Annotated in this window: 50 protein-coding genes and 1 tRNA gene (2 of these 51 running past the window's edge); 33 read left to right on the plus strand and 18 right to left on the minus strand. The window is 74.4% G+C overall.

The window, feature by feature from the left end:
- A protein-coding gene (locus tag H9X71_RS07000; RefSeq protein ID WP_191148938.1) for an ATP-dependent Clp protease proteolytic subunit crosses the window boundary here: on the plus strand, positions 1-89 show its 3' portion. Its footprint begins 592 nt before the window's first position; only the last 89 of its 681 coding nucleotides appear in the window; the start codon falls outside the window, past its left edge; its stop codon occupies positions 87-89.
- A gap of 63 nt (positions 90-152) precedes the next feature.
- On the opposite strand, the gene sfnG is transcribed toward H9X71_RS07000, so the two are convergent.
- Positions 153-1,295, minus strand: a complete 1,143-nt coding sequence (sfnG, locus tag H9X71_RS07005; protein ID WP_191148939.1) for a dimethylsulfone monooxygenase SfnG — start codon at positions 1,293-1,295, stop codon at positions 153-155.
- Positions 1,296-1,451: 156 nt separating this feature from the next.
- Between sfnG and clpX the strand changes: the two genes are divergently transcribed.
- On the plus strand, positions 1,452-2,732 hold the full coding sequence (gene clpX / locus H9X71_RS07010; protein WP_116055230.1) for an ATP-dependent Clp protease ATP-binding subunit ClpX: 1,281 nt from the start codon (positions 1,452-1,454) through the stop codon (positions 2,730-2,732).
- Between the two features lie 83 nt (positions 2,733-2,815).
- Here the strand turns inward: clpX and H9X71_RS07015 are convergent, their stop codons facing one another.
- Positions 2,816-4,879, minus strand: coding sequence for a M3 family metallopeptidase (locus tag H9X71_RS07015; RefSeq protein ID WP_191148940.1), 2,064 nt, complete (start codon positions 4,877-4,879; stop codon positions 2,816-2,818).
- 39 nt (positions 4,880-4,918) lie between these two features.
- On the opposite strand from H9X71_RS07015, the gene H9X71_RS07020 reads away from it, so the two are divergent.
- Positions 4,919-5,722 carry a methyltransferase domain-containing protein gene (locus H9X71_RS07020; protein ID WP_191148941.1) on the plus strand — a complete coding sequence of 268 codons (804 nt, stop codon included), beginning with the start codon at positions 4,919-4,921 and terminating at the stop codon, positions 5,720-5,722.
- An 87-nt stretch (positions 5,723-5,809) separates the two neighbouring features.
- Here H9X71_RS07020 and H9X71_RS07025 read toward each other — a convergent pair whose 3' ends face one another.
- The 4 genes from H9X71_RS07025 to H9X71_RS07040 form a co-directional block, all read right to left on the minus strand.
- On the minus strand, positions 5,810-6,073 hold the full coding sequence (locus tag H9X71_RS07025) for a hypothetical protein (RefSeq protein WP_191148942.1): 264 nt from the start codon (positions 6,071-6,073) through the stop codon (positions 5,810-5,812).
- Complete coding sequence (locus H9X71_RS07030; protein ID WP_191148943.1) at positions 6,073-6,525, minus strand: GNAT family N-acetyltransferase; 453 nt, start codon at positions 6,523-6,525, stop codon at positions 6,073-6,075. The genes H9X71_RS07025 and H9X71_RS07030 overlap by 1 nt, the downstream gene beginning before the upstream one ends.
- Positions 6,522-9,167 carry a valine--tRNA ligase gene (gene valS, locus H9X71_RS07035; RefSeq protein WP_191148944.1) on the minus strand — a complete coding sequence of 882 codons (2,646 nt, stop codon included), beginning with the start codon at positions 9,165-9,167 and terminating at the stop codon, positions 6,522-6,524. The genes H9X71_RS07030 and valS overlap by 4 nt, the downstream gene beginning before the upstream one ends.
- A 136-nt stretch (positions 9,168-9,303) precedes the next feature.
- The gene (locus H9X71_RS07040; protein WP_191148945.1) at positions 9,304-11,247 is read right to left on the minus strand and encodes a phosphoenolpyruvate carboxykinase (GTP); all 1,944 of its coding nucleotides are present in this window, start codon (positions 11,245-11,247) and stop codon (positions 9,304-9,306) included.
- A 111-nt stretch (positions 11,248-11,358) separates the two neighbouring features.
- Between H9X71_RS07040 and H9X71_RS07045 the strand changes: the two genes are divergently transcribed.
- Positions 11,359-12,786 (plus strand): helix-turn-helix domain-containing protein, encoded by a 1,428-nt coding sequence (locus H9X71_RS07045; protein WP_191148946.1) that lies wholly within the window; start codon positions 11,359-11,361, stop codon positions 12,784-12,786.
- 42 nt (positions 12,787-12,828) lie between these two features.
- Here H9X71_RS07045 and H9X71_RS07050 read toward each other — a convergent pair whose 3' ends face one another.
- Genes H9X71_RS07050 through H9X71_RS07065 form a run of 4 tightly spaced genes read right to left on the minus strand, consistent with a single transcriptional unit; the run spans position 12,829 to position 18,075 of the window.
- Entirely contained in the window at positions 12,829-14,532 is a 1,704-nt protein-coding gene (locus H9X71_RS07050) for a dipeptide ABC transporter ATP-binding protein (RefSeq protein ID WP_191148947.1), read from the minus strand.
- Positions 14,529-15,389: an ABC transporter permease gene (locus H9X71_RS07055; protein WP_191148948.1), complete on the minus strand. Its 861-nt coding sequence runs from the start codon at positions 15,387-15,389 to the stop codon at positions 14,529-14,531. Before H9X71_RS07055 ends, H9X71_RS07050 begins: the two co-directional genes overlap by 4 nt.
- Complete coding sequence (locus H9X71_RS07060; RefSeq protein ID WP_191148949.1) at positions 15,386-16,432, minus strand: ABC transporter permease; 1,047 nt, start codon at positions 16,430-16,432, stop codon at positions 15,386-15,388. Before H9X71_RS07060 ends, H9X71_RS07055 begins: the two co-directional genes overlap by 4 nt.
- Positions 16,429-18,075, minus strand: coding sequence for an ABC transporter substrate-binding protein (locus H9X71_RS07065; protein WP_191148950.1), 1,647 nt, complete (start codon positions 18,073-18,075; stop codon positions 16,429-16,431). Before H9X71_RS07065 ends, H9X71_RS07060 begins: the two co-directional genes overlap by 4 nt.
- Before the next feature lie 105 nt (positions 18,076-18,180).
- On the opposite strand from H9X71_RS07065, the gene H9X71_RS07070 reads away from it, so the two are divergent.
- From H9X71_RS07070 to ndk, 6 genes are all read left to right on the plus strand, one after another.
- Positions 18,181-18,786: a TetR/AcrR family transcriptional regulator gene (locus tag H9X71_RS07070; RefSeq protein WP_191148951.1), complete on the plus strand. Its 606-nt coding sequence runs from the start codon at positions 18,181-18,183 to the stop codon at positions 18,784-18,786.
- A gap of 66 nt (positions 18,787-18,852) precedes the next feature.
- Positions 18,853-19,611 carry a class I SAM-dependent methyltransferase gene (locus tag H9X71_RS07075; RefSeq protein WP_191148952.1) on the plus strand — a complete coding sequence of 253 codons (759 nt, stop codon included), beginning with the start codon at positions 18,853-18,855 and terminating at the stop codon, positions 19,609-19,611.
- A gap of 247 nt (positions 19,612-19,858) precedes the next feature.
- Complete coding sequence (gene ileS / locus H9X71_RS07080) at positions 19,859-23,179, plus strand: isoleucine--tRNA ligase (RefSeq protein WP_191148953.1); 3,321 nt, start codon at positions 19,859-19,861, stop codon at positions 23,177-23,179.
- Positions 23,176-24,750: a bifunctional folylpolyglutamate synthase/dihydrofolate synthase gene (locus tag H9X71_RS07085; RefSeq protein WP_191148954.1), complete on the plus strand. Its 1,575-nt coding sequence runs from the start codon at positions 23,176-23,178 to the stop codon at positions 24,748-24,750. Before ileS ends, H9X71_RS07085 begins: the two co-directional genes overlap by 4 nt.
- Positions 24,747-25,250 (plus strand): DUF4233 domain-containing protein, encoded by a 504-nt coding sequence (locus tag H9X71_RS07090; RefSeq protein WP_191148955.1) that lies wholly within the window; start codon positions 24,747-24,749, stop codon positions 25,248-25,250. Before H9X71_RS07085 ends, H9X71_RS07090 begins: the two co-directional genes overlap by 4 nt.
- A 9-nt stretch (positions 25,251-25,259) precedes the next feature.
- Entirely contained in the window at positions 25,260-25,679 is a 420-nt protein-coding gene (ndk, locus tag H9X71_RS07095) for a nucleoside-diphosphate kinase (RefSeq protein WP_119382021.1), read from the plus strand.
- Positions 25,680-25,742: 63 nt separating this feature from the next.
- Here ndk and H9X71_RS07100 read toward each other — a convergent pair whose 3' ends face one another.
- Positions 25,743-26,351: a vitamin K epoxide reductase family protein gene (locus H9X71_RS07100; protein WP_191148956.1), complete on the minus strand. Its 609-nt coding sequence runs from the start codon at positions 26,349-26,351 to the stop codon at positions 25,743-25,745.
- A gap of 305 nt (positions 26,352-26,656) precedes the next feature.
- On the opposite strand from H9X71_RS07100, the gene H9X71_RS07105 reads away from it, so the two are divergent.
- Positions 26,657-29,719, plus strand: coding sequence for an Rne/Rng family ribonuclease (locus tag H9X71_RS07105; RefSeq protein WP_191148957.1), 3,063 nt, complete (start codon positions 26,657-26,659; stop codon positions 29,717-29,719).
- A gap of 84 nt (positions 29,720-29,803) precedes the next feature.
- Here H9X71_RS07105 and H9X71_RS07110 read toward each other — a convergent pair whose 3' ends face one another.
- Complete coding sequence (locus H9X71_RS07110) at positions 29,804-30,082, minus strand: DUF4031 domain-containing protein (protein WP_191148958.1); 279 nt, start codon at positions 30,080-30,082, stop codon at positions 29,804-29,806.
- Positions 30,083-30,359: 277 nt separating this feature from the next.
- On the opposite strand from H9X71_RS07110, the gene rplU reads away from it, so the two are divergent.
- The 11 genes from rplU to H9X71_RS07165 all read left to right on the plus strand — a co-directional run bounded on the left by rplU (position 30,360) and on the right by H9X71_RS07165 (position 38,406).
- On the plus strand, positions 30,360-30,668 hold the full coding sequence (gene rplU / locus H9X71_RS07115; RefSeq protein WP_191148959.1) for a 50S ribosomal protein L21: 309 nt from the start codon (positions 30,360-30,362) through the stop codon (positions 30,666-30,668).
- Between the two features lie 24 nt (positions 30,669-30,692).
- Complete coding sequence (gene rpmA, locus H9X71_RS07120; protein ID WP_012299161.1) at positions 30,693-30,947, plus strand: 50S ribosomal protein L27; 255 nt, start codon at positions 30,693-30,695, stop codon at positions 30,945-30,947.
- Positions 30,948-31,066: 119 nt separating this feature from the next.
- A complete protein-coding gene (obgE, locus tag H9X71_RS07125) occupies positions 31,067-32,605 on the plus strand; it encodes a GTPase ObgE (protein WP_191148960.1) in 1,539 nt (512 codons plus the stop codon).
- A 3-nt stretch (positions 32,606-32,608) separates the two neighbouring features.
- A complete protein-coding gene (gene proB, locus H9X71_RS07130) occupies positions 32,609-33,388 on the plus strand; it encodes a glutamate 5-kinase (protein WP_191148961.1) in 780 nt (259 codons plus the stop codon).
- A gap of 63 nt (positions 33,389-33,451) precedes the next feature.
- Complete coding sequence (locus tag H9X71_RS07135; RefSeq protein WP_244961877.1) at positions 33,452-34,774, plus strand: glutamate-5-semialdehyde dehydrogenase; 1,323 nt, start codon at positions 33,452-33,454, stop codon at positions 34,772-34,774.
- Between the two features lie 129 nt (positions 34,775-34,903).
- The gene (locus tag H9X71_RS07140) at positions 34,904-35,119 is read left to right on the plus strand and encodes a hypothetical protein (RefSeq protein WP_191148962.1); all 216 of its coding nucleotides are present in this window, start codon (positions 34,904-34,906) and stop codon (positions 35,117-35,119) included.
- A gap of 17 nt (positions 35,120-35,136) precedes the next feature.
- Positions 35,137-35,739: a nicotinate-nucleotide adenylyltransferase gene (gene nadD, locus H9X71_RS07145; RefSeq protein ID WP_191148963.1), complete on the plus strand. Its 603-nt coding sequence runs from the start codon at positions 35,137-35,139 to the stop codon at positions 35,737-35,739.
- Positions 35,736-37,370 carry a hypothetical protein gene (locus H9X71_RS07150; protein WP_191148964.1) on the plus strand — a complete coding sequence of 545 codons (1,635 nt, stop codon included), beginning with the start codon at positions 35,736-35,738 and terminating at the stop codon, positions 37,368-37,370. The genes nadD and H9X71_RS07150 overlap by 4 nt, the downstream gene beginning before the upstream one ends.
- A 39-nt stretch (positions 37,371-37,409) precedes the next feature.
- Positions 37,410-37,787 (plus strand): ribosome silencing factor, encoded by a 378-nt coding sequence (gene rsfS / locus H9X71_RS07155; protein ID WP_012038183.1) that lies wholly within the window; start codon positions 37,410-37,412, stop codon positions 37,785-37,787.
- 34 nt (positions 37,788-37,821) lie between these two features.
- Positions 37,822-38,229 carry a TFIIB-type zinc ribbon-containing protein gene (locus tag H9X71_RS07160; RefSeq protein ID WP_191148965.1) on the plus strand — a complete coding sequence of 136 codons (408 nt, stop codon included), beginning with the start codon at positions 37,822-37,824 and terminating at the stop codon, positions 38,227-38,229.
- A gap of 104 nt (positions 38,230-38,333) precedes the next feature.
- Positions 38,334-38,406, plus strand: a tRNA-Ala gene (locus tag H9X71_RS07165).
- A gap of 67 nt (positions 38,407-38,473) precedes the next feature.
- Here the strand turns inward: H9X71_RS07165 and H9X71_RS07170 are convergent.
- Both H9X71_RS07170 and H9X71_RS07175 read right to left on the minus strand, forming a co-directional pair.
- Positions 38,474-38,812, minus strand: coding sequence for a DUF8129 domain-containing protein (locus H9X71_RS07170; protein WP_191148966.1), 339 nt, complete (start codon positions 38,810-38,812; stop codon positions 38,474-38,476).
- A 61-nt stretch (positions 38,813-38,873) separates the two neighbouring features.
- The gene (locus H9X71_RS07175; RefSeq protein ID WP_191148967.1) at positions 38,874-40,058 is read right to left on the minus strand and encodes a baeRF2 domain-containing protein; all 1,185 of its coding nucleotides are present in this window, start codon (positions 40,056-40,058) and stop codon (positions 38,874-38,876) included.
- Between the two features lie 139 nt (positions 40,059-40,197).
- Here H9X71_RS07175 and H9X71_RS07180 point away from each other — a divergent pair, with 139 nt between their 5' ends.
- From H9X71_RS07180 to H9X71_RS07205, 6 genes are all read left to right on the plus strand, one after another.
- The gene (locus tag H9X71_RS07180; protein WP_191148968.1) at positions 40,198-40,554 is read left to right on the plus strand and encodes a hypothetical protein; all 357 of its coding nucleotides are present in this window, start codon (positions 40,198-40,200) and stop codon (positions 40,552-40,554) included.
- A gap of 86 nt (positions 40,555-40,640) precedes the next feature.
- Positions 40,641-41,609, plus strand: coding sequence for an SGNH/GDSL hydrolase family protein (locus H9X71_RS07185; RefSeq protein WP_244961878.1), 969 nt, complete (start codon positions 40,641-40,643; stop codon positions 41,607-41,609).
- 124 nt (positions 41,610-41,733) lie between these two features.
- On the plus strand, positions 41,734-42,522 hold the full coding sequence (locus H9X71_RS07190) for a DeoR/GlpR family DNA-binding transcription regulator (protein WP_191148970.1): 789 nt from the start codon (positions 41,734-41,736) through the stop codon (positions 42,520-42,522).
- Positions 42,519-43,490 carry a 1-phosphofructokinase family hexose kinase gene (locus tag H9X71_RS07195; RefSeq protein ID WP_191148971.1) on the plus strand — a complete coding sequence of 324 codons (972 nt, stop codon included), beginning with the start codon at positions 42,519-42,521 and terminating at the stop codon, positions 43,488-43,490. The genes H9X71_RS07190 and H9X71_RS07195 overlap by 4 nt, the downstream gene beginning before the upstream one ends.
- A 22-nt stretch (positions 43,491-43,512) precedes the next feature.
- Positions 43,513-45,576 carry a PTS fructose transporter subunit IIABC gene (locus tag H9X71_RS07200; protein WP_191148972.1) on the plus strand — a complete coding sequence of 688 codons (2,064 nt, stop codon included), beginning with the start codon at positions 43,513-43,515 and terminating at the stop codon, positions 45,574-45,576.
- A gap of 53 nt (positions 45,577-45,629) precedes the next feature.
- Positions 45,630-45,902, plus strand: a complete 273-nt coding sequence (locus tag H9X71_RS07205) for an HPr family phosphocarrier protein (RefSeq protein ID WP_191148973.1) — start codon at positions 45,630-45,632, stop codon at positions 45,900-45,902.
- Between the two features lie 75 nt (positions 45,903-45,977).
- Here H9X71_RS07205 and H9X71_RS07210 read toward each other — a convergent pair whose 3' ends face one another.
- A complete protein-coding gene (locus H9X71_RS07210; RefSeq protein ID WP_191148974.1) occupies positions 45,978-47,507 on the minus strand; it encodes an SDR family oxidoreductase in 1,530 nt (509 codons plus the stop codon).
- A gap of 60 nt (positions 47,508-47,567) precedes the next feature.
- Entirely contained in the window at positions 47,568-47,858 is a 291-nt protein-coding gene (locus H9X71_RS07215; protein WP_191148975.1) for a hypothetical protein, read from the minus strand.
- An 86-nt stretch (positions 47,859-47,944) separates the two neighbouring features.
- Between H9X71_RS07215 and H9X71_RS07220 the strand changes: the two genes are divergently transcribed.
- A complete protein-coding gene (locus H9X71_RS07220) occupies positions 47,945-50,485 on the plus strand; it encodes a DEAD/DEAH box helicase (protein WP_191148976.1) in 2,541 nt (846 codons plus the stop codon).
- Entirely contained in the window at positions 50,482-51,411 is a 930-nt protein-coding gene (locus tag H9X71_RS07225; protein ID WP_191148977.1) for an SDR family NAD(P)-dependent oxidoreductase, read from the plus strand. Before H9X71_RS07220 ends, H9X71_RS07225 begins: the two co-directional genes overlap by 4 nt.
- A gap of 16 nt (positions 51,412-51,427) precedes the next feature.
- Here the strand turns inward: H9X71_RS07225 and H9X71_RS07230 are convergent, their stop codons facing one another.
- Positions 51,428-52,546, minus strand: a complete 1,119-nt coding sequence (locus H9X71_RS07230) for a histidinol-phosphate transaminase (RefSeq protein ID WP_191148978.1) — start codon at positions 52,544-52,546, stop codon at positions 51,428-51,430.
- A gap of 115 nt (positions 52,547-52,661) precedes the next feature.
- Here H9X71_RS07230 and H9X71_RS07235 point away from each other — a divergent pair, with 115 nt between their 5' ends.
- The 3 genes from H9X71_RS07235 to H9X71_RS07245 all read left to right on the plus strand — a co-directional run bounded on the left by H9X71_RS07235 (position 52,662) and on the right by H9X71_RS07245 (position 55,878).
- Positions 52,662-53,609: an alpha/beta fold hydrolase gene (locus H9X71_RS07235; protein WP_191148979.1), complete on the plus strand. Its 948-nt coding sequence runs from the start codon at positions 52,662-52,664 to the stop codon at positions 53,607-53,609.
- Between the two features lie 76 nt (positions 53,610-53,685).
- Complete coding sequence (locus tag H9X71_RS07240; RefSeq protein WP_191148980.1) at positions 53,686-54,420, plus strand: esterase/lipase family protein; 735 nt, start codon at positions 53,686-53,688, stop codon at positions 54,418-54,420.
- A 48-nt stretch (positions 54,421-54,468) separates the two neighbouring features.
- A complete protein-coding gene (locus H9X71_RS07245; RefSeq protein WP_191148981.1) occupies positions 54,469-55,878 on the plus strand; it encodes an MFS transporter in 1,410 nt (469 codons plus the stop codon).
- On the opposite strand, the gene H9X71_RS07250 is transcribed toward H9X71_RS07245, so the two are convergent.
- Positions 55,875-56,517 carry the 3' portion of an NAD(P)H-quinone oxidoreductase gene (locus H9X71_RS07250; protein WP_191148982.1) on the minus strand. Its footprint extends 335 nt past the window's final position, so only the last 643 of its 978 coding nucleotides appear in the window; the start codon falls outside the window, past its right edge — the gene reads right to left on this strand; its stop codon occupies positions 55,875-55,877. The two genes, H9X71_RS07245 and H9X71_RS07250, sit on opposite strands and share 4 nt — an antisense overlap.

Genomic DNA, 56,517 nt, shown 5'->3' on the forward strand with positions numbered 1-56,517 from the left:
TCGGCGCGAACGAGGCGCTCGAGTACGGCCTCATCGACCAGGTCCTCACCTCGCGCAAGAACCTGACGGCGGCGCTCCCCGCCCGCTAGGCCCGCACGGACGAGAGGGGCGGTCGGCATCAGCCGACCGCCCCTCTTCCGCGTGCGCGCGCGTCAGGCCGCGGGCTCCGCGATCTCGCCGCGCTCGATCGCCTCGAGCTCGAGCTCCCGCACGATGGGCAGCACCTGCGTGCCGAACACCTCGATGTCCTCGAGGTAGTGGAGGAAGCCGAGGAGCAGCAGGTCCACCCCGCGCTTGCGGTACTCGACCATGCGCCGCGCGATCTGCTCCGGCGTGCCGATGAGGCCCGTGCGGAAGCCGTCGTTGTACTGGACGAGGTCGCGGAACGTGGAGTCCGACCACATGCCCTTGCCGTCGCCGGTGGAGGATCCCGCCTGCTTCACCGCCTGGCGGAAGCCCTCGACGGCGTCGGGGTTGGCCTTGGCGATGATCTCCTCGAGCACGTCCTGCGCCTCCTGCTCCGTGTCGCGCGCGATCACGAAGCCGTTGAGGCCGAACCGGACGCGCTCGGCGCGGCCGGCAGCGCGGGCCGACGCCAGCACGTCGACGCGCTGCTCCTCGAACCCGGCGAAGTCCTTGCCGTTGGAGAAGTACCAGTCGGTGACGCGACCGCCCATCTCGCGCGCGTCCGTGCTGTTGCCGCCCATGAAGATCTCGGGGTGCGCACGGCCGGGCACCTGGACGGGCGGCGGCTTCAGCGTGAAGTCGTGGATCCGGTAGAAGTCGCCGAGGTGCGTGAAGTCCTTCTCCGTCCAGAGGCCCCGGAGCACGCGGATGAACTCCTCCGTGCGGCGGTAGCGCTCCCCGTGCTCCAGCCACGGCTCGCCGAACCCGACGAACTCGTCCTTGAGCCACCCCGACACGACGTTGACCGCGGCCCGGCCGTGCGACATGTGGTCGGCCGTGATGATCCACTTCGCGAGCACGCCCGGGTGCCAGAGGCCGGGGTGCACGGCCGCGATGACCTTGAGGCGCTCCGTCGCGAGCAGGAGGCCGAGCGAGAACGACGTCGACTCGTGCTGCTGGTCCGCGCCGTAGGAGGCGGCGTAGCGCACCTGGCTCAGTGCGTAGTCGAAGCCGTTCCGCTCCGCGAGCTGCGCGACGCGGACGTTGAAGTCGAAGTCGAAGTGGGTGCGCTGCTCGATGTCGCTCGTGACGAGGCCGCCCGAGACGTTCGGGACCCAGTAGGCGAAGGACAGCGCGTCGGGGGATGCGGGAGCGGTGTGGTCTGTCATGCCGACATGGTGGGTGACGGGAGCCGGGAGCCGGCTCGGTGTTGCGCAGTGTGACACGGGATCCGGCCGCGACCGGCCACGCCCCCAGGGGTCCGGGCGATGTCCGGTGCACGGGTTAGGCTCGTGGCACACCGCACGACTTCCGGGGAGGCATTCATGGCACGCATCGGCGAGAGCGCGGATCTGCTCAAGTGCTCCTTCTGCGGGAAGAGCCAGAAGCAGGTCCAGCAGCTGATCGCGGGGCCGGGCGTCTACATCTGCGACGAGTGCGTGGAGCTCTGCAACGAGATCATCGAGGAGCGCCTGGCCGAGGCCAGCGAGGAGACCACGGGCGAGTTCGACCTCCCCAAGCCGAAGGAGATCTTCGGCTTCCTCGACGAGTACGTCATCGGGCAGGAGGCCGCCAAGCGCGCGCTCTCCGTCGCGGTCTACAACCACTACAAGCGCGTGCGCGCCGTCGGCACCATCGGTCCGGCCGAGACCGTGGGCGACGAGATCGAGATCGCGAAGAGCAACATCCTCCTCATCGGCCCGACCGGCTGCGGCAAGACCTACCTCGCGCAGACGCTCGCGAAGCGGCTCAACGTGCCGTTCGCGGTAGCGGACGCCACGGCCCTCACCGAGGCGGGCTACGTGGGCGAGGACGTGGAGAACATCCTCCTCAAGCTCATCCAGGCGGCCGACTACGACGTGAAGCGCGCCGAGACCGGCATCATCTACATCGACGAGGTCGACAAGATCGCGCGGAAGGCCGAGAACCCGAGCATCACGCGCGACGTGTCGGGCGAGGGCGTGCAGCAGGCGCTGCTGAAGATCCTCGAGGGCACCGTCGCCTCGGTGCCGCCGCAGGGCGGGCGCAAGCACCCGCACCAGGAGTTCATCCAGGTCGACACCACCAACGTGCTCTTCATCGTGGCCGGCGCGTTCGCCGGGCTCGAGGACATCATCAGCCAGCGCGCGGGCAAGAAGGGCATCGGCTTCGGCGCCCCGCTGCACCGCAAGGACGTGAACGCCGACGTGTTCGGCGAGGTCCTCCCGGAGGACCTGCACAAGTTCGGCCTCATCCCCGAGTTCATCGGTCGCCTCCCCGTGGTCACCACCGTCACGCAGCTCGACCAGCGGGCGCTCATGGAGATCCTCACGAAGCCCCGCAACGCGCTCGTGCGCCAGTACCAGCGCATGTTCGAGCTCGATGGCGTCGAGCTGGAGTTCGAGCAGGGCGCCCTGGAGTCGATCGCCGACCTCGCCGTGCTCCGCCAGACCGGTGCCCGTGGCCTCCGCGCCATCCTCGAGGAGGTGCTCGGGCCGATCATGTTCGACATCCCCTCGGACGACGAGGTGGGCCGCGTGGTCATCACCCGCGAGTCCGTGGTGCAGAACGCGGCGCCCACCATCGTGCCGCGGGCCTCGATGCTCCGCGCGGAGAAGTCCGCCTGATCCGCGGGGCCGCCTGTGGCCCGTACGACGAGAGCGCCGCACCCCGGTAGGGGCGCGGCGCTCTCGTCGTGTCGCGCCGAGGATCAGTCGGCGAGGCCCCGGCGCTCGAGCAGCGGCTCGATGACGGCGTCGCGGCCGCGGAAGTCGCGGTACGCCTCGAGCGGGTCCTTCGACCCGCCGACGCCGAGCAGGCGCGACCGGAACCGGTCGCCGTTCGCGCGCGTGAGGCCGCCGTTCTCGTGGAACCACCCCACCGTGTCGGCGTCGAGCACCTCGCTCCAGATGTAGGAGTAGTAGCCCGCGTCGTAGCCGCCCGCGAAGGTGTGCTGGAAGTAGCTGGACGCGTAGCGGGGGAGGACGGCGGGCACGTCGAGGCCGACGGCGGCGAGGGCCTCGGCCTGGAAGGCGTCCACGTCCTCGACGACGTCGTCGACGCCGATGCGGTGCCACGCCTGGTCGAGCAGCGCGGCGCCGAGGTACTCGCTCGTGAGGAAGCCCTCGTTGAACGCGCTCGACGCCTGCACGGCGGCGACGAGCTCGTCGGGCATCCGCTCGCCGGTCTCGTGGTGCACGGCGTACGAGGCGAGGATCTCGGGCCACAGCATCCACATCTCGTTGACCTGGCTGGGGAACTCGACGAAGTCGCGGAAGACGTTCGTCCCGGCGAAGCGCGGGTAGGTCACGCGGGCGAAAAGGCCGTGCAGCGCGTGGCCGAACTCGTGGAAGAGCGTGTTCGTCTCGTCGTAGCTGAGGAGGGTGGGGCTGCCCGCGGGCGGCTTCGGCACGTTGAGGTTGTTGAGCACCACCGTGGGCGTGTCGAGCAGGGCGCTCTGGGAGATGAGGGGGTTCATCCACGCGCCGCCGCGCTTCGAGTCGCGCGTGTGCAGGTCGAGGACGTAGAGGCCGACGGGCGAACCGTCCTCGTCGCGCACCTCGAAGACGCGCGCGTCGGGGTGGTAGGCGACGATGTCGTCGCGCTCCGTGAAGGTCACGCCGTACAGCTCGGTCGCCGCGCGGAAGACGCCGTCGCGGAGGACGCGGTCGGCCTCGAGGTACGGGCGCATCCGCTCGGTGTCGACGTCGTAGCGTTCGGTGCGGACCTTCTCGCTGTAGAAGGCCCAGTCCCATGCGGCCAGCTCGAAGGTGGGCTCGCCGCGCTCCTCCTGCGTGCGGTCGATCACGCGCTGCAGCTCGACGGCCTCGGCGCGGGCGTTGCGCGCCGCGGCGGGGGCGAGCCGGCCCAGCATGTCGGCGACGGCCTCGGGCGTCCCGGCGGTCTGGTCCGCGGTGACGGCGGCCGCGTGGCTCGGGAAGCCGAGGAGGGCGGCGCGCTCGGCGCGGAGCCGCGTGATCTCCAGCACGAGCGGGCGGTTGTCGTGCGCGTTCCCGCGGGCGCCGCGGGCGAGCGACGCCTCCATGATCCGCTGGCGCAGCCCGCGGTCGGTGAGCTGCGACAGGTACGGGTGCCCGGTCGGGAGCACGAGCGTGATGAGGTGCTCGCCCTCGAGCCCGCGGTCGGCGGCGGCCTGCGCGGCGGCCGCGATCGCTCCCTCGCCCAGGCCGTCGAGCTCGGCGACGTCGTCGACGACGACGGCGAGGTCGTTCGTGTCCTCCAGCAGGTTCGACTCGAAGCGCGTGGTGAGCACGGAGAGGCGGCGGTTGAGGTCCCGGAGGCGCTCCTTCGCGTCGTCGTCGAGGCCGGCGCCCGCGATCGTGAACTCGGCGAGGTACCGCTCGACGAGGTAGACGGACTCGGCGTCGAGGCCGGAGTCGTGGCGGGCGTCGTGCACCGCGCGGATCCGCGCGTAGAGGGCGGAGTCGAGGCGGATCGCGTCCTCGTGCGCCGCGAGCTCGGGGGCGATCTCCGCGTCGAGCGCGCGGGTGGCGGGGGAGCTGTCGGCCGAGGAGAGCGTGAAGAAGACGTGGCCGACGCGGTCGAGCACCCGGCCCGCGCGCTCCAGCGCCACGAGGGTGTTCTCGAACGTGGGCGGCTCCGTCGAGTCCGCGATGGCCCGCACCTCCGCGAGGTGCTCGGCGATGCCGGCCTCGAACGCGGGACGGAAGTGCTCCTCGCGGATGTCGGCGAAGGGGGGCATCCCGTAGGGGAGGGTGCTCGGTTCGAGGAAGGGGTTCGGGGACGTCGTCATACGGCGAGCCTAGGCCGGGAGCCGACCTAGGCTCGGAGGGTGAACAGCGAGCGATACACCCACGGCCACCACGAGAGCGTCCTCCGCGTGCACAGCGCGCGCACCGTCCGGAACTCCGCCGCGTACCTCGAACCGCACCTGCGGGCGGGGCTCGACGTGCTGGACGTCGGCAGCGGCCCCGGCACCATCACGGTGGAGCTCGCCGACCTCGTCGCGCCCGGCCGCGTGGTCGGCCTCGACATGTCGGAGGACGTCGTGCGGCAGGCGACCGAGCTGGCCGGGGCGCGCGGCACGGCGAACGTGGAGTTCGTCGCGGGATCCGTCTACGAGCTGCCCTACGCCGACGCGTCGTTCGACGTCGTGCACGCGCACCAGGTGCTGCAGCACGTCGGTGACCCGGTCCGCGCGCTGGCGGAGATGCGCCGCGTCACGCGCCCCGGCGGCCTGGTCGCGGCGCGCGACGTCATCTACTCGAAGGTCGCGCTCTTCCCCGAGACGGACGGCCTCCGGCTCTGGGCCGACGCCTACCTGCCGGTGCACCGCGCCAACGGCGGCGAGCCCGACGCGGGATCCCGCCTCAAGGCGTGGGCGCGCGCGGCCGGCTTCACGGACATCGCGTCGAGCGCGTCGGTCTGGTGCTTCTCCTCCGACGACGAGCGCGCGTGGTGGGGCGGCGCGTGGGCCGACCGCGCGGTGGCGTCGTCGTTCGCGGGGCAGGCGCTCGAGGGCGGCTTCGCGACGGACGACGACCTGCAGGCCATCCGCGCGGCATGGCAGGACTGGGCCGCGGACGAGGACGGCTTCCTGGCGATGCCCCACGGCGAGGTCCTCGCGCGGCGCTGAGCACGGGCCGCGGCGGCCGCGAGGCCGCGGAGACGACGGACGCGCCGACCCTCGGGCCGGCGCGTCCGTCGTGCGGGTCGGGCCGCGTCAGTCGTCGAAGGGGTCGTCCGTGGACTCGCCGGGGATGGTGATGGTCGCCGCGTCCTCGATCGGGTCGTAGCGGATCACGGTGCCGTCGTCGAGCTCGACGACGGGCTTCCGCTCCAGCCACGTGAGGGTCCAGCGCCACTGGGACGTGTCGGTCGCGAGCGCGATCACGTCCTTCTCGACGGTCTTCACCGCGAGGAGGACGACCTCGGGCAGCTCCGCCGGGGCGGTGCCGCCGACGAGCCAGCGCGTGCCGAGCTGCATCAGACGTCCTGCTCGTAGGTGACCCACGTGGTGCGGCGGGCGACCCGGTCGTAGAGGCGCTGCGCGTCGGCGTTGTCCTCGGCCGTGATCCAGCGGAGCATCCCCGCGCCCTCGCGGCGGGCGACGTCGGCGACCGCGGCGAGCAGCTGCTCGCCCACGCCCTGGCGGCGCGAGATCTCGCGCACGTACAGGTCGTCGACCAGCAGGCCGTCGGTGCCGCGGGCGAGGCGCGAGAAGCGGTGGAAGTGCGCGAGGCCGACGAGGGCGCCCTCGTGTGCGTCGTCGACGGCGACGAGCGCTGTGCTGGCGTGCCGCTCGTCGATGAGGTGGCTCCAGGCGAGGACCGCGTTCTCGTCGGTCAGCTCGGTGCCGTAGTGCTCGGCGTAGCCGGCGAACAGGTCGAACCAGGGGAAGAAGTCGCCGTCGCGGACGGGGCGGATCGAGATGGTCATGCGCGGTTCTCCTCGGGCTGCTCGACGGGGGCGAGCGTGATGCGGGTGACGGCCGGGCCGTCCCCCTCGATGAACGTCAGGTCGGTGATGCGGCCCACGGCGCGGAGGTCCCGCGCCACGAGCTCGAGCGAGCGGATGTCGTCGGCCGACGCGGAGACGACGGCCTCGGCGACGGGCGTCTTCTGCGAGGCCTTGGCGTCGGTCTTGGCGCGGCGGATGCCGACGAGCGCGCGCCCGGCGAGGGCCAGGAGCCGCGGGTCGGCCACGCCGCCGGTCGCCGGGGCGTCCGGGGCGGGCGCGGTCGGCCACGGGGCGGTGTGGATCGAGCCGTCGTGCGACCAGCTCCACGCCTCCTCGGCCGCGAACGGCACGAAGGGCGCGAACAGGCGCAGCAGCACGTCGAGGGCCTCGCGGAGGGCCGCGACGGCGGAACCCCGGTCGGCCGGGTCGGCGTCGGCCGAGTACGCGCGGTCCTTGACGAGCTCCAGGTAGTCGTCGCAGAAGGTCCAGAAGAAGCTCTCCGTGACCTCGAGCGCGCGGGCGTGGTCGTACTCCTCGAGCGCGGTGGTCGCGGTCTCGACGACCTCGGCCAGGGCGGCGAGCATGCCGACGTCGACGGCGTGGGTGGCGCGGGCACCCTCGGGGGCCTCGAAGGACAGGATGAACTTCGCCGCGTTGAGGACCTTGATCGCGAGTCGGCGGCCGATCTTGATCTGCGTCGGGTTCTGCGGGTCCATGGCGGCGTCGACGCCGAGGCGCGCGGACGCGGCCCAGTAGCGCACCGCATCCGAGCCGAACTGCTCGAGCGTCGCGGCGGGCGTGACGACGTTGCCCTTCGACTTCGACATCTTCTTGCGGTCGGGGTCGAGGATCCAGCCGGAGATCGCGGCCGTCCTCCAGGGCGCCCGGCCGTGCTCCAGCTCGGCGCGGAGGACGGTGGAGAAGAGCCACGTGCGGATGATGTCCTGGCCCTGCGGCCGCATCGAGAACGGGAACACGAGGTCGAACAGCTCCGGGTCGCGCTCCCAGCCGCCCGCGAGCTGCGGGGTGAGGGAGGAGGTGGCCCAGGTGTCCATGACGTCGAGCTCGCCCTGGAAGCCGCCGGGCACGCCGCGCTGATCCTCGGAGTAGCCGGGGGCGGGATCCGACGACGGGTCGACGGGCAGCTGGTCCTCCGACGGCGTGATCGCGCGGTCGAACTCGGGGTTGCCGCCGGCGTCGAGCGGGTACCAGACGGGCAGCGGCACGCCGAAGAAGCGCTGGCGGGAGACGAGCCAGTCGCCGTTGAGGCCGCCGACCCAGTTCTCGTAGCGCACGCGCATGAAGTCGGGCACGAAGCCGATCTCGCGGCCGCGGCCGATGAGGCCCTCGCGCAGCTCCTCGTCCCGGCCGCCGTTGCGGATGTACCACTGGCGGGTCGAGACGATCTCGAGGGGCTTGTCGCCCTTCTCGTAGAACTTGACGGGGTGGGTGATCTTGCGGGGCTCGCCGATCAGCTCGCCGGACTCCGTGAGGAGCTCGACCACGGCCGCCTTGGCGGAGAAGACCGTCTTGCCGGCGATGGCGGCGTACGCCTCGCGGCCGGCCTCCGACGTGATGGCGGCGGGCGCCTCGGAGACGATGCGGCCGTCGAAGCCGACGATCGCGCGGTTCTCCAGCTGCAGCTCGCGCCACCACACGACGTCGTTGAGGTCGCCGAACGTGCAGACCATGGCGATGCCGGATCCCTTGTCGGGCTGCGCGAGGTGGTGCGCGAGCACGGGGACCTCGACGCCGAAGACCGGCGTCGTGACGGTGGTGCCGAACAGGCCCTGGTAGCGCTCGTCGTCGGGGTGCGCGACGAGGGCCACGCACGCCGCGAGGAGCTCGGGGCGGGTCGTGTCGATGATCACGTCGTCGCCGTCCGGGCGGTGGAACGCGAGGCGGTGGTAGGCGCTCGGCTGCTCGCGGTCCTCGAGCTCGGCCTGCGCGACGGCGGTGCGGAAGGTGACGTCCCACAGCGTGGGCGCGTCGGCCTGGTAGGCCTCGCCGCGGGCGAGGTTGCGGAGGAACGCGCGCTGCGAGGCGACCTGCGCCTCGGCGCCGATGGTGCGGTAGCTCTGGCGCCAGTCGACGCTGAGGCCGAGCGTGCGGAAGAGGTCCTCGAACTGCTTCTCGTCCTCCTCGGTGAGGCGCTCGCACAGCTCGATGAAGTTGCGGCGGGAGATGGGCTGCTGGTCGCCGGGCTTCGACGTGCCGCCGGTCTCGGCGGGCCGGTAGTCCGGGTCGTAGGGGAGCGTCGGGTCGCAGCGGACGCCGTAGAAGTTCTGCACGCGGCGCTCGGTGGGGAGGCCGTTGTCGTCCCAGCCGAGCGGGTAGAAGACGCTCTCGCCGCGCATGCGGCGGTAGCGGGCGATCACGTCGGTGTGCGTGTAGCTGAAGACGTGGCCGATGTGGAGGGATCCGCTCGCCGTGGGCGGCGGGGTGTCGATGGAGAAGACGGTGCCGGCGGCGGCCTCGTCGCGGCGGAAGTCGTACGTGCCGTCGGCCTGCCAGCGGCCGCCCCACTTCGCCTCGAGGCCCTCGAGGGCCGGCTTGTCGGGGACCCGGGCGACCTGCGCGGCCTGCCCCTCGGCGGTGTCCGGACGTCGTTCGTCTGCCATGCGTGCTCCGGTTCCCTCAGTGTGGACGGCACCGTGTCGATGGTGAGGTGCCTGCTGTGCGGGGTTCACGCTACCGGATGGGGGCCGCGGGGCCGGATGCGCGGGGGTCAGGGCCCCGCGCATCCGGCCGGGCGGGTCACGCCGTGGCGTCGGCGGCGGCCTCCCGGAAGGCCCGGCGCATCGCGTCGACGCGGGCCGTCAGCGCCGCCGGCACCCGGCCGCCGAAGCGGGCGAAGTGCGCGTCGACGGCGTCGAGCTCCTCGAGCCAGGAGGCGGGATCCAGCGCCAGCAGCTCCTCGAGGGCGCCCTCGGCGAGGTCGAGGCCCGCGACGTCGAGGTCGGCCGGCACGGGCAGGCCGCCGACGGGGCTGGGGCGGGCGGGCACGCGGTCCTCGATGCGGCGGACGACCCACTCGAGCACGCGCGCGTTCTCGCCGAAGCCCGGCCAGAGGAAGGAGCCGTCCTCGCCGCGGCGGAACCAGTTGACCTGGAAGACGCGCGGCGCGCCGTCGCCGAGGCCCGCGCCGACCTCGAGCCAGTGCCGCCAGTGGTCGGCCATGTCGTAGCCGACGAAGGGCTGCATCGCGAACGGGTCGTGCCGCAGCTCGCCCACGCGCCCCTCGGCCGCGGCCGTGCGCTCGCTGGCCATGGTCGCGCCGAGGAAGACGCCGTGCTCCCAGCCGTCGGCCTCGGCGACGAGCGGCACGTTGGTCGCGCGGCGGCCGCCGAAGAGGATCGCGTCGACCACCACGCCGTCGGGGTCGTCCCAGGCGTCCGCGAGCGTCGGGCACTGCTCGATGCCCACGGTGAAGCGCGCGTTGGGGTGCGCGGCGGGCGTGCCCGACGCGGGGGACCACGGCTGCCCCTGCCAGTCGACGAGGCCGGCCGGCGGCGTGGGCGTCATGCCCTCCCACCACACGTCCCCGTCGGGGCGGAGCGCGACGTTCGTGTAGATGGCGTTGCCCCAGATGGTCGACATCGCGACGGGGTTCGTGGCCTCGCCGGTGCCGGGCGCGACGCCGAACAGGCCGCGCTCGGGGTTGACCGCGCGGAGCCGGCCCTGCACGTCGGGCCGGAGCCAGGCGATGTCGTCGCCGAGCGTCTCGACGCTCCAGCCGGGGATCGTGGGCGTCAGCATCGCGAGGTTCGTCTTGCCGCACGCGGACGGGAACGCGGCGGCGACGTGGAAGCGGCGGCCCTCCGGGCTCGTGATGCGGATGAGGAGCATGTGCTCGGCGAGCCAGCCCTCGTCGCGCGCCATGGCCGAGGCGATGCGGAGCGAGAAGCACTTCTTGCCGAGGAGCGCGTTGCCGCCGTAGCCCGAGCCGAACGAGATGATCTCGCGCTCCTCGGGGAAGTGGCAGATGCGCTTGTCGGGGTTGTGCGGCCACGGGACGTCCGCGGTGCGGCGGCCGGCGTCGTCGACGAGCGGCGCGCCGAGCCCGTGCAGCGCGCGCACCCAGGCGGTGTCGGGGCCGATCAGGCGGAGCGCGTCGTCGCCCATCCGGGTCATGAGGGCCATGCTCGCGACGACGTACGGGCTGTCGGTGATCTGCACGCCGAGCTGCGAGATCGCGCCGCCGAGAGGGCCCATGGAGAACGGGACGACGTAGAGGGTGCGGCCGCGCATGGATCCCGCGAACAGCTCCCGCAGCTCCGCGCGCGTCTCGACGGGGTCGCGCCAGTTGTTCGTGGGGCCGGCGTCCGCCTCGCGCGCCGAGCAGATGAAGGTGCGGTCCTCGACGCGCGCCACGTCGGCCGGGTCGCTGCGGGCGAGGAAGCTGTGCGGGCGCCACTCGGGGTTCAGCCGGATGAGCGTGCCGTCCTCCACCATGCGCCGGGTGAGGCGGTCGTACTCGGCGACGCTGCCCGTGCACCACACGACCCGGTCGGGGAGGGTGAGCGCCGCCACCTCGGCGACCCAGGCGGCGACGCGGGGGTCGCGGCAGAGGGCGGGGGCGGCCGTGCCGGGCGGGAGCGGGCGGGCGTCGGGGGCGGGTGCGCCGGTGCCGGTGCCGGTCCGGCTGCCGCGCGGGCGGTCGGCGGCGGTGTGCGGGGGTGCGTCCTGGATGGTGGTCATGTCGGTCCGTCCTCGTCGATCGGTCTGTTGTTCCAGCCTGCGACCCGTCAGGATGGGCTTCGGGGATCCGTCGGCGTGAAGAAGCGCCGATGTTCACGGAGAGGTGAAGGAATGGACCAGCTCGTCATCGGACGCCGCATCCGGCACGCGCGGAAGGGCGCGGGGCTCACGCTCCAGGCGCTGGGGGAGCGGGCGGGGATCCTGCCGAGCCAGCTGAGCATGATCGAGAACGGCCGGCGCGAGACGCGGCTGTCGACCCTCGGGCGCATCGCGGGCGCGCTGGGCGTCGACGTCACGCACCTGCTCGCTACGGAGGCGCCCGACGCCCGCTCGGCCCTCGAGATCGAGCTCGACCGGGCGCAGCGCTCCTCGCTCTACGGCTCGCTCGGGCTGCCCGCCGTCCCCGCGAGCCGGGCCCTGCCGCAGGAGACGCTCGAGGCGCTCGTCGGGCTGCACCGCGAGCTCGCGCGCCGCGCCCGCGAGTCGATCGCGACGCCCGAGGAGGCCAGGCGGGCGAACACCGAGCAGCGGCTGATGATGCGCGGGCGCGACAACCACATGCCGGCCATCGAGGACCTGGCCGAGCGGATGCTGGCCGACGTGGGGCACCGCAGCGGCGCGCTCTCGCACCGCAGCGTGAGCCGGATGGCGGAGGGCCTCGGCTTCGAGCTCATCTACGTCGACGACCTGCCGCGCTCGACGCGCTCGGTGACCGACCTCGGCTCGGGGCGGATCTACCTGCCGCCCGCGTCCATCCCCGGCGGGCACGGCCTCCGCTCCATGGCGCTCCAGGCGATGGCCCACCGCGTGCTCGGCCACGAGGAGCCGGCGAGCTACGCCGACTTCCTCCGGCAGCGGCTGGAGATCAACTACTTCGCCGCCGCGTGCCTCATGCCGCTCACCCAGTCGGTCGAGTTCCTCAGCGAGGCCAAGGCGCGCCGCGACCTCGCGGTGGAGGACTTCCGCGACGCGTTCGGCGTGACGCACGAGGCGGCGGCGCTCCGGCTCACGAACATCAGCACGACCCACCTCGACCTGCGCGTGCACTTCCTCCGGGTCGGTGGCGACGGCGCGGTCTACAAGGCGTACGAGAACGACGGGCTGCCGCTGCCCGTCGACGTCACGGGTGCCGTGGAGGGACAGCCGGTGTGCCGGGAGTGGGCGGCGCGCGGTGCGTTCGACCGGACGAACCGGACGACCGAGTTCCACCAGTACACCGACACGCCCGCGGGCAGCTTCTGGTGCTCGACGCAGACGGGATCGACCGCGGAGGGCGAGTACTCCATCTCCTTCGGAGTGCCGTTCGCGCACGCCAAGTGGTTCCGCGGCCGGGAGACGACGGCCAGGAGCGTCTCGCGGTGCCCGGACGAGTCGTGCTGCCGGCGGGCGGATCCCGAGGACGCGGACCGCTGGCGCGACCGGGCCCGGCCGAGCGCCCGGCTGCACGCGCACATCCTCGCGCCCCTGCCGCGCGGGTCCTTCCCGGGCGTGGACGACCGGGAGCTGTACGCGTTCCTCGACCGGCACGCCGGGGTGTGACGCGGGCGCCGGGCGGGTATCGGCGGGCGGCGAGGGCGCGGATCAGCGCGGGGCGGCCCCCGCGTCGAGCCGCGGGACGGCCTCGAGCAGCGCGCGCGTGACGGGGTGCGTCGGGCGCGCCAGCACGTCGTCGGCGGATCCGCGCTCCACGACGCGCCCCTCGCTCATCACCGCGACCTCGTCGCTCATGTGCGCGACGACGCCGAGGTCGTGGGAGATGAGGAGGAGGCCGAGGCCGAGGCGGCGCTGCAGGTCGTCGAGGAGGTCGAGCACCTGCGCCTGCACGGCGATGTCGAGGGCGGAGACGGGCTCGTCGCAGACGAGCACCTCGGGCCGGGCCGCGAGGGCGCGCGCGATCGCGACGCGCTGGCGCTGCCCGCCGGAGAGCCGGGCGGGCCGGCGGGGCAGGATCGCGGCATCCAGCCCGACCTGCGCGAGGAGCGTGGAGGGGGAGTCGAAGGCGTCGGCGCGGGCGCGGCCCGGGACGGCGAGGGCGTCGCGGAGGATCCGCTCGACGCTCCACCGCGGGTCGAAGGACGCGAGCGGGTCCTGGTAGACCGCGCCGACGCGTGGGCGGCGCGCGCGGCGCTCGCGCTCGGGGATCCCGCTCCAGGGGGCGCCGTCGAGCGTCACGTCGCCGGCGTCGGGCTCCTCGAGCGCCAGCAGGAGCCGGGCGACCGTGGTCTTGCCGGAGCCGGAGCCGCCGACGAGGCCGAGCGTGCGGCCGCGTCGCACCTCGAGCGACACGTCGTCGACGGCCGTGCGGACGGATCCCCCCGGGCCGCGGTAGGAGCGGGTGAGGCCGGTGGCGCGGAGGACGACGCGGTCGTCGGGTGCGGGTGCGGGCGCGGCGGTGTGCCGCTCGCCGGCGGGGATGGCGGGGACAGCGGCCGCCGCGGCCGCGAGCCGGGCCTCCGACAGCGGCACCCCGCGCGGCACGCCCGTCGGCACGGCGGCCACGAGCGCGCGCGTCCGACGGTGGGCCGGCGCGCGGAGCACCTCGGCGGTCGGGCCCTCCTCCACGATGCGGCCGTCGTGCATCACGGCGACGCGGTCGGCGAGGCGCGCGACGACGGCGAGGTCGTGGCTGACGAGCAGGGTCGCCTGGCCGCGGGTGCGGAGGTCGGCGAGGAGGTCGAGGATGCGCGCCTGCACCGTGGCGTCGAGCGCCGTGGTGGGCTCGTCGGCGACGAGCAGCGGCGGGTCGAGGGCGATGGCCGCCGCGAGCAGGGCCCGCTGGCGCAGGCCGCCCGAGAGCTCGCCGGAGCGCTGCCGGGCGCGGGTCGCCGGATCCGGCATGCCGACGCGCTCGAGCAGCTCGAGCACCCGCGCCTGCCGGGCCTGCGGGTCGCGCATGCCGTGGAGGCGGAGCGCGTCGCCGATCTCGCGGCCGACGGGGCGGAGCGGGTCGAGCGAGGAGAGCGCGTCCTGCAGCACGAGCCCGACGCCGGATCCCCGGACGCGCCGCCACTCGCGGGGCCCCGCGGCGCGGAGGTCCCGCCCGCCGACCTCCAGCACGTCGGCGCGCACCTCGGCGCCGGATCCGGCGAGCCCGAGGAGGCTCCGCGCGGTCACGCTCTTGCCCGAGCCGGACGTGCCGACGAGCGCGAGGCACTCGCCGGGCGCGATCCGCAGCGAGACGCCGTGCACGACGGGCACGCCGCCGAAGGCCACGCGCAGGTCCTCGACGCGGAGGGCGAGGGGCGCGGGCGCCGGGTCGCCGTGGGGCGCGTATCCGCCGCTCACGACGCGCGCACCCGTCGCTCGAGCGCCCGGCCGAGCACCGTCGACGCGGTGGCCGTGAGCACGATCATGAGCCCCGGCACGACCGTGAGCCACGGCGCGGAGCCGATGTAGGTGCGGCCCGCGGCGAGCATGGCGCCCCACTCGGGATCCGGCGGCACGGTGCCGAGGCCCAGGTAGCTGAGGGAGGAGGCCCACACGATGGCCTGGCCGACGCCGAGCGTCCCGAGCACGAACAGCGGCGCCGCGGTGTTCGGCAGGATGTGCCGCGCGAGCAGCAGGAGCGGCGGCCGCCCGAGCACGGTGGCGGCCTCGACGTACGGCGAGCGCCGCACCGACATGACGCGGCCGCGGATGATGCGGGCGTAGCCGGGCGCCGCCGAGACGCCGACGGCGAGCGTGGCGCTGCCGATGCCGGGCCCGAGGATCACGATGAGGAAGAGCGCGAGCAGCAGCCCCGGGAACGCGAAGACGACCTCGATGACGCGGTTGACGGCGAAGTCGGCGACCCGGCCGAGGAGCGCCGCGGCGAGCCCGAGGACCGCGCCGAGCCCGAGGCCGATCGCGGTGGCGCTCACGCCGATGACGAGGCTGCGGCCGGCGCCGTGCACGACGCGCGTGAGGACGTCGCGGCCCGACTCGTCCGTGCCGAGGAGGTGCCCGGCGCCGGGCGGGCGGAAGGCCTCGGCCGGCGCGATGGCGAGCGGGTCGCCCGGCGCGAGGAGGCCGGGCGCGAGGGCCGCGGCGAGGAGCAGGGCGACGACGACGGCGGCGCCCGTCGTGCCGGCGGCGGCGAGGATCCGCACAGGCGGCCGGGACGGGGCGGCGGCGAGGAGCGTCTCGGCGCGGGGGTCGCTCATCGCGCGGCCTCGGCGGCCGCGGCGGGTGCGCCGGGGGAGGCGGGCGCGGCGGACGGCACCGGGCCGGTGCGCGCGTCGACGAGCCGCGGATCCACGAGCCGCGCGAGCAGGTCGGTGACCGCCGTGAGGACGATGTACACGACCGCCACCACGAGCACGACGCCCACGATCACCGGCACGTCGCGGCTCGTCACGGCCGACAGCGCCGTGCGGCCGAGGCCCGGCCGGGCGAATATCTGCTCGACCACCACGGCGCCCGAGATGAGGAAGCCGAACGCCCAGCCGGAGAGCGCGATGCCGGGGGCCGCCGCGTGCCGCAGCGCGTGCCGCAGCCTGACGCCCGCCTCCGACTCGCCGCGCGCGCGGGCCGCCAGCGCGAAGGGGGCGTCGAGGGCCTCGAGCAGCGCCTCGCGCATGATCTGGCCGAGGAAGCCGGCGAGCGGGATCGCGAGCGTGAGCACGGGCAGCACGAGGCCCGCGGGCGAGGACCCGCTGACGGCCGGCAGCCAGCCGAGCCCGGTGGAGAACACGAGGATCAGCACGACGCCGATCCAGAAGTGCGGCAGCGAGGCCGCGACGATCTCGACGCCGGCCCCCAGCGCCCCCGCCACGCGACCGGCGCCGCTGGACACGAGCGCCAGGCCGAGCGCGAGGATCCACGCGACCGCGAGCGCCAGGACCGCGAGCAGCAGCGTGCCCGGCAGCTGCCGCGCGAGCACCGCGACGACGTCCTCGCGCAGCGCGTACGACCGCCCGAGGTCGCCCTGCGCGAGCCGGCCGAGCTGCGCGAGGTACTGCACGAGGAGCGGCTGGTCGAACCCGTACTCGGCGCGGACCGCGTCCACCGCCTCGGGCGGCGCCTGCGAGCCGGGGCCGCCGAGGATCGCCTGCGCGGGGTCGCCCGGGATCAGCCGGACGGCGAGGAACGTGACGGTCGCGACCGCCCAGAGCACGAGCACCGCGCCGCCGATCCGGGCCCAGACGGCCCGCAGGAGCGCGGGTCGACGGGAGCCGGACGCGGGGACGGCGCGGCCCGCCCTCACCGGGAGAGCCAGGTGTCGTACAGGGTCGGGGTCGCGACGGACGGCAGGGCGCGGAGGCCCTGCACGGCGGTGCCGAGCAGGAAGTGGTTCTGCTGGTCGTAGAGCGGCAGGATCCAGTGCCCGGCCATGACCCGCTGCTGCACGTCGGCGTAGAGCGCGGTCCGGCGCTCGAGGTCGGTCGTGGAGCGCGCCTCGGCGAGCGCCGCGTCGATCTCCGGCACCGACACCTTCGCGTGGTTCGCGAAGTAGCCGCTCGGCGCGGGCGTGATGCCCGAGGTGTCGTAGAGGATCCGCAGCACGTCCGGCCCGGCCTTCGTGTACGGCGCGCTCACGAGCTCGTACGCGTCGTCGCCGAGCGCCTCGTACCAGGCGCCGAGGTCCATCGGCTCCAGCTGGACGTCGAAGCCGACGGCCTTGACCGTGGCCTGGATCTGCTCGAACAGCGACTGCTCGGCCGGGATCGACTGATTGGTGCTCACGGGGAAGCGGAGCGTCAGCCGCGTGCCGTCCTTCGTGCGGATCCCGTCGGCGTCCTTCGCGGACCAGCCCGCCTCGTCGAGGAGCTCGCCCGCGCGCTCGGGGTCGACGGCGAACAGGTCGGGCGCGGAGACGGCCGCCGGCTCGACGCTCGCGAGCGGGGAGTGCGAGCGCTCCGCCGTGCCCTGGAAGAGCGCCGTGATGCCCGCGTCGACGTCGGCGGCGCGGATGAAGGCCTCGCGCACGCGCTCGTCGTCGAAGGGCGCCTGGCCGGAGTTCAGCTCGATGCGGTTGGACGCGCCCGGCCGCGGGGCGTCCAGCTCGCCGAGGTCGCCGCCCGCGGTCGCCGAGGCGATCGCGTCGGGCTGCGCGTTGTCGATCACGTCGACCTCGCCGCTCTGCAGCGCCGCGTAGCGGGACGCCGCGTCGGGCAGGAAGCGCCAGTCGATGCGCTCGAGGTACGCGGGCCCGTCGTGCGCCGCGTCCGCGGGCGGCGAGGAGTAGGCGTCGTTGCGCACGAGCGAGATCGACTGCTGGCGGTCCCAGCGCTCCACGCTGAAGGGGCCCGTGCCGATCGGCTGCGCGCAGTTGGCGTCCGTGCCGCGCGCGATCCCGGCGGGCGACTCCATGGCGAGCCACGGCTGCGAGAGCGACTCGAGCAGCGCGCTGTCGGGCGTCGAGAGCGTGAGCTGCACGGTGTCGGCGTCGACCGCGGTCGCGTCCGTGATCGCCTGGAGCGCCAGGTACCCGGTGGAGGAGAGGGTGGCGGGATCCTGCACGTGCCGGATGTTGGCGACCACGGCCTCCGCGTCGAAGGGCGTGCCGTCCGTGAACGCGACCCCCTGGCGCAGCTCGAGCGTGAGGCCGAGGCCGTCGTCGCTCCAGGTCCAGCTGTCGGCGAGCCACGGCGTGATCCCGCCCTTCCCGTCGAGCGAGACGAGCGGCTCGAGGAACTGCGAGGAGACGAGCGCCTGCGGGTAGTTGCCGCCGACGTGCGGGTCGAGGCACTCGGGCTCGGCGTCGCCGGACGCGTAGACGAGGGTGCCGCCCGAGACCGGCGTCGTCGACGCCTCGGGGGTGTCGGTGGTGCAGCCGGAGAGGACGAGGGCGGTCGCGGCGAGGGCGCCGAGGCCCGCGAGGGCGCGGGCGCGCGAGGTGGGGATCATGGGGGCTTCCGATGTGCGCGCCGCAGCGGGCGCTGGTGCGGGTGGTTTCTGTACCGCGTCCAACAATACGCGAGGGATCCGGCTCCGGTGCGCGAGGATGGGCCCATGACCTCCGCCCGTCCCGCCGGCCGCCCGCGCCGCTCGTCGCGCGCGACGCTCGAGGAGGCCGCGGCGGAGCTGTTCCTGGAGAACACGTACGCCGCGACGACCGTGGAGCAGATCGCGCAGCGCGCCGGGGTGAGCCGGGCCACCTTCTTCAACTACTTCGCGTCCAAGGCCGACCTGCTGTGGGCCGGGCTCGACGACACGCTCCGCGCGTTCGGCGACGCGCTCGCCGCGACGGATCCCCGGGAGCCCGCCGTCGACGCCGTCGTCGACGCGCTGGCCCGGGCCGCCCGCACGCGCGGCGAGGGCTGGCTGCCGCTCGCCCTCACGCAGCACGAGGTGATGGGGCTCGGCGCCGACGTCGCGGGGGAGGGCGTGACGCGCGCGGCCCCGCTCGTGGATCCCGTCGCCCAGGCGCTCGCGCGGGCGTCCGCGCATCGCGCGTCGGCCGCACCCGTCCGCATCGCCGCCGCGGCGCTCGCCGCGACGACGGCCGCCGCCGTGATCGCGTGGGCGGGTGACGGCGTCGGCCGCGGGCCGCTCGAGGACGCGGTGCGCCGCGCCCTGGATCCCCTCCGCGCCGCCCTCGCCGCCACGCTCGCCTGACGCCCGGCCGCCTGGCCGCCCGACGGACCGCGCCTTCCCGGCCTCGCCGCGGGCCAGGATGGGCGCATGACCGCCGACGTCGCCCCGCAGCCCGACCACGCCGCCCTCGCCGCCTCCTTCGGCGGGGTCGCCGCGCAGTACGACCGGGTCCGTCCCGGCTACCCCGACGCCGCCCTCGACTGGATGCTCCCCGCCGGGACCCGCCGCGTGGTCGACCTCGGCGCGGGCACCGGCAAGCTCACGCGGCTCCTCGCCGCGCGCGGCATCCGGGTCACCGCGGTGGAGCCGGACGCGGAGATGCGCAGGGTCCTCGCCGAGGCGTCGCCGGACGTCGTCGTCGTGGCCGGCAGCGGCGAGTCGATGCCGCTCGACGACGGCGAGGAGGACGCGGTGCTGGTCGCGCAGGCGTGGCACTGGATGGACGCGGGCGACGCGGCCCGCGAGGCGGCGCGCGTCCTCCGCCCCGGCGGCCTGCTCGGCATCGTCTGGAACGTCATGGACCTGGAGGTGGACTGGGTCCGCGAGCTCGACGCGCTCCTCCAGCCGGGCGGGCGGTCCTCGGGCCGCGCCGAGGAGCCTGGCCCGTTCCCCGGCTTCGGCCCCGTGGAGCACGCGGCCTTCCCGCACGTCCACCGCATGGCGCCGGAGGACGTGGTCGCGCTCGCGGGATCCATCAGCCGCGTCATCGTCCTCCCCGACGCCGAGCGCGCGGAGCGCCTCGACGACGTCCGGACCCTCCTCGCCGGTCACCCGGACACGGCGGGCCGCGACGAGCTCGACCTGCCGTACCGCGCGGACGCGTACCGCGCCCAGCTCGGCGGCTGAGCCCGCCGGATCCACCGGCCGGGCGCGCTAGGATCGGTGGCACAGGCGCCGATCCGGCCATCACCGGGGAGCCTTCGGAAGAGCGCACCGCACGCACGTCGCGGGGCAGGTAGAACCGAACGGGTCGGGCCCGTCATCGCCTCTGGAGAGTGGCCGCGCGTCGCGTGGCAAGCGGGGTGGTACCGCGCTCGGGATCGGCACGCGGATCCGGGCGTCCTCGCGGAGAGCCGACGCCGCAGGAGATGCCATGACCTACCCCCGTCCCGTCCCCGACGACCCGCACGCCCCCGACCAGGTCGCGGCGAGCCCGCGCTTCCCGGAGATCGAGACCGGCATCCTCGCGTTCTGGAAGCGCGACGACACCTTCCGCGCCTCCGTCGAGCAGCGCGAGGGCTGCGACGAGTGGGTCTTCTACGACGGCCCGCCCTTCGCCAACGGGCTGCCGCACTACGGGCACCTCCTCACCGGCTACGCCAAGGACGCCTTCCCGCGCTTCCAGACCATGCGCGGCAAGCAGGTCCACCGCCGCTTCGGCTGGGACACGCACGGCCTGCCCGCCGAGCTCGAGGCGATGCGCCAGCTCGGGATCACCGAGAAGAGCGAGATCGAGGAGATGGGCGTCGAGGAGTTCAACGCCGTCGCCCGCCGCTCGGTGCTCGAGTACACGGGCGAGTGGGAGGAGTACGTCACCCGCTCCGCGCGCTGGGTCGACTTCGAGGACGACTACAAGACGCTCGACATCGACTTCATGGAGTCGGTCATCTGGGCGTTCAAGGAGCTGCACACGAAGGGCCTCGCGTACGAGGGCTTCCGCGTGCTGCCCTACTGCTGGCACGACCAGACGCCGCTGAGCAACCACGAGCTCCGGATGGACGACGACGTCTACCGCATGCGCCAGGACCAGTCGGTCACCGTCACGTTCCCGCTCGTCGGCGCGAAGGCCGAGTCGCTCGGCCTCACCGCGGTGCGCGCGCTCGCCTGGACGACGACGCCCTGGACCCTGCCCACCAACATGGCGCTCGCGGTCGGACCCGACATCACCTACGCCGTCGTGCCCGCGGGCCCCGCCGGCACGCCCGACTCCGAGGCGCCCGACTCGCTGCCCCGCGCGTCGTCCGTGCAGCTCGCGGCGGAGGTGCTCGGATCCGAGTACCTCATCGCCCAGGACCTCGTCGGGAACTACGCCAAGGACCTCGGCTACGCGTCCGCCGACGAGGCCCGCGCCGCCGTCTCCCGCACCGTCCTCGGGCGCCAGCTCGAGGGCGTCGCCTACGACCGCCTCTGGGACTTCTACGCCGACGTCGAGCGGTTCGGCACGGAGAACGCGTGGCAGGTGCTCGTCGCCGACTACGTCACGACCACCGACGGCACGGGCATCGTGCACCAGGCCCCGGCCTACGGCGAGGAGGACCAGCAGGTCTGCGCCGCCGCCGGGATCCCCGTGATCCTCTCGCTCGACGAGGGCGGCCGGTTCGTCGACACCGTGCCCGAGGTCGCGGGCGAGCTGTGGTCGGACGCGGGGAAGACGCTCACGCGCATGCTCAAGGCGCAGGGCCGCCTCATCCGCCAGGCCAGCTACGAGCACTCCTACCCGCACTGCTGGCGCTGCAAGAACCCGCTCATCTACAAGGCCGTCTCCAGCTGGTTCGTGCGCGTCACCGACTTCCGCGACGACATGGTGCGCCTCAACCAGGACATCTCGTGGACGCCCGAGAACGTCAAGGACGGCCAGTTCGGCAAGTGGATCGGCAACGCCCGCGACTGGTCGATCAGCCGCAACCGGTTCTGGGGCAGCCCCATCCCGGTGTGGAAGAGCGACGACCCGGCCTACCCGCGGATCGACGTGTACGGCAGCCTCGACGAGCTCGAGGCCGACTTCGGCGTGCGCCCGACGGACCTGCACCGCCCGTTCATCGACCGCCTGACGCGCCCGAACCCCGACGACCCGACGGGGAGGAGCACCATGCGGCGGATCGAGGACGTGCTCGACGTCTGGTTCGACTCCGGGTCCATGCCCTTCGCGCAGGTGCACTACCCGTTCGAGAACCGCGAGTGGTTCGACCAGCACAGCCCCGCTGACTTCATCGTCGAGTACATCGGACAGACCCGCGGCTGGTTCTACACGCTGCACGCGCTGTCGACGGCGCTGTTCGAGCGGCCCGCCTTCTCGAGCGTCGTGAGCCACGGCATCGTCCTCGGCAACGACGGCCAGAAGATGTCGAAGTCCCTCCGCAACTACCCGGACGTGAACGAGGTCTTCGACCGCGACGGATCCGACGCCATGCGCTGGTTCCTCCTCGCGAGCCCCGTGCTCCGCGGCGGCAACCTCGTGGTCACCGAGGAGGGCATCCGCGAGGGCGTCCGCCAGGTCCTCCTGCCCCTCTGGAGCACCTGGTACTTCTTCTCCCTCTACGCCAACTCGGCGGCACCCGGCGGGTACGACGCGCGCCGCGACACGACGAGCGACGACGTGCTGGACCGCTACATCCTGGCCCGCACCCGCCGGCTCGTGACCGAGGTCACCGCGCACATGACGGCGCTCGACTCGACGCTCGCGGCGGCCGCGCTCCGCGACTTCGCCGACGTGCTCACCAACTGGTACGTGCGCCGCAGCCGCGACCGGTTCTGGGCGGGCGTCGAGGCCCAGGCCGACGGCACCGTCCGCGGCACCCAGGCGTTCGACACGCTCTACACGGTCCTCGAGACCGTGGCGCGCGTCTCGGCGCCGCTCCTGCCGCTCGTCTCCGAGCGCATCTGGAAGGACCTCACGGGCGGGCGCAGCGTCCACCTCGAGGACTGGCCGGAGCCGGACGACCTGCCCGCCGACGACCGCCTGGTCGAGGTGATGGACCGGGTCCGGCAGGTCGCGTCCACCGCGCTGTCGCTCCGCAAGCAGTCGGGCCTCCGCGTGCGCCAGCCGCTCGCGCGCCTCACGGTCGTGAGCGACGACGCGGCCGGGCTCGCCCGGTTCGAGGACATCCTCCGCGACGAGCTCAACGTCAAGGCCGTCTCCGTCCAGGAGCTGACGCCCACGAGCGCGGCCGACGCGGGGATCACGCGCCGCCTCACCGTCAACGCGCGCGTCGCGGGCCCCCGCCTCGGCAAGGGCGTGCAGCAGGTCATCCGGGCCGCCCGCGAGGGCGACTGGACCGAGCAGGACGGCGAGGTCGCCGCGGGCGGCGTGCCGCTCGTGGCCGGCGAGTACGAGCTCGTGCTGGAGGTGGCGGGCGACCGCGCCGACCAGGCGCTCGCGCTCCTGCCGGGCGGCGGCTTCCTGCTGCTCGACACCGCGCTCACGCCCGAGCTCGAGGCCGAGGGCCTCGCGCGCGACGTGGTGCGGAACGTCCAGGACGCCCGGAAGGGCGCGGGGCTCGACGTGAGCGACCGCATCGCGCTCGTGATCCGCCTGGACGCCGCGGGCGCCGAGCAGGCGGAGCGGTTCCGGGACCTCATCGCCCGTGAGACCCTGGCGGTGGCGCTGCGGATCGACGCGGCCGCCGAGCCGTCGGCGTCCGGCATCACCGTGGGCGGCGGTTCCCCCCTGGACATCGAGGTGGAGCGAGCATGAGCGACCAGCAGGGCGGACGCCCCTTCGACGACGACGCGGACGACGTCCGGCGCGACGACGACTTCGACCGCGAGGGGGACGAGGGCGTCGACGCCGCGGCGCGCGCCCTCGACCCCGACCCCGACGGCCTGAGCGACGACCAGCTCTTCGCGGACGACGCGGCCGAGCTCCGCCGCGAGGCCGAGCGGTCGATCGTCGCGGGCCGCGAGGTCGACGACGAGAACTACTTCGAGCGCGAGGGCGACGCCGTGTACCAGGCGCTCCTCGCCCGCGTGGGGGAGCAGGCGCCGCAGCCGCGCCTGTCGGCGACCCGCCGCGTCGTCGAGCTGCTCGGCGACCCGCAGCGCGCCTACAAGGTCGTGCACGTCACGGGCACCAACGGGAAGACCTCGACGAGCAGGATGACCGAGAGCATCCTCCGCGCGGCCGGCCTCCGGACGGGCCTCTTCACGAGCCCGCACCTGGTGCGGCTCAACGAGCGCATCGTGGTCGACGGCGAGCCCATCACGGACGAGGCGCTCAGCCGCAACTGGGCCGACGTCGAGCCGTTCATCGACCTCGTCGACCAGGAGCTGGTCGCGGCGGGCGAGCAGCCCGTCACCTTCTTCGAGGCGCTCACGGTGCTCGCGTTCGCGTCCTTCGCGGACGCGCCCGTCGACGTCGCCGTCATCGAGGTCGGCATGGGCGGCGAGTGGGACTCCACGAACGTCGCCGACGGCGAGGTCGCGGTGTTCACCCCCGTCTCGCTCGATCACACGCAGCGCCTCGGCTCCACGGTCGCGGAGATCGCGCGCACCAAGTCGGGCATCGTGAAGCCGGCCGCGGACGTCGTCTCGAGCGCCCAGGTGCCCGAGGTCGTCGCGGAGCTCACGCGCGCCGCCGAGCTCACCGAGTCCACGTGGTCGATGGAGGGGGAGCGCTTCCGCCTCCTCGACACGACCCTCGCGGTCGGCGGGCAGGTCATCAGCGTGCAGGGCCTCGCCGGCACCTACCGCGACGTCTTCCTCCCGCTGTTCGGCGCTCATCAGGCGCAGAACGCCGCGGTCGCGATCGCCGCGGTCGAGTCGTTCCTCGGCGGGGGCGACCACGCCATCCACGACGACGTGCTCGCGGAGGGCCTCGCCACCGCGACGAGCCCCGGCCGCCTGCAGGTCGTCGGCACCGAGCCCACCGTGCTCGTCGACGCGGCGCACAACCCCGCGGGCGCGGCGTCGCTCGCGGCCGCGCTGCCCGTCTACTTCACGTTCGACCGCGTGACCGCCGTCATCGGCGTGCTGGCCGACAAGGACGCCGAGGGCATCGTGCGCGAGCTCGCGCCCGTCGTCGACCACTTCATCGTCACGGCGTCGACGTCGGAGCGCTCGGTGGATCCCGACGAGCTGGCCCGCGTCGTCGTCGGCGTCGTCGGCCGCGACCGCGTCACCGTCGAGCCCGACCTGCGCACGGCCCTCGAGGACGCGCGCGACTCGGCGGGCGAGACGGAGAAGGGCGCGGCGCTCGTCACCGGCTCGATCCTCCTCGTCGGCGAGGCCATCGCGCTCGCGCTCGACGAGGGCTGGAAGACCGCGTGAGCACCGACGGCAGCCCGGCCCGCACCCGGCGACCCCGGCCGCCGCGCACGACGGTCGAGATCCTCGGGTCCATCGTCATGGGCTTCCAGGTCATCGTCGTCTTCCTCGCGAGCCTCGTCGCCTTCGGCCTGGAGGCGCTGCCGCCGCTGCCCGCGCTCGGCGGCGGCGCGCTGCTCGTCGTCGCGATGCTCGCGGTCGTCGGCACGCTGCGCACGCCCCTCGGGATCCGCGCCGGCTGGGTCGTGCAGGTGCTCGTCGTCCTCACGGGCTTCGTGCTGCCGGCCATGTTCGCGGTCGGCGGCTTCTTCCTGCTGCTCTGGATCTACGCCATGGTCCAGGGCGCGCGCATCGACCGCGAGAAGGCGGCCGCCCGCGGCGCGTGGGAGCAGGCCATGCTCGACGAGCAGCAGGCCTCGCGCCCCGACGGCGTCGCGGATCCCGACCACGACCGCCCCACCGACCACCGACCGACCACCGAGCCGCCGGCTCCCACCCCGTAGGAGACACCCATGACCGCTCCCGTCCAGGAGACCCTCGTCCTCGTCAAGCCCGACGGCGTCGCCCGCGGCCTCACCGGCGAGATCCTCCGCCGCATCGAGGCCAAGGGCTACCAGATCGTCGACCTCCGCATGGTGCAGGCCGAGCGCGCCCTGCTCGAGCAGCACTACGAGGAGCACCAGGGCAAGCCGTTCTACGAGCCGCTCGTCGAGTTCATGGAGTCGGGCCCGGTCGTCGCCGTGCGCGTCGCCGGCAACCGCGTCATCGAGGGCTTCCGTTCGCTCGCCGGCACGACCGACCCCACCGGCGCCGCCCCCGGCACGATCCGCGGCGACCTCGGCCGCGACTGGGGCCTCGCCGTGGCCCAGAACCTCGTGCACGGCAGCGACTCGCCCGAGTCCGCGGCGCGGGAGCTGGCACTCTGGTTCTAGCCGCCGCATGGACGAGGGGCCGACCGGATCATCCGGTCGGCCCCTCGTGCGTCTGCCCTCCGCTCAGCCGAGCAGCGTGGGGAGGAGCGCCGGGAACGTCGCGATCACGGCGACCACGATGATCGCGTAGTTCAGCACCACGACGGCCCACGTGTAGGGCGCCACCGCATCCGCCGCGCGCCGGACGCCGGACGGCACGGGGATCAGCCCCGCGCGGGCGGTGGCCGCGAGCGTGCCCCACCAGAGCGGGATCATCGCGCTCCACACGAGCAGGCAGTAGGGGCAGAGCGCGCCGATGACGAAGACGCTCTGCGTGAAGAGCCAGGTCACGAACACCCAGCCGCCGAGCGTGCCCAGCGCGAACAGCGTCCAGAACCAGCGCGCGAACCGGGCGCCGGCCAGGGTCGCCATGCCGATCACGACCGGGACGACGAACACGGCCACGCCGATGAGCGGGTTCGGGAACCCGAGCAGCGACCCCTGCGGCGACTCGATGACGGTCGCGCAGGAGATGAAGGGGTTGATGTCGCAGGAGAGCGACGCGCCCGGGTTCTCCAGGAGGTTCAGCCGCTCGAGCACGAGGACGAAGGCGCCGATCCAGCCGACGACGCCCGTCACGACCAGCAGGAGGGCCAGGGAGCGGGGGTGCACGGGGGCCCGGGTCGCGGTCATGCGGCGATCATGGCAGACCGGTCACGGCCGACCCTGACGGCCGGGTGGACGTCGGCGTGCGATACTGGCTGGCAGGTCGGCCCGCCGCGCGGGACGACCGCCATGAAGAGTCTTTCCCGGGGCAGACCCGGGCCGCACGGCACGTCCGGCGGCGGATAGCCAGTTCCGTACCAGTGCGCACGACCGAAGCCTCGGGCCGGCCGTCGCAGACCAGGATCGACGGAGAACCGCGGATGCGGGGATCCACTCGGAGAGCTACCGGGGTACGGCGCGGCCGTACCGACCGGTTGAGGAGTGCACCAGAGATGGTGGAGAGAGACGAGAACACCGGCAGGAGGCGTCCGCGCCTCTTCGAGCGGCTCACGGGCCGCCGTGCCGAGCCGACCGCGGCACCGGAGACGGACGGCACGCCCGTCCTCCCCGCGTCCGCGACCCCCGAGGCGAGCGGTACGGCCGCCGCCTCCGAAGCGAAGGGCCTCACCCTGAACGAGAACGACGACACCCAGTCCACGCCCGAGCAGCCCGAGACGCCGGTCGCCCGGCGCTCGCGCCGCGCCGGCACCGCCGCGTCCGCCCCCGCGGGAGCCTCGCCGGACGACGCCAGCGTCGACGCGTCCGCCGACGCGCCCGCGGCCTCGGGCTCCGACGCCGAGGCGCCGGTCGCCGATGCGGAGGCCGCGGCGCCCGCCGCGCGCGCGCCCCGCAAGCGCGCCCCGCGCAAGTCCGCGGTCGCCCCCGCCGAGGAGGCGCCGGCCGCAGCCGACGCGTCCGCGGACGACGCGGCCACCGAGGACGGGGTCCTCCCGACCGCGTCCGCCGAGCAGCCGGCCGCCGAGCCGGAGGCCGCGGCGCCCGTCGCCCCGGCCCGCTCGCTCCCGTCCCTCTCCGTCTTCTTCCAGGCCCCGGACATCGCGCCGCTGCCGCCCCGCCGCGAGCGGGACGACCGTCGTGACGACCGCCGGCAGGACGAGGACGACGACCTCGACCGCGACGACCGCCCCTCGCGCTCCTCGCGCCGCGGCGGTCGCGGACAGGACCGCAGCACGGGCCGCGACGGCCGCGAGCGCGACCGCGACGACGACCGCGACGACGAGGACGACGCCCCGTCGGTCCGCCGCCGCGCGCGCCGCCGCTCCGGCGAGGAGGGCCGCGACGGCGACGACGCGCCCGGCACCGTCGTCAAGGTCCGCACGCCCCGCGAGCCCGAGCTCATCACCGAGCCGCAGCGGATCAAGGGGTCCACGCGCCTCGAGGCGAAGAAGCAGCGTCGCCGCGACGGCCGCGACGCCGGCCGCCGCCGCCCCGTCCTCACGGAGTCGGAGTACCTGGCCCGCCGCGAGTCGGTCGACCGCAGCATGATCGTGCGCTCGCGCGACGGCAAGATCCAGATCGGCGTGCTCGAGGACCAGGTGCTCGTCGAGCACTACGTGGCCCGCGCCGACGAGGCGTCCCTCATCGGCAACGTGTACCTCGGCCGCGTCCAGAACGTGCTGCCGAGCATGGAGGCCGCCTTCATCGACATCGGCCGCGGCCGCAACGCCGTCCTCTACTCCGGCGAGGTCGACTGGGAGGCCGCGAACGCCGACAAGGGCGGCGGCAGCCACGCGCGCCGCATCGAGGTCGCGCTGAAGCCCGGCGACCGCGTGCTCGTCCAGGTCACCAAGGACCCCATCGGCCACAAGGGCGCCCGGCTCACGAGCCAGGTCAGCCTCCCGGGCCGCTACCTCGTCTACGTGCCCAACGGCTCGATGAACGGCATCAGCCGCAAGCTCCCCGACACCGAGCGCGCCCGCCTGAAGAAGACGCTCAAGGAGGTGCTGCCCGAGAACGTGGGCGTCATCGTCCGCACGGCCGCCGAGGGCGCGACCGAGGAGCAGCTGAAGCTCGACGTCGAGCGCCTCACCTCGCAGTGGGCGGAGATCAGCCGCCAGGTCGAGAAGGCGCAGGCGCCCGCGCTCCTGCACTCCGAGCCCGACCTGCTCCTGAAGATCATCCGCGACGTCTTCAACGAGGACTTCCGCGAGCTCGTCATCGACGGCGGCGACGCCCAGGAGATCATCGAGGGCTACCTGCGCGGCGTGGCTCCCGACCTCATCGACCGGGTGCAGGCGTACACCGGCGAGAAGGACTCCTTCGACCACTACCGCGTCAGCGAGCAGATCGAGAAGGCGCTCGACCGCAAGGTCTGGCTGCCCTCCGGCGGCTCGCTCGTGATCGACCGCACCGAGGCCATGACCGTGGTCGACGTCAACACGGGGAAGTTCGTCGGATCCGGCGGCAACCTCGAGGAGACCGTCACCAAGAACAACCTCGAGGCCGCGGAGGAGATCGTCCGCCAGATGCGCCTGCGCGACATCGGCGGCATCATCGTCGTCGACTTCATCGACATGGTGCTCGAGACCAACCGCGACCTCGTGCTCCGCCGCCTGGTGGAGTGCCTCAGCCGCGACCGCACCAAGCACCAGGTCGCCGAGGTCACCTCGCTCGGCCTCGTGCAGATGACGCGCAAGAAGCTCGGCCTCGGGCTCCTGGAGTCGTTCTCCGAGAACTGCGAGACGTGCGCCGGGCGGGGGATCATCATCCACCACGACCCGCTCATGGCCCACAAGCAGACGCCGCAGGAGCCCGTGCAGGGCCAGGGTCGTCGTCGCGGCGGCAAGGGCCAGCAGGACCACGGCAACGGAGGCGGCGGCAACGGCAACGGCGGCAACGGCGGTGGTCGCGGCAACGGCGGCGGCCAGGCGCAGCAGCAGCAGCAGCGCACCCCCGCGGCGAGCACGCACAGCATCACGGACGACGCGCGCTCCGCGCTCGCCAAGATCGCCACGAGCACCATCCAGACGGTGAACGACGCCATCGACCGGGTCGAGGACGTCGTGCGCGCGCCGGACGAGCCCCAGGCCGTCGAGCGCCCCGCGACGGAGGCCCCCGTCGAGGAGCAGCCGCGCGGCGACCGTCCGCGTCGCAGCCGCGGAGGCCGCGGACGCGCGTCGTCCGCGACCGCCACCCCGTCCGCGACGGAGGCGCCCCAGCAGCCGAAGGCGCCCGCCGCCGAGGAGCCCGCCGCCCCCGCGGAGGACCCGACGCCCGTGGACGCGCCCGTCGAGGAGCCCGCGCTCTCGACGCTCGAGCCGCGCGAGGCCATCCGCCTCGAGCCCGTGCAGATCCTCGACATCCCGGTGGCGAGCACGCGCACGGCGCCGCGCCGCGTCAGCTCGGCCGACGCGGAGCAGCTCCTCGGCTCCGTGCTCGACGCCCTGCCGCAGCCCAAGGAGCCGGGCCAGGGCCGCTCGCGCAGCCGTCGCGTGTCCACCGCGACGCTGACGACCCCGTCGCCCGCCGCCGACGGCGACGACGACGCGAGCTGATGCCGCGGCCGTCCCCGCGGCGGTCGCACGACGAGAGGGCCCGGAGCGCATGCTCCGGGCCCTCTCGTCGTGCCACCCGCGGTGTCAGGCGGTCGGCCGGCGCCGCTCCCGCTGCGTGACCCGCAGGCCGCTCGCCTGCAGCCGCCGCACGAGGTCGCGGTTCGACACCGGCACGGCGCCCCGCGCGACGAGGTCGTCGTACCGCGCCTCGGGCACGTCGTAGTGGTCGCGGTCGAAGCTCCGCTCGGGGAGCCCGGCGGCGCGGGCGAAGGCATGCAGCTCCTGGAGCGAGGAGTCGCTCACGAGGTGCGCCCACAGCGTCCCGTGCGCGGGCCAGGCGGGTCGGTCGAGGAGCACGCTCATCCTGCGAGCATAGGCACGCCGCCGGGCACGACGGGTGGCGCACCGCCGCGACGCGCCCGGCGCGGATGCCGGCGCGGGCGACCTGCTCCCGTATGATCGTCCGAGGACGCCGGGGGTCCGGAGTTTGACCCCTGTCCGGCGTTCCGGTAACGTGAGTCGCTGGCATGCGTCGATCCTCGAGATCGGGCGCCTGCAGCAGACTTCCTCCAATGAATCGGGCCACGAGGCGTCATGTCCTCAGTGAGTCAAGCCCGCGAGAGAAAACAGGTACGGAAAAGTGGTTTACGCAGTTGTGCGCGCCGGCGGTCGGCAGGAGAAGGTGGAGGTCGGGACCATCGTCACGATGGACCGGGTCAAGAACCAGCAGAGCGGCAAGGTCGTGCTCCCCGCGGTCCTGCTCGTCGACGGCGACACCATCACCACGGACGCCGCGAAGCTCGCCGACGTCACCGTCAGCGCCCAGATCCTGAACGACCTCCGCGGTCCCAAGATCGTCATCCAGAAGTTCAAGAACAAGACCGGGTACAAGAAGCGCCAGGGGCACCGCCAGGACCTCACGCGCGTCCAGGTCACCGAGATCAACTAGCACCGAGACCGCAGGGAGATACAGATGGCACACAAGAAGGGCGCGAGCTCTACCCGCAACGGCCGTGACTCGAACGCCCAGCGCCTCGGCGTGAAGCGCTTCGGCGGCCAGGTCGTCGGCGCCGGCGAGATCATCGTCCGCCAGCGCGGCACGCACTTCCACCCCGGCGTGAACGTCGGCCGTGGCGGCGACGACACGCTGTTCGCCCTCTCGGCCGGTTCGGTCGAGTTCGGCGTCAAGGGCGGCCGCAAGGTCGTCAACATCGTCGTCCCGGCCTAGCGCAGGCCGACAGCACGGACCCTGCAGCGGCTCGGCCGCGCAGCACAGCAAGGGCGGGCCTCGGCCCGCCCTTGTTCGCGTTCCGCAGGGGACACCTCTAGAAGAAACGAGCGACAGCCATGGCGACATTCGTCGACACCGTGACCCTCCACCTCCGGGCGGGACACGGCGGCAACGGCTGCGTCTCGGTGCGCCGCGAGAAGTTCAAGCCCCTCGCCGGCCCCGACGGCGGCAACGGCGGCAACGGCGGCGACATCGTGCTCGTCGCCGACCCCCAGGTCACGACCCTCCTCGCCTACCACCGCGGGCCCCACCGCTCGTCGCAGAACGGCGGCCCCGGCATGGGCGACCACCGCCACGGCACGCTCGGCGAGACGCTCGAGCTGCCCGTGCCGGTCGGCACCGTCGTCAAGGACGCCGACGGCGAGGAGCTCGCGGACATGGCGACCCCCGGCATGCGCTACGTCGTCGCGGAGGCCGGCCAGGGCGGCCTCGGCAACGCGTCGCTCGCCACCACCAAGCGCAAGGCGCCCGGCTTCGCGCTCCTCGGCACCAAGGGCCAGGAGGGCGACGTCGTCCTCGAGCTCAAGGTCGTCGCCGACGTCGCGCTCGTGGGCTACCCGTCGGCCGGCAAGTCGAGCCTCGTCGCGGCCATCTCCGCGGCCAAGCCGAAGATCGCCGACTACCCCTTCACCACGCTGCACCCGAACCTCGGCGTCGTCGAGGTCGCGGACTCCCGCTACACCGTCGCGGACGTGCCGGGCCTCATCGAGGGCGCGAGCGAGGGCAAGGGCCTCGGCCTCGAGTTCCTCCGCCACGTCGAGCGCTGCTCGGCGCTCCTGCACGTCCTCGACTGCGCCACGCTCGACCCGGGCCGCGACCCCATCTCGGACCTCGACATCATCCTCGCCGAGCTCGCCGCCTACCCGGTGCCCGCCGGCCAGGTGCCGCTGCTGGAGCGCCCGCAGCTCATCGCGCTGAACAAGATCGACGTGCCCGAGGCGAAGGAGCTCGCCGAGCTCGTGCGCCCGGAGCTCGAGGCGCGCGGCTACCGCGTGTTCGACATCTCCACGGTGAGCCACGAGGGCCTGCGCCAGCTGTCCTTCGCCCTCGCCGAGCTCGTGGAGGACGCCCGCAGGAAGGCGGCCGAGGAGCCCGAGGCGCCGCGCATCGTGCTGCGACCGCGTGCCGTCAACGAGAAGCCCTTCACCATCCGCGTGGACGGCGGCAGCTACGGCGACGTCTACCGCGTGCTCGGCACCAAGCCGGAGCGCTGGGTGCAGCAGACCGACTTCACCAACGACGAGGCCGTCGGCTACCTGGCCGATCGGCTCGCGAAGCTGGGCGTCGAGGACGGGCTGTTCAAGGCCGGGGCGGTCGCCGGATCCAGCGTCGTGATCGGCGAGGGCAACGGCGTCGTCTTCGACTGGGAGCCCACGCTCACGTCCACCGCGGAGCTCATCACGAGCCCCCGCGGCGCGGACGCGCGCGTCGACCCCCTCAACCGCCGCACCAACCAGGCCCGCCGCGAGGACTACTTCGCGCGCATGGACGCCAAGGCGGAGGCCCGGGCCGAGCTCGTGCGCGAGGGCGAGGCCGGGCTCTGGGCCGACGAGGACGGGACGGACGAGGGCGGCTCCGCGGACGAGAAGGCCTGACGCGTGGGCACGACCACGCGCGCGGGCATCGCGTCCGCCCGCCGCATCGTCGTGAAGGTCGGATCGTCGTCCATCAGCGGGCCGAACGCCGGCCAGATCGCGCCCCTCGTGGACGCGATCGCCGGCGTGCACGCCCGGGGCGCCGAGGTGGTGCTGGTCTCGTCCGGCGCCATCGCGACGGGGATGCCGTTCCTCCGCCTCGACGACCGCCCGGCGGACCTCGCCACGCAGCAGGCGGCGGCGGCGGTCGGCCAGAGCGTGCTCGTCTTCCGCTACCAGGAGAGCCTCGACCGCTACGGCATCGTCGCGGGCCAGGTGCTCCTCACGGCCGGCGACCTCGCCGCGCCCGACCACCGCGAGAACGCGCAGCGCGCCATGGAGCGCCTGCTGGGGCTGCGGCTCCTGCCGATCGTCAACGAGAACGACACCGTGGCGACCCACGAGATCCGCTTCGGCGACAACGACCGGCTCGCGGCGCTCGTCGCGCGGCTCGTCGACGCCGACCTGCTGCTGCTCCTGTCGGACGTGGACGCGCTCTACACGCGGCCACCGCAGGAGCCCGGCGCCCGGCGCATCGAGCACGTCGACTTCGGCGACGAGCTCGAGGGCGTCGAGATCGGCAGCACGGGCACCGGCGTCGGCACCGGGGGAGCGGTCACCAAGGTCGCGGCCGCGCGCCTGGCGGCGGAGGCCGGCACGGGCGTGCTGCTCACGTCGACGGCGCAGGTCGCCGACGCGCTCTCCGGCGCGCACGTCGGCACCTGGTTCGCGCCCCGCGCCTGACGCGCGCGCCTCCGGGCGTCACCAAGCGGCGCGGTGCGACCGCCGCTGGCTAGGCTTCCTGCCATGCCCACGCTCGCCTCCGGCGCCCCCGACGTCGTGCCCGTCCCCGCCCCCGAACCCAGGGAGGACGCCCTCCCGGACCCTGCGCTCGAAAGGATCCTGCACAGCGCGCGCGCGGCGTCCACCGACCTCGCGGCGCGCACCTCGGGGGAGCGCGACGCGGCGCTCGAGGCCATCGCCGCCGCCCTCCTCGCCGCGACCGACCGCGTCGTGGCGGCCAACGCCGAGGACCTCGCCGCGGGGCGCGCGTCGGGCCTCGCCGCCGGGCTGCTCGACCGGCTCGCCCTCGACGCGCGTCGCGTCGGCGCGCTCGCGGACGCGGTCGCCGGGATCCGCCGCCTCGACGACCCGCTCGGCCACGTCGTCCGCGGCCGCACCCTCCCGAACGGCCTCCTGCTGTCGCAGGTGCGCGTGCCCTTCGGCGTCGTCGGCGCCATCTACGAGGCCCGGCCCAACGTCACGGTCGACATCGCGGCCCTCGCCCTCCGCAGCGGCAACGCGGTCGTGCTGCGCGGCGGATCCGCCGCCCTCCGCACCAACGCCGTGCTGGTGGACGTGATGCGCGGCGCCCTCGCGGCCGCGGGCCTCCCCGCCGACGCCGTGCAGACGGTCGACGCGCACGGCCGCGCGGGAGCCGCCCGCCTCATGCGCGCACGCGGCCTCGTCGACGTGCTCGTGCCCCGGGGATCCGCCGACCTCATCCGCACCGTGGTCGAGGAGTCGACCGTGCCCGTCATCGAGACGGGCGCCGGCGTCGTGCACGTGTACCTCGACGCCAGCGCCGACGAGCGCATGGCCGTCGACATCGCGGTCGACGCGAAGGTGAGCCGCCCGAGCGTCTGCAACGCCATGGAGACGCTGCTCGTGCACCGGGACGCGGCGCCGCGGATCCTGCCCGCCGTCCTCGACGCGCTCCGCGACCGGGGGGTGACCGTGCACGGCGACGACGCCGTCCGCGCCCTCTGGCCCGATGCCGTGCCCGCCACCGACGAGGACTGGGCCGCCGAGTACCTCTCCCTCGACGTCGCCGTGCGCGTCGTCGACGCCGTCGAGGACGCCGTGGCGCACATCGCCCGCTGGTCGACGCACCACACCGAGTCGATCGTCACGTCCGACCTCGCCGTGGCGGAGCGCTTCCTCGCGGCCGTCGACTCCGCCGTGGTCATGGTCAACGCGTCCACGCGCTTCACCGACGGATCCGAGTTCGGCTTCGGCGCGGAGGTCGGCATCTCCACGCAGAAGCTGCACGCACGCGGGCCGATGGGGCTGCAGGAGCTCACGAGCACCAAGTGGATCGTCCGGGGGAGCGGGCAGGTGCGCGGCTGACCCGCGGTCGGACGCCGTCGCGAGCGCGCGGCGGCGCGCCCGCGCGCACGTGCACCCCGCCCAGGGGGCCGCCGATAGGATGGCAGGCGCCGCCTCCGCGCCACGGGGCGTGCCACGAACGGAGACCACATGCACGCCCTGACCACCACCCTCCTCGCCGAGACCGAGCACGCCATGGAGCTCGCCGCTCCGCTCTGGGTCTTCCCGGCGGTCGCGGCCGTCGCGTTCGTCGCCCTCGGCGTCGTCATGTTCAGCTTCCGCGACGTGAGCAACCGCCACTCGGACAAGTGGGGCAAGCCCCCCGTCGCCGAGCAGGGCCACGGCACCGCCGACTCGACGCACTGAGCGCGAGCGCCTTCCACATGACGACACCCGCGACCCCGCGCCTCCGCATCGGGGTCATGGGCGGCACGTTCGACCCCATCCACAACGGCCACCTGGTCGCCGCGAGCGAGGTGCAGCAGCACCTGCAGCTCGACGAGGTGATCTTCGTCCCCACCGGGCAGCCGTGGCAGAAGCAGACGGTCACGGACGGCGAGCACCGGTACCTGATGACCGTCATCGCGACGGCCGCCAACCCGCGCTTCACCGTGAGCCGCGTCGACATCGACCGCGCCGGCACCACGTACACGATCGACACGCTTCGCGACATCCGGCGCTCGCACCCGGACGCGGAGCTGTTCTTCATCACCGGCGCGGACGCGATCCAGCAGATCCTCGGCTGGAAGGACGTCGCCGAGCTGTGGGACCTGGCGCACTTCGTCGCCGTCACGCGGCCCGGTCACGACCTCACCGAGAGCGGCCTCCCGCACGCCGACGTAAGATTGCTGGAGGTCCCGGCGCTGGCGATCTCCTCGACCGACTGCCGGAGCCGAGTCGGACGCGGCTTCCCCGTGTGGTACCTCGTCCCCGACGGAGTCGTCCAGTACATCTCCAAGCACCACCTGTATCGGAGCCCGCTATGACCCCCTCCCACGATGCGCCCGACACCGGGCCGACCTCGTTCGACGACGGTCCCGCTCCCGCGACCCTCGGGCTGAGCCGCCGCGAGATGCGCGCCGCCGAGCGCGCCCGGGCCCTGGCCCTCGGGATCGACGAGGCCGACGACGCCCCGGCGGGGGAGCAGTCCGCCGGTCCCGACGAGGTCGCCTCGGCTCCGGCCGACGACGCCCCCGGTCATGGCGCCGACACCGGCGCGCAGCCCGCCGACTCGGCCGGCGAGGACGCCGCGCTTCCGGCCGAGGAGCCCGCTCCCGCCGCCGCGCCGATCACCGCGCCCGGCGTCGGACCCGACACCTCCGCGATCCTCCTGTCCGGCGGCGTCCTCACGCGCCGCCAGCTCCGCGCGATCCGGGAGGCCGAGGAGGCCGCCCGCGAGCAGCGCGGCTCCGAGCACGGCGAGCCGGCGGACGAGGCCGGCGCCGCCGCTCCTGCACCCGCGGAGCCCGCGCCCGTGGAGCCCGCCGACACGCCGGCCTCCGACGCGGTCGCGCCCGTCGACGACGCACCTGCGGCGTCCGCCTCTGGGCCGTCCGTACCGCCGTACGCGCGCTACGGCCGCGGCTCCCGCGCGACCCCGCGCCCGCGGGCCCCGTACGGCAGCGCCTACCGCCGATCCGCCGCCGCGGACCCCGCCGGCCCGGTCGCGCCGGAGGACAGCGGCCCCGTCTCCGAGGAGACGGCGACGCCGCTCATCGCGGCCCAGGACGGTGCCGTAGAGGACGCCGCCGTCGCCGACGCGTCCGCCGAGCAGGAGCCCCGTGACGTCGCCAGCGGCCCCGCCGCCGACGCCCTCGCGGACCGCTCCGCCGAGACCCCGTCCGCCTGGCCGTTCGCCCCGATCGTCCCGTCGGGCGACCCGGCCGACCGCGACGTCGATGCGTCCGGCGAGCAGCCGACCGTGCCGCCGCTGGCGTCGCACGTGCCGAGCCGCGACGAGGACCCGCGCCCCGCGCCCCTGCTGGAGCCCGTGCCGTGGGTCACCGGATCCGCCGAGCCCGTCATCGAGCCCGCGTTCGGCACCCGCGCCTCCGCCGTCGCCGAGGACCTCGAGGGCGCGGACGCCACCGACCGCGTCGCGCCGGAGGACCGCGTCGTCGTCGACGCCCCCGGCGTCACGACCGAGACCGGCGACATCCGCGCGCCGTTCACCCCGCCGACCGGCCACTGGTCGGTGCAGGACCAGGTGGACGAGGACCAGCCGCACACCGGCAACCACTTCATCCTCCCCACCGTGCCCCACGCCAACGACATGCAGCAGGCGCTGAACAGCACGGGCGAGATCATCATCACCGGCTCCATCGACCTGCCCCGGAGCCTCGGCTCGATGGGCACGCACCCCGACCGGTTCGACACGGCCGACATGGACCGGATCCTCGAGCAGGGCGACGACCACGATCACGCCCACGCGGGATCCGACTCGGAGCCCGTGCGCGCCAGCCGCGCCGTCAGCACCCACACCTCGACGCGCGCCGTCGTGCAGCCGCCGCCCCGCAAGCGCTTCACCGCGCCCGTGGTGGCGGCCGTCACGGCCGGGGGAGTCGCCGTCATCGGCGCGGGCCTCGTCATCGTCGCGTTCATGACGAATGTATTCTGATCGTCTGATCCACCACCCCACCCGTCCCGGAAGGACTCTGTGACCGCTTCTCCCCGCGCCCTCGACCTGCTCAAGGTCGCCGCCCTCGCTGCCGACTCCAAGCAGGCCATCGACCTGGTCGCGCTCGACGTCTCCGGGCCCCTGCCCCTCACCGACGTCTTCCTCATCGCCTCGGCCCGCAACGAGCGGAACGCGCAGGCGGTCGCCGACGAGATCGAGGACAAGATGATCGAGGCCGGCGCCAAGCCGCTGCGCCGCGAGGGGAAGAGCGAGGGCCGCTGGATCCTCCTCGACTTCGGCGACGTCGTCGCCCACGTCTTCACCGAGGAGGACCGCATGTACTACTCGCTGGAGCGCCTCTGGAAGGACTGCCCCGTCGTCGCCCTCGAGATCGAGCCGACGGCCTCCGCATCCTGATCCGCACCCGTCCCGCCCGCGAGGAGATCCCCGCATGAAGTGCCCCAACGACTCGGCCACCCTCGTGATGAGCGAGCGCGCCGGGGTGGAGATCGACTACTGCCCCGACTGCCGCGGCGTCTGGCTCGACCGCGGGGAGCTCGACAAGATCCTCGACCGCGCGGAGCAGGAGACGCGGTCCGCCCCGGCGTCCGCGTCGCCCGCGGCTCCTGCCGCGCCGCTCGGCGGGTACCCGGATCCGGGTCGCGACGACCGGCGCCGCGATGACGACCGCCGGCACGATGACGACCGCCGGCGCGATGACGACCGGGATCGTCCGTACGGACGCGACGACCGCGGCTTCGGCGGCGGGTACGTGGCGCCAGGGGGTCACCCGCAGGGCGGCGCATACGGCGGGAAGCGCCGCAAGAAGGAGAGCTGGCTCAGCGAGCTCTTCGACTGAGCGCGCCTCCGTGCGGATCGACCGGGGCGGAGGATGCCCTGGTCATGAGGCGGTCGGAATGTGTAGTAATGTAGACGAGTCGCTTCCGCAGGGAAGCGGAGAACGGGTCTGTGGCGCAGTTGGTAGCGCACCTGCATGGCATGCAGGGGGTCAGGGGTTCGAATCCCCTCAGATCCACCGCACGAGCCCCGCACCTCATCGAGGTGCGGGGCTCTTCGCATGTCACGCGCCGATGCCTCACGCGTCAGCGCGGCTGCGCGGGGTTCGTCGGGTCGCCCTGCGACGGCGGGTTGATCGGCGGCCCGCTCGTCGCCGGCGTCACCTGCTCCCGGTGGCCGCCCTGCGCCACCTCGGGCATCACGGCGGGGATCGCGCCCGTGGGCTCTGCGCCTTCGCGCAGCGCCTCCAGCCGCCGCTCCAGCACCTGCATCACGGGCAGGCGGTCGCCGTGCGCGCGCTCGTAGGCGACCAGCAGCAGCACCTGGCGCTCGTCGAGCGGGTGCAGGCGCTGGGGGAGCGTCCCCAGCGGGATGTGGTCGAACTCGGGCAGCGGCAGGTCCTCGTGTCGGGGTGCGTCGGTCATCGTCCCTCCTCCTGTGTCGTGGTGCGGGTGTTCGGTGCGCGGCGGGCCGCGGCGACGGGGGTCATGCGACGGCCCCGGTGCCCGGGATCGCGGGTCCCTCGGGCCAGCGCAGCAGGGCGGCCGCGGAGCCGCCGCCGGGCAGCCCGATCGCGTCCTCGCCGTCCGGCGCGCTCGTCGAGTCGGTGAGGACGACGCGTGCGTCGGTGAGCAGGGCGGCCCGGGTGAGCGCGACGTGCGCCGGCACCCGCCCGAGGATCTCCGCGCCGAGCGCGTCCTCCGGGGCGGTCGCGATCCACGGTGCGGCGGAGAGCGCGAGGAGCCGCTCGTCCCGGAGGGCGTCGGCGTCGAGCACCAGCGTGTCGACCTGCGCGCTCGCGAGCGCCCGGACGACGGCGCCGACGCGCGTCTCGGCCCATCCGTCCCCGCGTCCGTCGTGCTCGGCCACGCGGTCGAGCACGTCGCGCTCGCCCTCCGCGAGGATCCGCTGCAGCTCCGTCCGGATCCGCTCCTCCAGCGCCGTGGGGTCCGCGCCGTCCGCGCGCGTGTTCGTGGGTTCGACGGCGAGGATCGCCCGCGACTCCGGTCCCAGCTCGCCCTCGAGGAGCTGGCGCGCGCGGATGTCGCCCGCGACCACCAGGAGCCGGGGCCGGTGGCGGCGCACGACGTCGTCGATCCGCTCCGCGAGCTCGCCCTGCGTCTGCCGCCAGATCTCCTCGGCGTGGTGCTGCAGGCGGTCCTGCCGCCAGCCGCCCGTCTTCACGGGGTGCAGCGTGTCGGTGCGCCCCTCGACCGCGCGCTCGGCGACCAGCTCGTCCGGGCCGGCGCGCAGGACCCGGACCTCACCGCCGTCGCGGCTCGTCTCCACGACGACGTAGACGATGCGCTCGGGCTCCCGCTCGAGGAGCGGCACGAGGTCGGGGACGGGCACGACGCCCGCCTCCTCGGGCTCGGTCGGGATGCCCGGGATCGACTCGTCGACGACCAGCTCGCCGGCCTCGACGAGGATCACCCGCGTGCGCGGGCCGCCGGGCGCCGGCTCGTGGGCGAGCGCCGAGGAGACCTGGGCCAGGTCCTCCTCGGACGCGCCGTCCCGAGCGAGCCGGTCGATGACGCTCTTCCGCCGGGTCTCGAGCACCTGGGGCGGGTCGGCCGTGTCCACGGAGTCGTCGAGGTGCACCTGGACCCAGGGGCCGGGGCGCCGCAGCAGCTCCGCCCAGGAGGGCCGGTCGGGAGTGGGGTCGGTCATGGGTCGCCTCCGTCTCGTCGCGATGGTGCGTCCACCCGACGCCTCCGGGTGCGGGCGCGCCTAGGGCCTTGACAGGAGCGGTCCGGGGTCTCCGCTCCCCGATCGGGGGGCTGTCCTCCACTTGGAGGACGCGGGTACCGTGGCACAGGTCATCGACCCCTGGAGCTCCACAATGTCGCACGCCACCCTGCACCGGACGCACGCCACCGACCCGCACCGCACGTCGGTGGTCGGGTCCGCGGTGCTGGGCTTCCTGGCCGCGTTCGTGGTGGGCGCGGCGGTCATCGTGACCCTCCTCGTCACCTCGTTCGCGCAGGGCACCGAGGGCTACGCGGGCCTCGACGTCCCCGGCGTCGTCAGCACGCGGATCGACCACGGCAGCGTCGTCACGCAGATCGGCCCGGGCGGGTTCCTCTTCCCGCTGGCCGCCGGTCTGCTCGTCGGGCTCATCGTGGCCGTCGTCGTGTACGCCCGCCAGCGCGGCGCCGAGGACTGACCGGCGCGACCCCGGCCCAGCCCGCGCGTAGGGTCGAGGCGATGCACCGTCCCTCGGATCCCCGTCCCCGGGCGTCCGCACGTCCGATGCTCCGGATCCGCGGCGCCGCCGTCCTCGCCGTCGCCGCGGCGATCGCCCTGCTGGCGAGCGGCTGCAGCGCACCCGCCCCCCTCGACCCTCCCGCGCCGTCGGCGCCCCTGCGCGTCGTGTCCCTCGGCGACTCCTACTCCACGGGCACGGGTCCCGCGACCCCGCTGCCGGGCGACCCGGGCGTGTGCGGGCGGACCGTCGCCGCGTCGATCCGCGTCGCGGCGGAGGCGACGGGGGCCGAGCTCGTCGACGCCGCGTGCGACGGCGCGACGACCGCCGAGCTCACGGCTCCGCGGGAGCGCGGAGGGCGGACCGTCCCCGCGCAGCTCGACGCGCTGGAGGACGGCGCCGACGTCGTCCTCGTGCGCCTCGGCGGCAACGACCTCGGCTTCCCGGCGCTCGTCGGCGGCTGCCTGGCGCAGGATCCCGCGGGCCCCGTGGCGGCCGGTCCCGCGACGTGCGTCGACGCGCTCGCCCCCGCGGGCGGCGTCGACGCCGTGCGGGCCCGCATCGACGGCGAGGTGAGCGCCCGCCTGGCCGAGGCCTTCGCGAGGATCCGCGCGGCCGCGCCCGACGCGCGCGTCGTCGCCCTCGGCTACCTCACCGTCCTCGCCGGCGCGGACGCCCTCCCCGCCGACGGCTGCTTCCGGGCGACCGCGACGTCCGACGTGAACGGGCGCGTGCTGCTCACCGACCGCGACGCCGTCTGGCTCGCGGGCGTCCAGACCGCGCTCGACGCGGCGATCGCGCGGGCCGCGGCCGAGGCGGGTGCCCGCTTCGTCGACCAGGAGGCGCCGACGGCCGAGCACGGCGCCTGCGCGGGCGACGCGGGGGATCCGTACGTCGCCGGGGTGGGCGGCAGCGCGGGCTCCGTGCCCCTGCACCCGAACGCGGCCGGACTCGCCTGGGAGGCGGACGCCATCGCCGCCGTGCTCCGCGAGGAGGCTGCCGCCCTCGGACGCTGACGCCGCGGGCGTCGTCGCAGGCGCATGTGGGTTCCTGTGGGAATGTGTTGCTTCTTCTGCGGATGAGGGCTACAGTTCGAGGACGCGAGGCGCACCTGCCCCACGGAGTCGAAGGAGACCGCCCATGTACGCCGAAGAGCGCCAGGACAGGGTGGTCGCCCTCCTCGAGCGCACGGGCCGGGTGGCGGTCGTCGGGCTCGCCCGCGACTTCGACGTGACGACCGAGACCGTCCGCCGCGACCTCGCCCAGCTCGAGGCGCGCGGCGTGCTCCGACGCGTCCACGGCGGCGCCGTCCGGGCCAGCCGCTCCACGCGCGTCGAGGAGAGCCTCGACGCCCGCAGCACCCGCAACACCGACGCGAAGGCGCGCATCGCCGACGCCGCCATGGCGCTGCTGCCCGCGAGCTTCCAGGGATCCGTCGCCGTCGACGCCGGCACGACCACGGGGCTGGTCGCCGAGCGCATCGCCGCCTGGGCACCCGACGTCGCGGGCCGCACGCTCGTCGTCGTCACGCACTCGATGGTCGTCGCGCAGACGGTCAGCCGGAACCCCGCCGTGGAGGTGCAGCTGCTCGGCGGCCGCCTCCGCGGGATCACGAGCGCCGCGGTCGGGCCCGCGACGCTCGGACAGCTGTCGCGCCTGCGGCCGGACATCGCCTTCATCGGCGCCAACGGCATCCACGCGGAGTTCGGCCTGAGCACGCCCGACGAGGAGGAGGCGGCCGTGAAGACCGCGTTGACCCGAGGATCCCGCCGAGCCGTCGCGCTCGTGGACGCGTCGAAGGCGGGGGAGGAGGCGCTCGTCGGCTTCGCCGAGCTCGACGAGATCGACACGCTCGTGACCGACGCCGCCCCCGACGGCCCGCTGGCCGACGCGCTGGCCGCCGCCGAGGTGGAGGTGATGGTCGCGTGATCCTCACCCTCACCGCCAACCCGAGCCTCGACCGCACCATCGACCTCGCCGGCGCCCTCGCGCGCGGTGCCGTGCAGCGGGCCCGCGGCGTCGCGGAGCAGCCCGGCGGCAAGGGCGTCAACGTGTCGCGCGCGCTCATCGCGTCCGGCCTCGACACGATCGCCCTGCTGCCCGGCCGCCTCGACGACCCGATGCTCGTGGCGCTGGCGGCTGAGCGGATCCCGCTCGACCACCTCGACATCGCCGGCCGCGTGCGCCAGAACGTCACGCTCACCGAGCCCGACGGCACGACCACCAAGGTCAACGAGCCCGGCCCGGTGCTGTCGTCGGCCGAGGCCGACGCGCTCGTCGCGCTCGTCATCCGCCATGCGCGCGCCGCGAGCTGGCTCGTGCTGGCGGGATCCCTGCCGCCCGGCCTCGACGACGACTTCCACGCCCGCGTGGTGCAGGCCGTCCGAGCCGAGCTCGGGGACGCCGCGCCCCGCATCGCCGTCGACTCCTCGGGCGCGCCCATGGCCGCGCTCGTCGCGTCCGGCGCCGTGGTCGACCTCGTCAAGCCCAACGCCGAGGAGCTCGCCGAGCTCGTCGGCCTCGACGACCCGGATGCGCTGGAGGCGGACCCGCGTCTCGCCCACGACGCGTCCCGGTCCCTCGTCTCCCGCGGCTGCCGGGCGGTCCTCGCGACGCTCGGCGCCCGCGGAGCCGTCCTCACCACGGACGACGGCGGGTGGCTCGCCACCATGCCGCCGATCGTGCCGGTGAGCACCGTGGGCGCGGGCGACTCGTCGCTCGCGGGCTACCTGCTCGCCGACCACCGCGGGGCCGGACCCGAGGGGCGGCTGGCGCAGGCCGTCGCCCACGGATCCGCCGCCGCGTCCCTCCCCGGCAGCACCATGCCGTCCCCCGACCAGACCCGGCCGGACAGCGTCACCGTCCAGCCGCTCCTGCCGATCGCCGCCGATCGCTGACCCGTCCCACCTGGAGAAGAACATGCCATCGCTCATCACGAACCGCCTCGTGCTCCTCGACGCCGACCTCGGCGCCGACCGCGAGCACGCCGTCCGGACGCTCGCCGCGCGCGTGGTCGCCGAGGGACGCGCCACCGACGCCGACGCCCTCTTCGCCGACGCGTGGGAGCGCGAGTCGAAGACCGCGACCGGCATGGGCGGCGGGCTCGCCATCCCGCACTGCCGCTCCGCCGCCGTGACGGAGGCCACGCTCGTCATGGCCCGTCCCGCGCCGACGGTCGACTTCGGCGCGCCCGACGGCCCCGCCGACCTGGTGTTCTTCATCGCGGCACCCGACGGCGCCGACCAGGAGCACCTCGTGCTGCTGTCGCGCCTCGCCCGCTCGCTCATCAAGCCGGAGTTCGTCGAGGCGCTGCGCACGGCCACCGACGAGGACCAGGTCGTCTCGCTCGTGGAGGGCGCGCTCGTGGACGAGCCCGCCTCCTCGACGGGCGCGCCGGCCGCCGCCGCTCCCGCCGCGTCGACCACCGCCGCGCCCGCCGCATCCGCCGCGCCCACGGCCGACGCGCCCGTCCTCGTCGCCGTCACCGCGTGCCCCACCGGCATCGCGCACACCTACATGGCCGCCGACTCGCTCGTCGCCGCGGCGAAGCGCGCGGGCGTCGAGCTGCACGTCGAGACCCAGGGATCCTCCTCGGTCACGCCCGTCGACCCGGCGATCATCGCGCGGGCCACGGCCGTGATCTTCGCGGTCGACGTGGACGTGCGCGACCGCGCGCGCTTCGCCGGCAAGCCCGTCATCCAGTCGCCCGTCAAGCGCGGCATCGACCAGCCCGACCAGATGGTCGCCGAGGCGGTCGCTGCCGCGACGGACCCGAGCGCGCCGCGCGTGCCGGGCGCCGGCGCCGCGTCGGGCGGATCCGAGCAGGCCTCCCCGCAGGCCGCGCAGAGCGTGGGCGCTCGCCTCAAGCGCTGGCTGCTCACGGGCGTCAGCTACATGATCCCGTTCGTCGCGGGCGGCGGCCTCCTCATCGCCCTCGGCTTCCTGCTCGGCGGCTACCGCATCACCGAGACCGCGGCGGACGTCGTGCTGCAGAACTCGCTGGCGGACCTGCCCGCGGGCGGTCTCGGCCAGTACCTCGGCGCGGTCGCGTTCGTCATCGGCAACGCGTCCATGGCGTTCCTCGTCCCGGCGCTGGCCGGCTACATCGCGTACGCCATCGCCGACCGGCCGGGCATCGCGCCCGGCTTCGTCGCCGGATCCATCTCCGTCATCATGGGCGCCGGCTTCCTCGGCGGCCTGGTCGGCGGCCTCCTCGCCGGCGGCATCGCCTACGCGATCGGCCGCATCGAGGTGCCGCGCTGGCTGCGGGGCCTCATGCCCGTCGTGATCATCCCGCTGCTCGCGTCCATCGTCGCGTCCGGCCTCATGGTCATGGTGCTCGGCGGACCCATCGCGGCGCTCACGCGCGGCCTCAACGACTTCCTGTCGGGCCTCACGGGCGTGTCCGCGATCCTGCTGGGCGTGATCCTCGGCGTCATGATGTGCATCGACCTCGGCGGCCCCATCAACAAGGTCGCGTACGCCTTCGCGGTCGCCGGCCTCGGTGCCGGATCCATCGACAACCAGGCCCCGTGGGCGATCATGGCCGCCGTCATGGCCGCGGGCATGGTGCCGCCGCTGGCCCTCGCGCTCGCGTCCACCGTCATCGACCGCCGCCTGTTCAGCCCGGCGGAGCGCGAGAACGGCAAGGCCGCGTGGCTCCTCGGCGCCGCGTTCATCTCCGAGGGGGCCATCCCGTTCGCGGCGGTCGACCCGCTGCGCGTCATCCCCGCGAGCATCGTGGGCGGCGCCGCCACCGGCGCCATGGTGATGGGCCTCGGCGTCGTGTCGCAGGCCCCGCACGGCGGCGTCTTCGTGCTCTTCGCGATGAACGGCACCTTCCTCGGCTTCCTCGCCTCGGTCGCCGTCGGCACCGTCATCTCGGCGTTCCTGGTCGTGCTGCTCAAGCGCTTCACGGCCAAGCGCCCCGAGGCCGTCGCGCAGGCGGCGTCCGCCGACCAGGGCGTCCCCGTCCCCGCCTGATCCCCGCCCGACCGACCCAGCCCGCACCACCCACCCCGCACGAAGGAGAACCCATGACCGAGCGCACCGCCACCATCGGCAGCCGCGTGGGCCTGCACGCCCGACCCGCCTCCCTCTTCATCGAGGCGGTGCGCCGCACGGGCGTCGCCGTCAAGATCAGCAAGCCGGACGGCACGCCGCTCGACGCGACGAGCATCCTGTCGCTGATGAGCCTCGGGGCCGCGAACGGCGACCAGGTCGTGCTCACGGCCGAGGGCGACGGCGCGGACGCCGCGCTCGACGACCTCGCCGCGCTGCTCGCGTCAGACCTCGACGCCGTCGAGTAGCCGCCCGCGACGACGAGAGGGCCCGGTCACCGCGATGCGGCGGCCGGGCCCTCTCGTCGTGTCAGGCGACGCGCGTCACCACTCGGCGACGCGGTAGTCCTTGAGGAAGACGCCCGAGATGTCCTCGCCGGCCTGGCCCATGACGATGGGGTCGTAGACGCGGGCGGCGCCGTCCACCAGGTCGAGGGGGGCGTGGAAGCCCTCCTCCGCGAGGCGCACCTTGGTGGGGTGCGGGCGCTCGTCGGTGATCCAGCCCGTGTCGACGCTCGTCATGAGGATGCCGTCCGTCTCGCGCATCTCGCGCGCCGACGTGCGGGTCATCATGTTGAGCGCGGCCTTCGCCATGTTCGTGTGCGGGTGGCCGGGGCCCTTGTACGCGCGGGCGAACTGGCCCTCCATGGCGCTCACGTTGACGACGTACTTGCGCCGCGAGGTCGACGCGGCCATCGCCGGTCGCAGCCGGCTGACGAGCAGGAACGGCGCCGTGACGTTGGCGAGCTGGACCTCGAGCATCTCGAGCGGATCCACCTCGTGCACCACCTGCGTCCAGCTGTTCGCGTCGTGCAGGTCGGGCACGAGGCCGCCCGCGTCGATGGCGGTGCCGGCCGCGAGCCGCGCCAGCGAGGAGGATCCGGCCGTCATGGCGAGCTCCGTCACCTCGGCCGCGGTGATCCCGGTGGCCGTGGAGAGGATGGGGTGCGCCGCGACGCTCGCCGCGAGGGCCGCGGGGTGGGCGTCGTTCGTGTGCCCGAACGTGAGCAGCTCGGGGATCGGCCCGTCCGGCAGCGGGGCGGACTCGGCCTCCGAGAGCGGCGCGTAGGAGCCGGGGGAGCGGCGCACGGTCTGCGCGGCGTTGTTGATGAGGATGTCGAGCGGACCCGCGGCGGCCACGGCGTCGGCGAGGCCGATGACCTGCGCCGGGTCGCGGAGGTCGAGCCCCACGACGCGGAGACGGTGCACCCACTCGTGCGCGTCGGGCAGTCCGGCGAAGCGGCGGACGGCGTCGCGCGGGAAGCGCGTGGTGATGGTGGTGTGCGCGCCGTCGCGGAGGAGCCGCAGCGCGATGTGCATGCCGATCTTCGCCCGACCGCCCGTGAGGAGCGCCCGCATGCCGGTGAGGTCGGTGCGGGCCTCGCGCTTGGCGTGGTTGATGCGCGCGCAGTCCGGGCAGAGCTGGTGGTAGAAGGCGTCGACCTGCGTGTAGTGCTGCTTGCAGATGTAGCAGGGGCGCGAGCGGAGCAGCGTGCCCGCGGTGGGGGCGGCCGCGGTGATGGCGAGCGGGATCCCGCGGGTCTCGTCGTCGATGCGGTCGGGCGCACCGGTGGCGGTGGCGGCGACGACGGCGCGGTCGGCGCTGGCGACGGCCTCGCGCTTCTCGAGGCGGCGGGCCTTCTTCACGGACTTGAACATCGACGCCGTGGCACGGCGCACCGCGACGAAGTCGGGGTGGTCCTCGTCGATGTCGGCGAGCGAGCCGAGGACGCGCAGCGTGACGGCGAGGTCGGCGGGGTCGATGGCGGCGGCGGGATCGAGCGCGGCGTCGGGGGCGGGGACGACGTGCTCCGCGGGCGTGGCGGGGTCGTCGGGCAGGGCGTCGGAGGGCACAGGAGATGATACCCGGGCCGTCGGACCCGACCGGGCGCGCGACGGCGGTGCCGGAGACCGCTACATCGTGGTCGCGAAGCCGACCGCGGCGGCGATGACCGCCCAGAGCGCGATCGTGACGACCACGAGGGCGATGAGCCCGGTGCGGCGGTCGCGCCAGCGCGCCCGCTCCGTCTCGGGGTCGACCGGGACGGCCTCCGGCGCGCGGGCGCCGGCGGCGGTCGCGACCGCGGGGGAGACGGTGGCGTCGTCGCGCGCGGCGGACGCAGGGTCGGCGGGTGCGGGTGCGGGTGCGGGTGCGGCGTCGGACCGAGCGCGGTCGGGTCGCGGGTCGAGCGGGAGGGACGGCATCCGGCGACCGTACGGGGTGGCGCCCCACGGATCCTGCCGCCTGTGGAGAACTCCGGGCGGGGCGGGTGGGGGAGGATGGACGCATCATGCCCGACACCGCGCTCGCCCCCACGCTCACCGAGGAGGCGGCCCGTCTGGCCGTGGACGGGGCCACCGACGACGCGATCTACGACGCGTTCGCCGAGTGGGCGCTCGCGCAGGGCATCGAGCTGTACCCGGCGCAGGACGAGGCGGCGCTCGAGATCGCGTCCGGCGCGAACCTCATCCTCTCGACGCCCACCGGCACGGGGAAGTCGCTCGTCGCCGTCGCCGCGCACTTCGCCGCCCTCGCCCGCGGCCGCCGCTCGTACTACACGGCGCCGATCAAGGCGCTCGTGTCGGAGAAGTTCTTCGCGCTGGTGGAGCTGTTCGGGGCGGCCCAGGTCGGGATGGTGACGGGCGACTCGTCGGTGAACCCGGACGCGCCGATCATCTGCTGCACCGCCGAGATCCTCGCGAACCGGTCGCTCCGCGGCGGTGCGGACACGCCCGTCGACCAGGTGGTCATGGACGAGTTCCACTTCTACGCGGATCCGCAGCGCGGCTGGGCCTGGCAGGTGCCGCTCCTGCTGCTCCCGCACGCGCAGTTCGTGCTCATGTCGGCCACCCTCGGCGACGTCACCGACCTCGCCGACGACCTCACGCGACGCACCGGCCGGCCGACCGCGCGGATCACGGGCATCGAGCGGCCCGTCCCGCTCTTCTTCCACTACGCCGTGACGCCCGTGCAGGAGACCGTCGAGGAGCTGCTCGACACGAAGCAGGCGCCCGTCTACATCGTGCACTTCGCCCAGGCCGCGGCGCTCGAGCGGGCGCAGGCGCTGTCCAGCATCAAGATCGTGACGCGGGAGCAGCGCGACGCGATCGCGGAGCTCATCGGCGGCTTCCGCTTCAGCACGGCGTTCGGCAAGACGCTCTCGCGGCTCGTGCGCGCGGGCATCGGCGTGCACCACGCCGGCATGCTGCCCAAGTACCGCCGGCTCGTGGAGCAGCTCGCGCAACAGGGCCTCCTCCGCGTGATCTGCGGCACGGACACCCTCGGCGTCGGCATCAACGTGCCGATCCGCACGGTGCTGTTCACCGGCCTCACGAAGTACGACGGCACGCGGATGCGGCAGCTGAACGCCCGCGAGTTCCACCAGATCGCCGGGCGCGCGGGCCGCGCCGGCTACGACACCGCGGGCACCGTGGTCGCGCAGGCGCCCGAGCACGAGACCGAGAACATCAAGATGCTCGAGCGCGCGGGCGACGACGTGAAGAAGCGCCGCAAGCTCGTGCGCAAGAAGGCGCCCGAGGGCTTCGTCTCCTGGGGCGAGCCGAGCTTCCGCAAGCTCATCGACGCGGAGCCGGAGCGGCTGACGTCGAGCATGCAGGTGAGCCACGCGATGATGCTCAACGTCATCGCGCGCGGCGGCGACGTGTTCGCCAACATGCGGGCGCTCGTCGAGGACAACCACGAGCCGCGGGCGCGCCAGCTCGCGCTCGCCCGCCGCGCCCTCGCCATCTACCGGACGCTGCGCACCGCGGGCATCGTCGAGCAGGAGGCGGACCCGGACGGCGGGCCCGCGCGGATCACGCTGACGGTCGACCTGCAGGCCGACTTCGCGCTCAACCAGCCGCTGTCCCCGTTCGCGGTCGCGGTGTTCGAGCTGCTCGACCGGGAGTCGCCGACGTACGCGCTCGACATGGTGAGCGTGGTCGAGGCGACCCTCGACGACCCGCGGCCGATCCTGTCGCAGCAGCAGTTCAAGGCCCGCGGCGAGGCCGTGCAGGCGATGAAGGCCGAGGGCATCGAGTACGACCAGCGCATGGAGCTGCTCGAGTCGATCACCCACCCGAAGCCCCTCGAGGAGCTGCTCGACCAGGCGTTCACGACCTACGCGGCCAGCCAGCCGTGGATCGGCGACTTCGCGCTCAGCCCCAAGTCGGTCGTCCGCGACATGTACGAGCGGGCCATGAGCTTCAGCGAGCTCGTCTCCTTCTACGGGCTGATGCGCTCCGAGGGCCTCGTGCTCCGCTACCTCTCCGACGCGTTCCGCGCGATGCGGCAGACGATCCCGGACGAGGCGAAGACCGAGGAGCTGCTCGACGTGATCGAGTGGCTCGGCGAGCTCGTGCGCCAGGTCGACTCGAGCCTGCTCGACGAGTGGGAGGAGCTGTCGCACCCGACGGCCGCGCCCGGCGACGCGCCCGTGCTCCCGCCCGCCCCGAAGCTGCTCACCTCGAACACGCGCGCCTTCCGGATCCTCGTGCGCAATGAGATGTTCCGCCGCGTGCAGCTCGCGGCCCGCGAGGACCTGCAGACGCTCGGCGACCTGGACGCCGCGGGCGGCTTCGACGCGGACGCCTGGGGCGACGCGCTCGACGGCTACTTCGGCGAGTACGACCGGATCCTCACCGACGGCGACGCCCGCAGCCAGGCGCTCGTCACGATCACGGAGGGCCCGGCCGAGTGGACCGTGCGGCAGGCGCTGCACGACCCCGAGGGCGACCACGATTGGGGGATCGAGGCGGTCGTCGACCTCGACGCGTCGAACGAGGCGGGCGAGGCCGTCGTGCGCGTGACCCGCGTGGGCACCCTCTCGTGAACGCGGACCCGCGCCTGCCGGACCTCGCGGGGCGGACGGTGCTCGTCACGGGCGCCAACGGCGGCATCGGCTTCTGGACCTCGGCGCAGCTCGCCGGCGCCGGCGCCCGCGTGCTCCTCGCGTGCCGCTCCGCCGAGCGCGGGGACGCCGCCGCGCGGGCGCTCGTCGCGCGCGTGCCGGGCGCCGACGTGGAGGTGGTGCCGCTCGACCTGGCGAGCCTCGCGAGCGTGGAGGCGTGCGTCGCCGCCGTGCGGGAGGACCTCGACGCGGTCGTCGCCAACGCCGGGCTCACCCCCGCGGGCGGTCGCGCGCGCCGGCGCCGGACGACGATCGACGGGTTCGAGGAGCTCATGGGCACCAACGCGCTCGGGCACTTCGCGCTCGTCGCCGGCCTCGCGCCGCGGCTGCGGGCGGGCGGCCGCGTCGTGATGCTCGGATCCCTCGCGCACCGCTTCTCGCCGCTCGACCTCGGCGACCTCGCCGGGGAGCGGCGCATGCCCGCGCTCGTGCGCTACGGCCGGTCGAAGACGGCCTGCATGATGATCGCGGCTGAGCTCGACCGGCGCTGGCGGGCGGCCGGATCCGACCGCATCGCGCTCTCGGCCCACCCCGGGTACTCGGTGGACGCGCTCACGCCGCCGCAGGATCCGGCCGAGCGTCCGCAGGGCGTCGACGCTGCTCGTCGCCGAGTCGCGGGGGCGGGCCGCGTCCTCGTGCAGGGCAAGGACGCGGGTGCCTGGCCGGTCGCGCACGCGGCCGCCGCCGACGGCGTGACGGGCGGCGCCTTCTGGGGACCCGCCGGGCCGCTCGAGCTGAAGGGCCCGCCGGCGCCCGCCTTCGTCGCCGAGCACGCGCGGTCGCGGGCCGTCGCCGAGCAGCTGTGGTCGGCCGCCGAGGACGCGACGGGGATCCGCTTCCGGCCCTGACAGCCGGCCGCGGGGATCAGCCCCGCGGCGTCCCGAGCACGTCGTCGAGCGCGTCGCGGAACGCGGCGGTCTCCTCGGGCGTGCCCACGGAGACGCGCAGCCATCCCTCGGGGCCCGTCTCGCGGATCAGCACGCCCCGGTCGAGCAGCCCCTGCCACACCGCGTGCCGGTCGGGGAACCGGCCGAAGAGCACGAAGTTGGCGTCGGAGGGCGCGACCTCGAAGCCGCGGCCCCGGAGGTGGTCGACGAGCGCGTCGCGCTCCTCGCGCAGCGACGCGACCTGCGCGAGCAGCACGCCGCGGTGGCGGAGGGCGGCGGTCGCGCTGACCTGCGTGATCCGGGACAGGTGGTACGGCAGCCGCACGATGCGGAGCGCGTCGACGACCGCGGGGGAGGCCGCGAGGTAGCCGAGACGACCGCCCGCGAACGCGAACGCCTTGCTCATGGTGCGCGAGACGATGAGGCGCGGGTGGTCCGGCAGCAGCGAGATCGCCGTCGGCACGCCCTCGCGGCGGAACTCCGCGTAGGCCTCGTCGATGACCACGACGCCGGGCGCGACCGAGAGCACGTGCTCGATCTCGCGCGTCGTGAGCGCGGTGCCCGTGGGGTTGTTCGGCGAGGTGAGGAACACGACGCTCGGCTGGTGCCGCTCGACGAGCTCGGTCACGTTCGCGAGGTCGAGCGTGAAGTCCTCCTGGCGGCGGCCGGAGACCCAGGTGGTGAGGGTGTTCCGCGCGTACTCGGGGTACATCGCGTAGTGGGGCGCGAAGGAGAGCGCGACGCGGTCCGTGCCGCCGAAGGCCTGGAGCACCTGCTGCAGCACCTCGTTGGATCCGTTCGCCGCCCAGACGTTCTCCGGTCCGAGCGGCAGGCCGCTGTCGGCCGTGAGGTAGTCGGCGAGCTCGGTGCGCAGCTCGAGGAACTCGCGGTCGGGGTAGCGGTTGAGCCCGCGCGCGGCCTCGAGCACGGCCTCGCTCACGGCGACGGCCACCTCCTCGGGCAGCGGGTACGGGTTCTCGTTCACGTTGAGGAGCACGGGCACGTCGAGCTGCGGGGCGCCGTAGGGCTCCTCGCCGCGGATGCCGTCGCGCAGGGGCAGGTCGGCGAGGGTCGTCCTCGACCAGTCGGGCGTCATCGGGTCTCCTCGGGGTCGGCGGGATCCCATCCTCCCATCGCGGGGGAGGGCGACCCGCCGGAGGACGGCCGCGCACCCGGGCGTCCGCACGGCGACGGGCGGATAGGGTCATCGGATGCGCTCCCCCCTCGCCCGGCTCACGCGCGTCCGGCGCCCCGGGGACGTGCACCGCGCCGCGTCCACGCCGCCGCGCTGGCTGCTCGCATCGCCCCGCTACGCGTCGCGGTCGATCCCCGTCGGCCACGACCTCGAGCGCCGCACGGTCCTCGGCTTCCGCGTCGCGATCAAGGTGTTCCGCTCGCCCGGCGCCAACGCCGGCCGGACGCTGTCGAGCGCTCCCGCGGGCATCGGATCCTCGGGCCTCGCCGGAGCCGCGGGCGCCGCCGGCCGCCGCCCGTCGTTCGTGCTCGTGCACGGCATCGGCGTCTCGTCGCGCTACTTCCACCCGCTCGCCGCGCTCCTCGCCGAGCATGGCGACGTCCACGCCGTCGACCTCCCCGGCTACGGCGAGTCGCCCCGCGTCCGGCGCGACGTGACGCTCGCCGACCACGCCGCGGTCGTCGCGGAGGTCGTGCGGATGCACGGCCTCGTCGACCCCGTGATCGTCGGCCACTCGATGGGCGCGCAGATCGTCGCGCAGCTCGCCGTCGACCAGCCGGGGATCGCGGACCGCATCGTGCTCATCGGCCCCACCCTCGACCCGCGGAAGCGCGGCGTCGTCCGCGCCGGCCTCGCGCTGGGCCGGGACACCCTCCGCGAGCCGCTGATGTCGAACGCGGTCGTGCTCGGCGACTACTTCCTCCGCTGCGGGATGCCGTACTACCTCCGCCAGCTCCCGCACCTCATCGGCGACCGCATCGAGGACCGGGCGGGGCGGATCCGCGCGCGCACGCTCGTCGTCGTCGGCCACCGCGACGCCGTGGTCGACCGGTCGTTCGCGGAGGGCCTCGCGACCCTCATCCCGCGCGGCAGCGTGCACGTCGCCCGCGGTCCGCACGTCGTCATGTTCACGGACCCCGAGGGCGTGGCCCGGGCGATCGTCGAGCATGCCCGCGTCGACTGACGATCCGGTGCCCGTGGGCGCGCCGGACGTCCCGGCCGCGCCGGACGTCCCGCCCGCGGGCGAGCAGGATGGAGCGGTGACCGCCGACGGACCCGCCGCCCTCCCGCCGCTGTCGGCCCTCCGCAAGGCGTGGGACTGGGCGCTCGACTACGCCTACGTCCTCCGCTGGCAGGCCGCCGCCACGCTCTCGCGGGACGACGCCCGCTCGTTCGAGGACGGCCGCGACGACCGGCCGACGATCCTCGTGCTGCCGGGCGTCTACGAGCGCTGGCAGTTCATGCTGCCGATCATCCGCCGCCTGCACGCCCGCGGCCACGGCGTGCACGTGGTCGGGTCGCTCGGCGCCAACGTCGGCCGCGTCGCGGAGATGTCCCGGCGCGCCCGCGCGTACCTGGAGGCCGAGGACCTGCGCGACGTCGTCGTCGTCGCGCACAGCAAGGGCGGCCTCATCGGCAAGCACCTCATGGCGTTCGGCGACCCCGACCGGCGGGTCCGCGCCATGGTCGCCATCAACGCGCCGTTCGGCGGATCCTCGTACGCGCGCCTGATCCCGGTGCGCAGCATCCGCGACTTCTCGCCGCGGAACGCGGCCCTCGTGGAGCTCGGCCGCGCGCTCGACGTCAACGCGCGGATCACGAGCATCTTCGCGCGCTTCGACCCGCACATCCCCGGCGGCAGCTCGCTCGACGGCGCGACCGACGAGCGCGTCGCGGCATCGGGCCACTTCCGGATCATGGGCGACGAGGACGTGCTGCGCCGCGTCGAGGCCGCCATCGACCGGGCCGGGAGCGCCGCGGGCCCGCCCGCCTGAGCCGTCCGGGCGCTCGGGCCGACGCCCGCCGCGGCGCATACTGGGCTCATGCCCGAGCCCGCAGCGCCCGCCCGCGCGGACGCCGCGCTCGACGCCCGCGGCCGCACGGTGCTCGTCGTCGCGATCCTCGCGTCCTTCGTCGCGTTCCTCGACGGCACGGTCGTCAACGTCGCCCTGCCCGCCATCGGCGAGGACCTCGGCGGCGGCCTCGTCGTGCAGCAGTGGGTCGTCGACGCGTACCTCATCACCCTCGGCGCCCTGATCCTCCTCGCCGGCTCGCTGTCCGACGCGTTCGGCCGGGTGCGCGTGCTCCGGTGGGGGCTCGTCGGCTTCGGCGTCACGTCGCTCGTCTGCGCCGTCGCGCCGACCGCGGGGATCCTCATCGCGGCGCGCGCGGCCCAGGGCGCCGCCGGCGCGCTGCTCGTGCCCAGCTCGCTCGCCCTCATCGCGCAGGCGTTCCGGGGTCCCGCGCAGTCGCGCGCCATCGGCTCGTGGACGGCGTGGACCGGCACCGCGATGCTCGTCGGCCCCGTCCTCGGCGGCGTGCTCGTGGACGCGCTCGACTGGCGGCTCGTGTTCGGGATCAACGTGCTCCCCATCGTCGTGACCCTCGTGCTCCTCGCCCGCCTGCCGCACGACGCCCCGGCGGCCGAGGGCACGCGCGTGGACGTGCCCGGCGCGGTGCTCGGCGCCCTCGGGATCGGCGGGCCCGTCTTCGCGCTCATCGAGCAGTCGCGGCTCGGCGTCGGCCACCCGCTCGTGGTCGGCAGCCTCATCGCGGGCGTGGTCTGCCTCGTGCTCTTCGTGGTGCGCGAGCGCCGGACTCCGCACCCGATGCTGCCGCTGTCGCTCTTCCGGGAGCGGGACTTCCTGGTCGGCAACATCGCGACCGTGGGGATCTACGGCGCGCTCTCGCTCGGCGGCTTCGTGATCGCGGTGTTCCTGCAGCAGACCGGCGGGCTGTCCGCGACGGCCGCCGGGTTCGCGCTCGTGCCGACCACCGTCATCATGCTGCTGCTGTCCACGCGCTTCGGCGCGCTGGCCGGGCGCATCGGCCCGCGGCTGCTGATGGGCGTGGGCCCGATCGTCGCCGGCGCCGGCTACCTGCTCATGCTGCGGGTCGCGGAGCCCGTCGACTACTGGGGCCAGCTGCTGCCCGGGATCCTCGTGTTCGGCCTCGGCCTGTCCATGACGGTGGCGCCGCTCACCTCCACGATCCTCGAGGCGGTGCCGTCGGCGCAGGCCGGCATCGCGTCCGCGGTCAACAACGCGGTGTCGCGCGTCGCCGGGCTCGTCGCCATCGCGGCCATCGGGCTCGTCGCCGGCCCCGAGCTCGACGTCACGGCGTTCCACCGCGTGGTGCTCGTGACGGCCGCGCTCCTCGTCGCGGGCGGGCTGGTGTCCCTCGTGGGGATCCGCTCGCGTCGCGGCCTGCCCGCGGCGGGATCCGCCGGCTAGAGCGCCAGCAGCACCTTGCCCACGTGCTGCGAGGACGCGACGTGCGCGTGCGCGGCGGCGGCCTCGGCGAGCGGGAAGACGCGGTCGACGACCGGGCGCACGGATCCGTCGGCGACGGCCGGCCACACGTCCGCGCGGACCGCGGCGACGATGCGCGCCTTGTCGTCCGCGTCGCGCGCGCGGAGGGTCGTGCCCCAGATCCGTCCGCGCCGCGCCATGAGCTGGCCGAGCGCGATGCTCGTCGGCGCGCCGCTCTGCGCGCCGATGACCATGATCCGGCCGTCGCGGGCGAGGGCGCGGATGTCCCGGTCGATGTAGTCGCCGCCGATCGCGTCGAGGATCACGTCGGCGCCGTGGCCGTCGGTCGCCTCGCGGATCGCCTCGACGAAGTCCTCCCGCCGGTAGTCGATGAGGATGTCGGCGCCGAGTGCCCGGCACGCCTCGAGCTTCGCCGGGCTCCCGGCGGTGACGGCCACGCGGGCGCCGAGGCGCGTCGCGAGCTGGATGGCCATCGTGCCGATGCCGCTGGATCCGCCGTGCACGAGGAGGGTCTCCCCGGGCTCGAGGCCCGCGTCGAGCACGACGTTCGACCAGACGGTCGCGACGACCTCGGGCAGCCCCGCCGCCTCGACGAGGTCG

The sequence above is a fragment of the Clavibacter zhangzhiyongii genome, from assembly GCF_014775655.1.
GTDB classification, from domain to species: Bacteria; Actinomycetota; Actinomycetes; order Actinomycetales; family Microbacteriaceae; genus Clavibacter; species Clavibacter zhangzhiyongii.

Coding starts and splice junctions, on each gene's coding strand:
- sfnG (WP_191148939.1), bottom strand. CDS start 1,295: ATGACAGACCACACCGCTCCCGCATCCCCCGACGCGCTGTCCTTCGCC.
- clpX (WP_116055230.1), top strand. CDS start 1,452: ATGGCACGCATCGGCGAGAGCGCGGATCTGCTCAAGTGCTCCTTCTGC.
- H9X71_RS07015 (WP_191148940.1), bottom strand. CDS start 4,879: ATGACGACGTCCCCGAACCCCTTCCTCGAACCGAGCACCCTCCCCTAC.
- H9X71_RS07025 (WP_191148942.1), bottom strand. CDS start 6,073: ATGCAGCTCGGCACGCGCTGGCTCGTCGGCGGCACCGCCCCGGCGGAG.
- H9X71_RS07030 (WP_191148943.1), bottom strand. CDS start 6,525: ATGACCATCTCGATCCGCCCCGTCCGCGACGGCGACTTCTTCCCCTGG.
- valS (WP_191148944.1), bottom strand. CDS start 9,167: ATGGCAGACGAACGACGTCCGGACACCGCCGAGGGGCAGGCCGCGCAG.
- H9X71_RS07040 (WP_191148945.1), bottom strand. CDS start 11,247: ATGACCACCATCCAGGACGCACCCCCGCACACCGCCGCCGACCGCCCG.
- H9X71_RS07045 (WP_191148946.1), top strand. CDS start 11,359: ATGGACCAGCTCGTCATCGGACGCCGCATCCGGCACGCGCGGAAGGGC.
- H9X71_RS07055 (WP_191148948.1), bottom strand. CDS start 15,389: ATGAGCGACCCCCGCGCCGAGACGCTCCTCGCCGCCGCCCCGTCCCGG.
- H9X71_RS07065 (WP_191148950.1), bottom strand. CDS start 18,075: ATGATCCCCACCTCGCGCGCCCGCGCCCTCGCGGGCCTCGGCGCCCTC.
- H9X71_RS07070 (WP_191148951.1), top strand. CDS start 18,181: ATGACCTCCGCCCGTCCCGCCGGCCGCCCGCGCCGCTCGTCGCGCGCG.
- H9X71_RS07075 (WP_191148952.1), top strand. CDS start 18,853: ATGACCGCCGACGTCGCCCCGCAGCCCGACCACGCCGCCCTCGCCGCC.
- ileS (WP_191148953.1), top strand. CDS start 19,859: ATGACCTACCCCCGTCCCGTCCCCGACGACCCGCACGCCCCCGACCAG.
- H9X71_RS07085 (WP_191148954.1), top strand. CDS start 23,176: ATGAGCGACCAGCAGGGCGGACGCCCCTTCGACGACGACGCGGACGAC.
- ndk (WP_119382021.1), top strand. CDS start 25,260: ATGACCGCTCCCGTCCAGGAGACCCTCGTCCTCGTCAAGCCCGACGGC.
- H9X71_RS07100 (WP_191148956.1), bottom strand. CDS start 26,351: ATGACCGCGACCCGGGCCCCCGTGCACCCCCGCTCCCTGGCCCTCCTG.
- H9X71_RS07105 (WP_191148957.1), top strand. CDS start 26,657: ATGGTGGAGAGAGACGAGAACACCGGCAGGAGGCGTCCGCGCCTCTTC.
- H9X71_RS07110 (WP_191148958.1), bottom strand. CDS start 30,082: ATGAGCGTGCTCCTCGACCGACCCGCCTGGCCCGCGCACGGGACGCTG.
- rpmA (WP_012299161.1), top strand. CDS start 30,693: ATGGCACACAAGAAGGGCGCGAGCTCTACCCGCAACGGCCGTGACTCG.
- obgE (WP_191148960.1), top strand. CDS start 31,067: ATGGCGACATTCGTCGACACCGTGACCCTCCACCTCCGGGCGGGACAC.
- H9X71_RS07135 (WP_244961877.1), top strand. CDS start 33,452: ATGCCCACGCTCGCCTCCGGCGCCCCCGACGTCGTGCCCGTCCCCGCC.
- H9X71_RS07140 (WP_191148962.1), top strand. CDS start 34,904: ATGCACGCCCTGACCACCACCCTCCTCGCCGAGACCGAGCACGCCATG.
- nadD (WP_191148963.1), top strand. CDS start 35,137: ATGACGACACCCGCGACCCCGCGCCTCCGCATCGGGGTCATGGGCGGC.
- H9X71_RS07150 (WP_191148964.1), top strand. CDS start 35,736: ATGACCCCCTCCCACGATGCGCCCGACACCGGGCCGACCTCGTTCGAC.
- H9X71_RS07160 (WP_191148965.1), top strand. CDS start 37,822: ATGAAGTGCCCCAACGACTCGGCCACCCTCGTGATGAGCGAGCGCGCC.
- H9X71_RS07170 (WP_191148966.1), bottom strand. CDS start 38,812: ATGACCGACGCACCCCGACACGAGGACCTGCCGCTGCCCGAGTTCGAC.
- H9X71_RS07175 (WP_191148967.1), bottom strand. CDS start 40,058: ATGACCGACCCCACTCCCGACCGGCCCTCCTGGGCGGAGCTGCTGCGG.
- H9X71_RS07185 (WP_244961878.1), top strand. CDS start 40,641: ATGCTCCGGATCCGCGGCGCCGCCGTCCTCGCCGTCGCCGCGGCGATC.
- H9X71_RS07190 (WP_191148970.1), top strand. CDS start 41,734: ATGTACGCCGAAGAGCGCCAGGACAGGGTGGTCGCCCTCCTCGAGCGC.
- H9X71_RS07200 (WP_191148972.1), top strand. CDS start 43,513: ATGCCATCGCTCATCACGAACCGCCTCGTGCTCCTCGACGCCGACCTC.
- H9X71_RS07205 (WP_191148973.1), top strand. CDS start 45,630: ATGACCGAGCGCACCGCCACCATCGGCAGCCGCGTGGGCCTGCACGCC.
- H9X71_RS07215 (WP_191148975.1), bottom strand. CDS start 47,858: ATGCCGTCCCTCCCGCTCGACCCGCGACCCGACCGCGCTCGGTCCGAC.
- H9X71_RS07220 (WP_191148976.1), top strand. CDS start 47,945: ATGCCCGACACCGCGCTCGCCCCCACGCTCACCGAGGAGGCGGCCCGT.
- H9X71_RS07230 (WP_191148978.1), bottom strand. CDS start 52,546: ATGACGCCCGACTGGTCGAGGACGACCCTCGCCGACCTGCCCCTGCGC.
- H9X71_RS07235 (WP_191148979.1), top strand. CDS start 52,662: ATGCGCTCCCCCCTCGCCCGGCTCACGCGCGTCCGGCGCCCCGGGGAC.
- H9X71_RS07245 (WP_191148981.1), top strand. CDS start 54,469: ATGCCCGAGCCCGCAGCGCCCGCCCGCGCGGACGCCGCGCTCGACGCC.